General features: G+C 41.5%; 58 protein-coding genes (2 of these 58 cut by a window edge). 23 read left to right on the forward strand and 35 right to left on the reverse strand.

The window, feature by feature from the left end:
• The 4 genes from AB9K32_RS14690 to AB9K32_RS14705 all read right to left on the reverse strand — a co-directional run.
• Positions 1-11, reverse strand: partial view of an amidophosphoribosyltransferase gene (locus tag AB9K32_RS14690; RefSeq protein ID WP_224836089.1) — the 5' end (the start) only. It extends 1,888 nt beyond the left edge of the window; 11 of the gene's 1,899 nt are visible here — the first part of the coding sequence; its start codon is at positions 9-11; its stop codon lies beyond the left edge, outside the window.
• A gap of 44 nt (positions 12-55) precedes the next feature.
• Complete coding sequence (locus AB9K32_RS14695) at positions 56-982, reverse strand: PfkB family carbohydrate kinase (protein WP_369885600.1); 927 nt, start codon at positions 980-982, stop codon at positions 56-58.
• 155 nt (positions 983-1,137) lie between these two features.
• On the reverse strand, positions 1,138-1,773 hold the full coding sequence (locus tag AB9K32_RS14700) for a viroplasmin family protein (protein ID WP_369885601.1): 636 nt from the start codon (positions 1,771-1,773) through the stop codon (positions 1,138-1,140).
• The gene (locus AB9K32_RS14705) at positions 1,773-2,336 is read right to left on the reverse strand and encodes a phosphoribosylglycinamide formyltransferase (protein WP_369885602.1); all 564 of its coding nucleotides are present in this window, start codon (positions 2,334-2,336) and stop codon (positions 1,773-1,775) included. Before AB9K32_RS14705 ends, AB9K32_RS14700 begins: the two co-directional genes overlap by 1 nt.
• Positions 2,337-2,498: 162 nt before the next feature.
• On the opposite strand from AB9K32_RS14705, the gene AB9K32_RS14710 reads away from it, so the two are divergent.
• The 8 genes from AB9K32_RS14710 to AB9K32_RS14745 all read left to right on the forward strand — a co-directional run bounded on the left by AB9K32_RS14710 (position 2,499) and on the right by AB9K32_RS14745 (position 8,674).
• Positions 2,499-2,732 (forward strand): acyl carrier protein, encoded by a 234-nt coding sequence (locus AB9K32_RS14710; protein WP_009778413.1) that lies wholly within the window; start codon positions 2,499-2,501, stop codon positions 2,730-2,732.
• Between the two features lie 101 nt (positions 2,733-2,833).
• A complete protein-coding gene (fabF, locus tag AB9K32_RS14715) occupies positions 2,834-4,084 on the forward strand; it encodes a beta-ketoacyl-ACP synthase II (protein ID WP_224836093.1) in 1,251 nt (416 codons plus the stop codon).
• A 9-nt stretch (positions 4,085-4,093) separates the two neighbouring features.
• Complete coding sequence (gene rnc, locus AB9K32_RS14720) at positions 4,094-4,831, forward strand: ribonuclease III (RefSeq protein WP_252080870.1); 738 nt, start codon at positions 4,094-4,096, stop codon at positions 4,829-4,831.
• Between the two features lie 107 nt (positions 4,832-4,938).
• Positions 4,939-5,409, forward strand: a complete 471-nt coding sequence (locus tag AB9K32_RS14725; RefSeq protein ID WP_369885603.1) for an IPExxxVDY family protein — start codon at positions 4,939-4,941, stop codon at positions 5,407-5,409.
• Between the two features lie 2 nt (positions 5,410-5,411).
• Positions 5,412-6,854, forward strand: a complete 1,443-nt coding sequence (pyk, locus tag AB9K32_RS14730; protein ID WP_224836096.1) for a pyruvate kinase — start codon at positions 5,412-5,414, stop codon at positions 6,852-6,854.
• A gap of 137 nt (positions 6,855-6,991) precedes the next feature.
• Complete coding sequence (locus AB9K32_RS14735; protein WP_224836097.1) at positions 6,992-7,840, forward strand: helix-turn-helix domain-containing protein; 849 nt, start codon at positions 6,992-6,994, stop codon at positions 7,838-7,840.
• 92 nt (positions 7,841-7,932) lie between these two features.
• The gene (locus AB9K32_RS14740; protein WP_252080869.1) at positions 7,933-8,091 is read left to right on the forward strand and encodes a hypothetical protein; all 159 of its coding nucleotides are present in this window, start codon (positions 7,933-7,935) and stop codon (positions 8,089-8,091) included.
• 34 nt (positions 8,092-8,125) lie between these two features.
• Complete coding sequence (locus AB9K32_RS14745) at positions 8,126-8,674, forward strand: carboxymuconolactone decarboxylase family protein (RefSeq protein ID WP_369885604.1); 549 nt, start codon at positions 8,126-8,128, stop codon at positions 8,672-8,674.
• Between the two features lie 128 nt (positions 8,675-8,802).
• Here the strand turns inward: AB9K32_RS14745 and AB9K32_RS14750 are convergent, their stop codons facing one another.
• On the reverse strand, positions 8,803-9,381 hold the full coding sequence (locus tag AB9K32_RS14750; protein ID WP_369885605.1) for a TetR/AcrR family transcriptional regulator: 579 nt from the start codon (positions 9,379-9,381) through the stop codon (positions 8,803-8,805).
• A gap of 250 nt (positions 9,382-9,631) precedes the next feature.
• Between AB9K32_RS14750 and AB9K32_RS14755 the strand changes: the two genes are divergently transcribed.
• The gene (locus AB9K32_RS14755; RefSeq protein WP_338197250.1) at positions 9,632-12,412 is read left to right on the forward strand and encodes a pitrilysin family protein; all 2,781 of its coding nucleotides are present in this window, start codon (positions 9,632-9,634) and stop codon (positions 12,410-12,412) included.
• A gap of 146 nt (positions 12,413-12,558) precedes the next feature.
• Here AB9K32_RS14755 and dinB read toward each other — a convergent pair whose 3' ends face one another.
• On the reverse strand, positions 12,559-13,659 hold the full coding sequence (dinB, locus tag AB9K32_RS14760; RefSeq protein WP_369885606.1) for a DNA polymerase IV: 1,101 nt from the start codon (positions 13,657-13,659) through the stop codon (positions 12,559-12,561).
• Positions 13,660-13,686: 27 nt separating this feature from the next.
• On the opposite strand from dinB, the gene AB9K32_RS14765 reads away from it, so the two are divergent.
• Together AB9K32_RS14765 and AB9K32_RS14770 are read left to right on the forward strand one after the other, a co-directional pair.
• Positions 13,687-14,160 (forward strand): CYTH domain-containing protein, encoded by a 474-nt coding sequence (locus tag AB9K32_RS14765; RefSeq protein WP_224836102.1) that lies wholly within the window; start codon positions 13,687-13,689, stop codon positions 14,158-14,160.
• A complete protein-coding gene (locus tag AB9K32_RS14770; RefSeq protein WP_369885607.1) occupies positions 14,154-14,828 on the forward strand; it encodes a lysoplasmalogenase in 675 nt (224 codons plus the stop codon). The genes AB9K32_RS14765 and AB9K32_RS14770 overlap by 7 nt, the downstream gene beginning before the upstream one ends.
• A 21-nt stretch (positions 14,829-14,849) precedes the next feature.
• On the opposite strand, the gene AB9K32_RS14775 is transcribed toward AB9K32_RS14770, so the two are convergent.
• The 21 genes from AB9K32_RS14775 to AB9K32_RS14875 all read right to left on the reverse strand — a co-directional run bounded on the left by AB9K32_RS14775 (position 14,850) and on the right by AB9K32_RS14875 (position 39,551).
• Entirely contained in the window at positions 14,850-15,986 is a 1,137-nt protein-coding gene (locus AB9K32_RS14775) for a permease (protein ID WP_369885608.1), read from the reverse strand.
• A complete protein-coding gene (locus tag AB9K32_RS14780; protein WP_369885609.1) occupies positions 15,986-17,185 on the reverse strand; it encodes a histidinol-phosphate transaminase in 1,200 nt (399 codons plus the stop codon). The genes AB9K32_RS14775 and AB9K32_RS14780 overlap by 1 nt, the downstream gene beginning before the upstream one ends.
• A 143-nt stretch (positions 17,186-17,328) precedes the next feature.
• Complete coding sequence (locus tag AB9K32_RS14785; protein WP_224836106.1) at positions 17,329-17,928, reverse strand: TetR/AcrR family transcriptional regulator; 600 nt, start codon at positions 17,926-17,928, stop codon at positions 17,329-17,331.
• A 6-nt stretch (positions 17,929-17,934) separates the two neighbouring features.
• Positions 17,935-19,335 (reverse strand): efflux transporter outer membrane subunit, encoded by a 1,401-nt coding sequence (locus AB9K32_RS14790; RefSeq protein ID WP_369885610.1) that lies wholly within the window; start codon positions 19,333-19,335, stop codon positions 17,935-17,937.
• A gap of 31 nt (positions 19,336-19,366) precedes the next feature.
• A complete protein-coding gene (locus tag AB9K32_RS14795) occupies positions 19,367-22,513 on the reverse strand; it encodes an efflux RND transporter permease subunit (RefSeq protein ID WP_369885611.1) in 3,147 nt (1,048 codons plus the stop codon).
• Between the two features lie 26 nt (positions 22,514-22,539).
• Positions 22,540-23,613 (reverse strand): efflux RND transporter periplasmic adaptor subunit, encoded by a 1,074-nt coding sequence (locus AB9K32_RS14800; protein ID WP_369885612.1) that lies wholly within the window; start codon positions 23,611-23,613, stop codon positions 22,540-22,542.
• 21 nt (positions 23,614-23,634) lie between these two features.
• Positions 23,635-24,129 (reverse strand): GbsR/MarR family transcriptional regulator, encoded by a 495-nt coding sequence (locus tag AB9K32_RS14805; RefSeq protein WP_224836110.1) that lies wholly within the window; start codon positions 24,127-24,129, stop codon positions 23,635-23,637.
• Between the two features lie 102 nt (positions 24,130-24,231).
• Entirely contained in the window at positions 24,232-24,630 is a 399-nt protein-coding gene (locus AB9K32_RS14810; protein ID WP_224836111.1) for a hypothetical protein, read from the reverse strand.
• A gap of 12 nt (positions 24,631-24,642) precedes the next feature.
• Positions 24,643-25,662, reverse strand: a complete 1,020-nt coding sequence (gene pheS / locus AB9K32_RS14815) for a phenylalanine--tRNA ligase subunit alpha (protein ID WP_224836112.1) — start codon at positions 25,660-25,662, stop codon at positions 24,643-24,645.
• 181 nt (positions 25,663-25,843) lie between these two features.
• A complete protein-coding gene (locus AB9K32_RS14820) occupies positions 25,844-27,697 on the reverse strand; it encodes a SulP family inorganic anion transporter (RefSeq protein ID WP_369885613.1) in 1,854 nt (617 codons plus the stop codon).
• Between the two features lie 102 nt (positions 27,698-27,799).
• Complete coding sequence (locus AB9K32_RS14825; RefSeq protein WP_293298400.1) at positions 27,800-28,426, reverse strand: carbonic anhydrase family protein; 627 nt, start codon at positions 28,424-28,426, stop codon at positions 27,800-27,802.
• 9 nt (positions 28,427-28,435) lie between these two features.
• Complete coding sequence (locus AB9K32_RS14830; RefSeq protein WP_224836115.1) at positions 28,436-30,019, reverse strand: SulP family inorganic anion transporter; 1,584 nt, start codon at positions 30,017-30,019, stop codon at positions 28,436-28,438.
• An 82-nt stretch (positions 30,020-30,101) separates the two neighbouring features.
• Complete coding sequence (locus AB9K32_RS14835) at positions 30,102-30,410, reverse strand: hypothetical protein (protein WP_224836116.1); 309 nt, start codon at positions 30,408-30,410, stop codon at positions 30,102-30,104.
• A gap of 59 nt (positions 30,411-30,469) precedes the next feature.
• Positions 30,470-31,234: an SH3 domain-containing protein gene (locus tag AB9K32_RS14840; protein WP_369885614.1), complete on the reverse strand. Its 765-nt coding sequence runs from the start codon at positions 31,232-31,234 to the stop codon at positions 30,470-30,472.
• A complete protein-coding gene (locus AB9K32_RS14845) occupies positions 31,231-33,018 on the reverse strand; it encodes a BatD family protein (protein ID WP_369885615.1) in 1,788 nt (595 codons plus the stop codon). The genes AB9K32_RS14840 and AB9K32_RS14845 overlap by 4 nt, the downstream gene beginning before the upstream one ends.
• Positions 33,018-33,893 (reverse strand): tetratricopeptide repeat protein, encoded by an 876-nt coding sequence (locus tag AB9K32_RS14850; RefSeq protein WP_369885616.1) that lies wholly within the window; start codon positions 33,891-33,893, stop codon positions 33,018-33,020. Before AB9K32_RS14850 ends, AB9K32_RS14845 begins: the two co-directional genes overlap by 1 nt.
• Positions 33,894-33,903: 10 nt before the next feature.
• Entirely contained in the window at positions 33,904-34,950 is a 1,047-nt protein-coding gene (locus tag AB9K32_RS14855; RefSeq protein WP_252080849.1) for a VWA domain-containing protein, read from the reverse strand.
• Positions 34,951-34,953: 3 nt separating this feature from the next.
• Positions 34,954-35,952 carry a VWA domain-containing protein gene (locus tag AB9K32_RS14860; protein WP_338197208.1) on the reverse strand — a complete coding sequence of 333 codons (999 nt, stop codon included), beginning with the start codon at positions 35,950-35,952 and terminating at the stop codon, positions 34,954-34,956.
• On the reverse strand, positions 35,953-37,608 hold the full coding sequence (locus AB9K32_RS14865; protein WP_313790261.1) for a BatD family protein: 1,656 nt from the start codon (positions 37,606-37,608) through the stop codon (positions 35,953-35,955).
• Between the two features lie 5 nt (positions 37,609-37,613).
• Positions 37,614-38,480, reverse strand: a complete 867-nt coding sequence (locus tag AB9K32_RS14870) for a DUF58 domain-containing protein (RefSeq protein ID WP_369885617.1) — start codon at positions 38,478-38,480, stop codon at positions 37,614-37,616.
• Positions 38,481-38,549: 69 nt separating this feature from the next.
• Positions 38,550-39,551 (reverse strand): MoxR family ATPase, encoded by a 1,002-nt coding sequence (locus tag AB9K32_RS14875; RefSeq protein ID WP_224836124.1) that lies wholly within the window; start codon positions 39,549-39,551, stop codon positions 38,550-38,552.
• 159 nt (positions 39,552-39,710) lie between these two features.
• Between AB9K32_RS14875 and AB9K32_RS14880 the strand changes: the two genes are divergently transcribed.
• The 3 genes from AB9K32_RS14880 to AB9K32_RS14890 are packed head-to-tail and all read left to right on the forward strand — an operon-like array spanning position 39,711 to position 42,484.
• Positions 39,711-40,583 (forward strand): aldo/keto reductase family oxidoreductase, encoded by an 873-nt coding sequence (locus tag AB9K32_RS14880; protein ID WP_369885618.1) that lies wholly within the window; start codon positions 39,711-39,713, stop codon positions 40,581-40,583.
• Between the two features lie 12 nt (positions 40,584-40,595).
• Positions 40,596-41,351, forward strand: a complete 756-nt coding sequence (locus AB9K32_RS14885; RefSeq protein WP_369885619.1) for an SDR family NAD(P)-dependent oxidoreductase — start codon at positions 40,596-40,598, stop codon at positions 41,349-41,351.
• Positions 41,348-42,484 (forward strand): ATP-binding protein, encoded by a 1,137-nt coding sequence (locus AB9K32_RS14890; protein ID WP_252080845.1) that lies wholly within the window; start codon positions 41,348-41,350, stop codon positions 42,482-42,484. The genes AB9K32_RS14885 and AB9K32_RS14890 overlap by 4 nt, the downstream gene beginning before the upstream one ends.
• On the opposite strand, the gene AB9K32_RS14895 is transcribed toward AB9K32_RS14890, so the two are convergent.
• On the reverse strand, positions 42,481-44,403 hold the full coding sequence (locus AB9K32_RS14895) for an alpha-amylase family glycosyl hydrolase (RefSeq protein ID WP_369885620.1): 1,923 nt from the start codon (positions 44,401-44,403) through the stop codon (positions 42,481-42,483). The genes AB9K32_RS14890 and AB9K32_RS14895 overlap by 4 nt on opposite strands.
• Positions 44,404-44,409: 6 nt before the next feature.
• Entirely contained in the window at positions 44,410-45,348 is a 939-nt protein-coding gene (locus AB9K32_RS14900; protein WP_224836129.1) for a carbohydrate kinase, read from the reverse strand.
• Between the two features lie 151 nt (positions 45,349-45,499).
• Here AB9K32_RS14900 and AB9K32_RS14905 point away from each other — a divergent pair, with 151 nt between their 5' ends.
• Complete coding sequence (locus tag AB9K32_RS14905; protein ID WP_369885621.1) at positions 45,500-46,225, forward strand: metallophosphoesterase; 726 nt, start codon at positions 45,500-45,502, stop codon at positions 46,223-46,225.
• Between the two features lie 45 nt (positions 46,226-46,270).
• Positions 46,271-47,266: an acyl-ACP desaturase gene (locus AB9K32_RS14910; RefSeq protein ID WP_224836131.1), complete on the forward strand. Its 996-nt coding sequence runs from the start codon at positions 46,271-46,273 to the stop codon at positions 47,264-47,266.
• Between the two features lie 28 nt (positions 47,267-47,294).
• On the opposite strand, the gene AB9K32_RS14915 is transcribed toward AB9K32_RS14910, so the two are convergent.
• The 6 genes from AB9K32_RS14915 to AB9K32_RS14940 form a co-directional block, all read right to left on the reverse strand.
• Positions 47,295-47,885, reverse strand: a complete 591-nt coding sequence (locus tag AB9K32_RS14915; RefSeq protein WP_369885622.1) for a hypothetical protein — start codon at positions 47,883-47,885, stop codon at positions 47,295-47,297.
• Between the two features lie 326 nt (positions 47,886-48,211).
• Positions 48,212-49,765, reverse strand: a complete 1,554-nt coding sequence (locus AB9K32_RS14920) for an aldehyde dehydrogenase family protein (RefSeq protein WP_224836133.1) — start codon at positions 49,763-49,765, stop codon at positions 48,212-48,214.
• Positions 49,766-49,834: 69 nt separating this feature from the next.
• The gene (locus tag AB9K32_RS14925; protein ID WP_224836134.1) at positions 49,835-50,209 is read right to left on the reverse strand and encodes a DUF1304 domain-containing protein; all 375 of its coding nucleotides are present in this window, start codon (positions 50,207-50,209) and stop codon (positions 49,835-49,837) included.
• Complete coding sequence (locus AB9K32_RS14930; RefSeq protein WP_224836135.1) at positions 50,206-50,748, reverse strand: 3-hydroxyanthranilate 3,4-dioxygenase; 543 nt, start codon at positions 50,746-50,748, stop codon at positions 50,206-50,208. Before AB9K32_RS14930 ends, AB9K32_RS14925 begins: the two co-directional genes overlap by 4 nt.
• Before the next feature lie 105 nt (positions 50,749-50,853).
• Positions 50,854-51,366: a CAP domain-containing protein gene (locus AB9K32_RS14935; RefSeq protein ID WP_224836136.1), complete on the reverse strand. Its 513-nt coding sequence runs from the start codon at positions 51,364-51,366 to the stop codon at positions 50,854-50,856.
• Between the two features lie 177 nt (positions 51,367-51,543).
• A complete protein-coding gene (locus AB9K32_RS14940) occupies positions 51,544-52,074 on the reverse strand; it encodes a CvpA family protein (protein ID WP_369885623.1) in 531 nt (176 codons plus the stop codon).
• A 61-nt stretch (positions 52,075-52,135) separates the two neighbouring features.
• Between AB9K32_RS14940 and AB9K32_RS14945 the strand changes: the two genes are divergently transcribed.
• The 7 genes from AB9K32_RS14945 to AB9K32_RS14975 form a co-directional block, all read left to right on the forward strand.
• The gene (locus tag AB9K32_RS14945) at positions 52,136-52,492 is read left to right on the forward strand and encodes a hypothetical protein (RefSeq protein WP_369885624.1); all 357 of its coding nucleotides are present in this window, start codon (positions 52,136-52,138) and stop codon (positions 52,490-52,492) included.
• Positions 52,493-52,801, forward strand: a complete 309-nt coding sequence (locus AB9K32_RS14950) for an antibiotic biosynthesis monooxygenase (protein WP_224836139.1) — start codon at positions 52,493-52,495, stop codon at positions 52,799-52,801.
• A gap of 6 nt (positions 52,802-52,807) precedes the next feature.
• Positions 52,808-54,475: a glycerol-3-phosphate dehydrogenase/oxidase gene (locus AB9K32_RS14955; protein ID WP_369885625.1), complete on the forward strand. Its 1,668-nt coding sequence runs from the start codon at positions 52,808-52,810 to the stop codon at positions 54,473-54,475.
• Between the two features lie 290 nt (positions 54,476-54,765).
• Positions 54,766-54,900 carry a hypothetical protein gene (locus AB9K32_RS14960; RefSeq protein WP_369885626.1) on the forward strand — a complete coding sequence of 45 codons (135 nt, stop codon included), beginning with the start codon at positions 54,766-54,768 and terminating at the stop codon, positions 54,898-54,900.
• Positions 54,901-55,026: 126 nt separating this feature from the next.
• Complete coding sequence (locus AB9K32_RS14965; RefSeq protein WP_369885627.1) at positions 55,027-55,755, forward strand: GLPGLI family protein; 729 nt, start codon at positions 55,027-55,029, stop codon at positions 55,753-55,755.
• 38 nt (positions 55,756-55,793) lie between these two features.
• Positions 55,794-56,516, forward strand: coding sequence for a GLPGLI family protein (locus AB9K32_RS14970; protein WP_369885628.1), 723 nt, complete (start codon positions 55,794-55,796; stop codon positions 56,514-56,516).
• 24 nt (positions 56,517-56,540) lie between these two features.
• Positions 56,541-57,671 carry the 5' portion of a carboxypeptidase-like regulatory domain-containing protein gene (locus AB9K32_RS14975; protein WP_369885629.1) on the forward strand. 1,551 nt of this gene lie beyond the right edge of the window, so 1,131 of the gene's 2,682 nt are visible here — the first part of the coding sequence; its start codon is at positions 56,541-56,543; its stop codon lies beyond the right edge, outside the window.

Genomic DNA, 57,671 nt, shown 5'->3' on the forward strand with positions numbered 1-57,671 from the left:
GGATCACTCATAGCAAATCAAATAAAAAAAGCCCCGAAAATTTCAGGGCACGCATTTAGGTTAATTCAATATTGAACTGTGTCAGTTCCTTAAACTGTTGTAAGCGGGCATTTACCTCGCTTTTATGTAAATCCACCATGCGCTCGGTGCCAAATTTCTCCACACAGAACGATGCTAAATTGGAGCCATGTATAATGGCGTTCTTCATACTTTCAAATGATATGTTGCCTACCTCTGTCAAGTACCCCACAAATCCACCGGCGAAAGTGTCGCCGGCACCGGTAGGATCAAATACTTCTTCCAATGGCAATGCGGGCGCAAAGAAAATATTTTCCTTGTGGAACAAAAGTGCTCCATGCTCCCCTTTTTTAATGACGACGTATTTAGGCCCCATCTTTTGAATTTTTTCGGCCGCTTTCACCAAGGAATATTCCTCGGTCATTTGTCTGGCCTCCTCATCATTAATAGTGATAACATCTATTTCAGAAATTACCTTCATCAAATCGTCCCAACTATTGTCCATCCAAAAGTTCATGGTATCCAAAACTATGAGTTTTGGTCGTTTTTCCATTTGATTGATTACACTTAGCTGGATGTTGGGGTGAAGATTACCGAGCATTACTATGTCCGCGTCGGTAAAGTTGCTCGGTACTACGGGATTAAAATCGGCCAGAGTATTTAGTTCTGTGGCCAAGGTATCTCGAGAGTTTAGGTCGTTATGGTATTTTCCTTCCCAGAAAAAAGTTTTGCCTCCTTTTACCACTTCAACACCGGATAGGTCGATGTTCTTGTTTATAAAAATGTCCATGTAGGACTGTGGAAAGTCGTCTCCGACGACAGAAACAATTGCGGAGTCTATTTTGTATTGTGATGCTGCCAAACCTATAAATGTGCCGGCACCACCCAATATTCTTCCTGTTTTTCCGAACGGAGTTTCAATAGCGTCGAAGGCCATGGTCCCCACGATCAGTAATTTGCCCATTACCTAAATTTTGCTGCAAATATACGGTTTGATATTCCATATTGGAATCATTAACAAAGGATTTAAGAAAAACAGAGAATAAATGAGGGGTTAAACTCAAGTTCAAGCGAAAACTTAATAAAGGCGTGCCGTCTAATATTACTGGTATCTGCTTTCTATTTTCTGCCAAAATCAGCAGGTATTTCCCCCCAGGCCTTGGTCTCCCATTTAACTATTGGGGTGTTGAACCGATTTTTTTTGAGCCATTCTTCGGCACGTGCAATAAGCTCAAAAAGCTGTGTATTTTTCTCGGTTTTGTTCAGTTTGGTTCCACATTTTTTCTTTCTTACCCACCCAATTGCAATTCTGGAATCGGAATAGAGGATACGTTCACTTTTTTGTTGTTTTAAAAACGCCAATCCATGGACCAACGCCAAAAACTCACCTACATTACTAGTACCCTGTTCAAAAGGGCCTTGGTGAAAAAGGACTCTTTTACTTTTGGTATCCACACCGCGGTATTCCATTTTTCCCGGGTTGCCGCTGGAGGCCGCATCCACCGCTATAGAATTATAATTGGGATTCCCGATTTTAAGCAGTTCCTCTGGAGTAAGTTCGCTTTTGCCCTTGGATTTACCCTTGAAATCCGCATAATTGCCGTTGTAGGCTTTTTTGGCCTCTTCGAACGTAGCAAAGGATTTGTATTGTGCTCCTTTAATGCCATCTATTTGCGCCTTACAATCGGCCCAAGACTCGAAAATTCCGGGATGTTTTCCTTTCCAAACCACATAAAACTTTTTTTTCTTGGCCATTAGGACAGTAGTTTTTTGATCACTTTAGGGAAATGCTCGTATTCCAACTGGTGTACCTTTTGAGCTATGGTTTCTGGGGTGTCCGTGGGTTCGATCATGGTCTTGGCCTGAAATATGATGGCACCTTCGTCGTAATTTTCGTTGACATAATGTATGGTTATGCCGGTTTCGCTTTCATTGTTGTCCTTAACGGCCTTGTGTACCCTGTCGCCGTACATGCCCTTTCCGCCATAATCGGGCAAAAGGGCAGGATGTATGTTTACGATTTTATTTGGATACGCCTCAACAAGGTTTTCCGGTATTTTCCAAAGGAAGCCGGCTAGTACCACAAGATCCGTCTGTAGACCGTGTAAAAGATCCACTATAGCACCGGAACCCTTAAAAGCTGGCCCGTTAAAATAGAAAGCGGGCACGCCGAGGCGGTCGCAGCGCTCCAGTACTTTTGCCGAATTTTTATTGGTAAGTACCGCCGCAACCGTGATCGCAGGGTCTTTGCGAAAAAAGGATATGATATTTTCTGCATTGGACCCACTGCCCGATGCAAAGATTACAATTCGTTTCATTCGTTAGGAATTGATATGATTTTGGACTAAATTACGTCGGCTAAAGTAAGATACACTGATGTAAGATGTTTAATTTGAATCACATTTTATCGTCAAATAGTGTATTTAATCCAAAGTTTTATATTTTTGCCAACGATTTAAATTTTTAAAACCACAATAATTATGTCAGACATTGCATCAAGAGTAAAGGCTATCATCGTTGATAAACTAGGTGTAGATGAAAATGAAGTAGTTGCAGAAGCTAGCTTTACCAACGACTTAGGAGCGGATTCCTTGGACACTGTTGAACTTATCATGGAGTTTGAGAAAGAATTTGATATTCAGATACCAGATGACCAAGCAGAAAACATCGCCACTGTAGGTCAGGCCATTAGCTATATAGAAGAAGCTAAGTAATTATATGATATATCGCTAAAGATTATAAATTATCCATGTGATTGTTGTCACATGGATAATTTTTTTTATAATTTACGTCTAAAGGGTAAAAAAATAGTTCAATGCAGTTAAAGCGAGTTGTGGTTACCGGAATGGGAGCGTTAACGCCCATTGGTAATAATTTGGAAGCTTATTGGGAAGGACTACGAACCGGAAAAAGCGGTTCTGCCCCCATTACATACTTCGATACCGAAAAATTTAAAACAAAGTTTGCTTGCGAGCTTAAAGGGTACGATCCTTCGGATTTTTTTGATAGGAAGGAAGCTAGAAAACTAGATAGGTTTGCCCAATATGCTCTGGTTTCATCGGATGAGGCCATAGCAGACTCTGGAATAGACTTGGACGTTGTGGACAAGTTTAGGGTTGGTGTAGTATGGGGCGCGGGAATCGGAGGTTTGGAAACTTTTCAGAACGAGGTGATCAGCTATGCCAATGGCGATGGAACACCACGTTTTAATCCGTTCTTTATTCCAAAAATGATTGCGGATATAGCACCTGGGAACATATCCATTAAACATGGATTTATGGGACCAAACTATACCACTGTCTCTGCATGTGCCTCTTCGGCCAATGCCATGATCGATGCGCTCAACTACATTAGATTGGGTCATTGCGATGTTATTGTGACCGGTGGTAGCGAAGCCGCTGTAACTATTGCAGGTATGGGCGGATTTAATGCCATGCATGCACTATCTACCCGAAACGAAAGCCCCGAAACTGCTTCTCGACCTTTTGATGCCACAAGAGATGGTTTTGTACTGGGAGAAGGAGCAGGTGCGCTAATATTGGAAGAATATGAGCACGCCAAAGCAAGGGGGGCTAAAATATATGCCGAAGTTTTGGGTGGAGGTCTTTCCAGTGATGCCCACCACATGACGGCTCCACACCCAGAAGGTATTGGAGTGGTAAAGGTAATGGAAAACTGTTTGCAAAACGCTGGGCTTAAACCAGAAGATGTAGATGCCATAAATACACATGGTACCTCAACCCCACTTGGTGATGTTGCCGAATTAAAGGCCATTAGCAAAGTATTTGGTGATCACGCCAAAAACATCAACATTAATTCAACCAAATCCATGACTGGCCATTTGTTGGGAGCGGCAGGAGCCATTGAGGCCATTGCCTCCATTTTGGCCATGGAGCATAATTTGGTGCCACCGACCATAAACCACAGTGAAGTGGATGATCAGATAGATCCATCGCTCAACTTGACCTTGAACAAGGCACAAGAGCGCGAAGTAAAGGTCGCCATGAGCAACACCTTTGGATTTGGAGGACACAATGCTTGTATTTTATTTAAAAAAATAGGGTAGTTTTGTAACATGAAACTCACTTCCAAAATATTCAATTCCCATCCTGACTCGGATGGGGATTTTTTTTTGGGTATGAAAAGGATCCTTGGTTTCAAGCCCAAAAACTTGGAGCTCTATAAAACAGCGTTCCTTCATAGGTCCATGAACAAAAAGGACGAAAAAGGGAATCCTGTAAACTACGAGCGCCTCGAATTTTTGGGAGATTCAATGCTGGGGACCATCATTTCAAAACATTTGTACAACCAAGTACCGGAAGGGGACGAGGGATATCTCACCAAAATGCGTTCCAAGGTAGTGAGCCGTAAGCACCTGAACGAGCTTGGTAAAGACCTTGGATTGCTGGATTTTGTGGAAAGTAGGATTCCGAAAGCACATTTTGGGGAGAATATTCATGGTAATGTCTTTGAAGCACTTGTGGGTGCGATCTACTTGGATAAAGGCTACATGTATTGTGAAAAATTCATAAATGAAAGAGTAATAGAGCCCTATGTGGATATTGAACAGCTCGAGGGTAAAGTGATCAGCTATAAGAGTTTGGTGATAGAATGGTGCCAAAAAGAAAAAAAGACATTCAATTATCACGTATATGAGGACACAGGAAACGACGAGTTAAAACATTTTGCTGTAAAACTTACCATTGGTGATAGAATGTTGGCAAAAGCACGGGCAACCTCCAAGAAAAAAGCAGAGGAAAAAGCCTCAAAACGAGCATATTTCGCTCTGCAGAGCAAGATTGAAAACCAGTAACTTTAAATAATAGTTAACTCTAACGTTTTCGTTTACTTAATAGAAGTATTGTCCTGTAGAAAACTGGACATGCATTAAGATTAAGCCTTATATTTACGGTTCGTGTTATGGGAAATTTGACAACGCACAGGATATCTGCAGATTTATATGACGACAATTTTTCCCTTATTGCCATACACAGCAATTTGGAGGACTACTCCATTACATATGCAATAAATTCCGCTTGCGGACTCAAATTAAAACGCATGAAGAAAGACCTATGTCTCGATGGTCACATGTCGTTCTCGCTGTTCGATTGGGACGATGAACTGAACGATGTATACTGGACCCTGATCTCCAATAAATGTGAAGTAAGGGAGGAAACACCTTCTTTAGGTTTGTTCGAGAACAATGTAATCACGCGGACCGATCATTTGATCAAAGAAAAGAAGGAAGTGGATTATTTTTTGAAGGTAGATGCTGAGAATGAAGATCTATATTCCCAAAAAATCAAGTTCATAAATAAGATATCCAAGGTTATCACAGCATATCCATTGGACACGCATAATTTGAAATCAAAAAGAAATTTAATCTTTTAACAATGCCAACTACTAAGAAAACGAAAATTGTAGCAACCCTCGGGCCAGCTACCAGTAAAAAGGAAACCCTAAGGGAAATGATATTGGCCGGAGTAGATGTTTTCAGGATAAACTTTTCCCACGCCGCATATGAAGATGTAGCTGAGAGGATCAAAATAATCAGGGAACTTAACGAAGAGTTGGAAATTAACACCGCCATACTTGCCGATTTACAAGGACCCAAACTAAGAGTGGGCGTAATGGGAGGAGAGGCCATAGTTTCTCCGGGCGATGAAGTAACTTTTGTAACCGGAGAACCTTTTGAGGGAACGGCAGAACGAGTTTACATGAATTACCAGAACTTCCCAAAAGACGTAAAGGCCGGTGAGCGAATTCTTCTGGACGATGGTAAACTTATATTCGAGGTAAAGTCCACCAATGGAGAAAACGAAGTGGTAGCCAAAGTAATACAGGGCGGGCCGCTAAAATCCAAAAAAGGAGTCAACCTCCCCAATACCAATATTTCTTTACCGGCATTGACCAAGAAAGATATCAAAGATGCCATTTTTGCTATCGGTCAAGAAGTAGATTGGATTGCACTCTCATTTGTTCGTCATGCCCAGGACATATACGATCTTCATAATTTGATCAAGGAACACACCGAGCATAAAATTCCTGTAATCTCAAAAATTGAAAAACCAGAAGCACTGGAAAACATCGAGGAAATCGTAAAAGCATCCGACGGTCTTATGGTGGCCCGTGGCGATTTGGGTGTGGAGGTGCCGGCACAAGAGGTTCCACTGATTCAGAAACAACTGGTATTGAGTGCCAAAAAGGGTAGAATCCCCGTGATCATAGCCACCCAGATGATGGAAACCATGATTACCAGTTTAACACCTACCCGCGCCGAAGTAAACGATGTGGCCAACTCAGTTATGGACGGTGCCGATGCCGTAATGCTTTCTGGAGAAACATCGGTAGGCAACTATCCTGTCCAAGTAATTGAGAAAATGTCGAGCATTGTCACGAGCGTAGAAGGGTCCAATTTGATCAAAGTGCCTCAAAATCCACCACATATCCGTACCAAAAGGTACATCACCAAATCAGTTTGTTATCACGCCGCTTTAATGGCCAACGAGATATCGGCAAAAGCCATATCCACCTTGACCAACAGCGGATATACCGCATTCCAGATTTCGGCATGGCGACCAGCGGCACATATTCTCGTATTTACATCGAACAAAAGGATTTTGACCCAGCTTAATCTTCTCTGGGGCGTTAAAGCTTTTTATTATGATAAGTTCGTTTCCACGGATCAAACCATAGAAGACGTTAACCAAATTGCCTGTAAAAAAGGATTTTTGGAAGTTGGGGACATGTTGGTGAGTTTGGCTGCAATGCCGATCAAGGAAAAGGGAATGGTAAATACCCTACGGGTAACCGAAATCGAGACATGTAATTTCTAGAAAGAAGTTATATACCAAAAATAAAAAGGTGTGCTCTGCAAAGCACACCTTTTTATTTTAGTGGCTTTAGGTGTCACTGTGATGTAAGTATGAACCACTAAATGGGACTAAATAGCGGGTATAGAAGTAATTGATCAATGAAACACGAATACAAAGATTCCAGGTTAGGTGCTATATTAGGGTTTACGGATGATATTAAAAAAGAGGAAAGATATTTTTCCGAAACTTCCAAGACCATAAAATTTTTGTGGAACAGAAATGGCAGTCCCTTGACCATTCAAATTGATGGACTGGACCTGGAACTGTTGCCAAACCAAATTATTACGGTAACCTATCTACAACACGTTTCTTATAGCAAGGCCCAATTGCCTATAACAGGGATTCTTTTTAACCGGGAGTTTTATTGTATTTCTGATCATGATAGCGAGGTTTCCTGTAATGGAATTTTGTTTTTTGGCACTCAGGATATACCGGTAATAACTATTGGCAAAGAACAATTGAACAAGTTCAACCTATTGCACGATATGTTCATCGAAGAATTTTCGACTCCGGACAATATTCAGGGAGATATGCTCCAAATGCTGCTTAAAAGGTTGATAATTATGAGTACGCGATTGGCGAAGGAACAGTTGATCGTAAAAACTTTGGGGAATGACCAAATCGATACCATCAGAAGATTCAATTTTTTGGTGGACATGCATTACAAAACAAAGCGAAAAGTGAGCGAGTATGCCGAACTGTTGCACAAATCTCCCAAAACCCTCTCCAACCTATTCTCGATTTACAACCAAAAGTCCCCCCAACAGATTATTTTGGATAGAATTGCGTTGGAAGCCAAAAGACTTATCAACTTTACCGATAAGCAAAATCAGGAAATAGCGTACGAACTTGGTTTTAACGACCCGGCACACTTTAGTCGTTTCTTTAAAAAAATGACCCAGATGACCCCTTCCGAATACCGAGAAAACCTGCTTTTGGTAGCCTAAGGGAAAAATTGTCAAGCCGTCGGGAAATTGCTCCTAACACCCACCCTCCTTTCCGAAGCATCTTTGCACTGTAATTAAAAAACAGACAAGAGATGAATATCACGGAAAAATCAATTTTTAATCTCATCGAGATTTTTAGAACAACACCAAAAACCGCGGTGCAAACTGTAAGAGCTTCAGAACACTGTGAGCAAAAGTACCATCACGATTTTTACTGTGATGTAGAAAAACCCTTTGTACAGACCTATTAATCCTTTTATAAAATTCATTTTAAAATTTACAATTATGAGCACAATCAATGTACCTAAAAGAGAAGAAGTAAGTACGGCCAATCAGGCCATTTTTGACAACTTGGAGAAAGCAGTAGGCTTTGTTCCGAACCTTTTCGCGACCTATGCCCACTCAGAAAATGCTTTGGGCAATTATTTAGCACTTTCCAATGCGAAGACCTCTTTGAAGGCCAAAGAGAAAGAAGTGGTAAATTTGGCAGTTAGTCAAGTAAACCATTGTATTTACTGTTTGTCCGCTCACACTGCCATTGGTAAAATGAACGGTTTTACCGACGAGCAAATCCTTGAATTAAGAGCGGGCAAGGCATCTTTTGATGAAAAATTGGACGCTTTGGCACGTTTGGCCAAAAATATTACCGAGAACAGAGGTGCAACAGATGCCCAAGTAGTGGATAATTTCTTTGCGGCCGGATGGACCAAAGAAAACTTGATCGACACTATTGTATTGGTAGGCGACAAAACCATATCCAACTATATACACAGTACAACTAAAGTACCTGTAGATTTCCCTGAGGCCCAGCCTTTGGAGACGGTAGGCGCATAATAGCGACTACAACCTAACAAATCCTATTATTTTTAATAGGAGAATGTCACAACGAGCGTAGCCAATATGTTTTGTCCATTGACAGCATAACGTGTTCTTGACTGCGCTCGAACTGACATTTTTTGCTTTTAGATAAGCTCAGTATCCTTAAAAAGCGCTGGGGCAATGCTCCTTGCCATAAAAATGGGCCAATCGTTTTTAAAAAGGTGGCTCTCCGTTACGGCACTTTCGTATAGCATATAAATGCCACCCGAGATTTTTTCGGTTTCCGCCTTGGACAAGTTGGAGATATTGTCGCCAACTATTTCGCCCAAATACAATAGCAGCTCTTTTTTTTGTTGTTGGATTACGGCCAATATGGCCGTTTGGTCCGGAGAAAGTTCTCCAAGTGTATTAATGCCCCAACAACCCTGAAAATCCTCATCCAGATACATATCGCGTAGCAGGTCAAAAATGGCCAGTAGCTTTGGTCGGCCCGTATTCCTTTGCTCAACATAGTTTTTTAACCGAGCAATAAAAGCGTTGTGCCGTTGTTTTAAATACGCCTTGCAAATTTCCTCTTTGGATTTAAAATGACTGTAAAGCGTCGCTTTTGCAATGCCACATTTTGATATGATCTCGTTGATGCCGGTAGAATTGTAACCTTGCGAATAAAAAAGGTTGCCCGCCGAAGTTATGATATGTTCGTGCAATTCGCTTCGCTGCATAGAAAAATGGTGTAATAGTGTTTAAAGTGTGGGCTGTTGGTACAAAGTAATAAAGAAATATTGGGTCGGGCAATTAAACCCCTATCAAGTACACCTTTATACCTATGGACACTAACGGTTAAAAGAACGTATCTTCAAGAAAATTATTTTTCGCCTATAGGTTAATCGCCTAGAATAGTGTTTGTTGGAAACAATTTCCTATCTTGTTGCAACTAGTATTATCAATCAAAACAATTAAAACACTATCAAGATGAAAAAATTACTTCTAGCCTGTTTTATCGGGCTTTTGTCCTTTGCCGTTGGATTTGGCCAAGGATTTCAATTTAAAGCCGATGACATTAACATCGATTACAAAAAGTACACATTGAGCAATGGTCTTACCCTTTTGGTCTATGAGGACCACAAAGCACCTATTGCGGCGGTCAACGTTTGGTATCATGTTGGGTCGAAGAATGAAAAACCAGGAAAAAGTGGTTTTGCCCATTTATTCGAGCACTTAATGTTCAACGGGAGCGAAAATTACAATACCGACTATTTTCAAGCCTTGGAGAGTATCGGGGGAACCGATCTTAACGGAACAACCAATAACGATCGCACCAACTATTTTCAGAATGTACCTGTATCCGCATTAGATCAAGTACTGTTTTTGGAGTCCGATAGAATGGGCCACTTATTGGGAGCTATTGATCAAGCAAAACTCGACGAGCAACGAGGAGTGGTACAGAACGAGAAGCGGCAAGGTGAAAACCAGCCTTACGGTATGCAGTGGGATTATTTGACCAAGGCCATGTACCCTAAAGGTCATCCGTATTCCTGGACGGTTATTGGAGAAATGGAAGATTTGAACGCAGCTTCCTTGGAAGATGTGCAGGAATGGTTTAAATCCTACTATGGCGCGGCCAATGCCGTTGTTGCCGTGGCAGGGGATGTGGATGCCGAGGAAGTGCATCAGAAGGTAATCAAGTATTTTGGGGATATCCCTTCAGGACCCACGGTGGAACGACAAGAGATCAATATTCCCAATAAAATTTTTGATTCTCGTCAGGTATACGAGGATCGTGTTCCCGAAACAAGAGTGCTCTTTGCATGGAATACACCGCCATTTGGTGTTAAGGAGGACCTCCATTTTGATTTGATTTCCGCTATTCTTAGCAATGGGAAGAATTCACGATTGTACCAAAAGTTTATCTATAAGGACCAATCTGCAAGTGCAGCAGTGTCTTTCCAAGCCTCCAGCGAAATTGCGAGCCAGTTTATTACTTGGTTAAACGTAAAGCAGGGTGAAGACCCATCCAAATTGGAGAGGGAACTTGAGGCGGAAATCCAGAGATTTATCGAAGAAGGCCCTACCGCAGAAGAACTCAAAAGAGTTAAAGCAAACTACTTTGCCAACTTTATTAAAGGGTTGGAACGTATAGGAGGTTTTGGGGGTGTATCGGATATTCTTGCTTCCAATCAAACCTATCATGGGGATGCTTCCTACTACAAAACCCAATTGAAATTTGTTGAAGATGCCACTGCGGAAGATTTAAGAAAAACGGCCCAAAAATGGCTTTCCAAAGGAAAACATATTTTGGTCTGTAACCCATTTCCAGAGTACGATATTGTGCAATCGTCCGTGGACAGAAGTAAATTGCCGGAACTTGGTGCGCCGAAAAGTTCAAAATTTCCAGATCTCCAGCGCGCGCAACTTTCCAATGGACTCAATGTGGTACTCGCACAGCGCAAAGGCGTTCCGACCGTGGTAATCAATTTGGTCGCCGATGCCGGTTACAAAACGGATTATTTGGCCAGTCCAGGAACGGCAATGTTGGCCATGAACTTGATGGATGAAGGAACCAAGGACAAAACTTCTTTGGAAATAAACGAACAGCTTCAGTTGTTGGGGGCTTCCTTGAGCACATTTTCCAGTCAGGATGAATCCAATGTTTATATGAGCACCCTTAAACCAAGCTTGGATGCAAGTTTGGACCTGTTTTTGGATGTGGTCCTCAACCCTGTATTTCCAGAGAAGGAATTTGAACGACTTCAAAAAGAACAAATAAACAATATAAAACAAGAAAAATCCCAACCCATAACCATGGCACTTCGTGTAATGAACAAGTACCTTTATGGAGAGGACCACCCATACAGCAGTCCCTATACGGGAACTGGATACGAGGATACCGTTTCAAAATTGACACGGGAAGACGTGGTCGATTTTTACAATACATGGTTTAAGCCCAATAATGCCACCTTGATCGTTACGGGAGATGTAGAGATGGGAGAGCTCAAATCCAAGTTGGAAAAGAAATTGGGCAAATGGAAGAGCGGTAATGTTCCCACAATTGCATTTAATGCGCCAAAAACCAATTCCAAGAATACATTGTATTTAATGAACCGTCCCGAATCCCAACAATCCGTGATCTTGGCCGGTCATCTTACCGAAAAATATGGCGATGTCTCCGAAATCGCTTTGGAGCAAATGGTAAGTATTCTTGGAGGAGATTTTACATCGCGGATCAATATGAATTTAAGGGAGGACAAGCATTGGTCCTACGGCGCCGGAGGATTTGTTATGGGTTCCAAAGAAGCACGGCCGTTTATTGTATATGCTCCGGTTCAAACCGATAAAACGGCAGAGTCCGTTACCGAAATCAGAAAAGAGATCTCTGAGTTTACATCGACCAGACCGGCAACTAGCGAAGAGCTGGAAAAAGTAAAGACCAATCAAGTTTTGAAACTCCCTGGACAGTGGGAAACCAATAGTTCCGTGAACAGCTCGGTAAGAAACTTGGTCAGGTATAATTTACCGGACGATTATTATCAAAAATATGATCAAAACGTGAGAAACCTTTCCGTGGACGATGTTAGAAAGGTGAGCAACCAAGTAGTGCAGCCCGAAAAAGTGAATTGGTTCATGGTTGGTGATAGAGCTGAGATCATTACAAAATTGGATGAACTCGGTTTTGATAACATCATAGAAATAGACGCCGATGGCAACCCCATAAAGCCTGCAGTAAAGCCAATGGAAACCGATATAAAAAACTAAATTGTAGAGGGCTGTCCAAGAAGCTTTTTATGTCAACCTGAACTTGTTTCAGGTTCTCATAATCCTTTTAGAATTTCATGATGAGATTCCGAAACTAGTTCGGAATGACGGACAACTAAAAAGTATTTTTAAACAACTTCTCCTTTTTAAAAATCAAATTTGAGTTGAACAAGCACGGATTCTTTTTCCGTGCTTTGTTTTTCTTTTTCCGTGTTGAGGTTGGCGAGTGAAATACCCAGTAACCGAACGGAGTTTTCCAAAGGAGACTGGTACAAAAGTTCCTTGGCGGTATCCAGGATCAAATCTTTGCTGCCAATATAGTAGGGCAGTGTTTTGCTGCGTGTTTGCAGGGTAAAGTCGCTGTACTTAATTTTTAAAGTAATTGTTTTTCCGGCTATTTTGGATTTTTGTAGCCTTCTTACCAGCTCAGCGGCAATATTCTCTAATTTTTCCAGCATAAAAATCTCACTGCTTAAATTTTCAAAAAAAGTACGTTCGGCACCTACCGACTTTGGAGTTCGATGTGGTTTTACACTGCTTAAATGAATGCCCCGGACCACTTTGTAATAATGCGCTCCACTTTTTCCGAAGTGCTGCTCTAAAAACTCTAACGATTTTGATTTTAGGTCAGATCCAGTAAAAATGCCAAGGCGGTACATTTTTTCGGCGGTAACTTTGCCCACTCCATAGAATTTACGAATATCCAAGTTTTCCAAGAATTCGATTACTTCCTCCGGATTCACTGTTTTTTGTCCATTGGGTTTGTTGTAATCGCTTGCCACTTTGGCGATAAATTTGTTTATGGATATTCCGGCCGATGCTGTTAAACCAGTTTTGTCAAGAATTTTTTGGCGTATTTCTTTGGCGATCAAAGTGGCAGAGGGATTTCCCTTTTTGTTCTCTGTTACGTCCAGATAGGCCTCGTCCAGCGACAGGGGTTCCACCAAGTCGGTATATTCAAAAAAAATACTGCGGATCTGCATGGAAACTTCCTTGTAGCGATCAAAACGGGGCTTTACAAAAATGAGGTTGGGGCAATTTCTGCGGGCAATGGCACCGGCCATGGCACTACGCACCCCAAATTTACGGGCTTCGTAGCTTGCAGCCGAAACTACTCCTCGTTTGGACCCTCCGCCCACGGCAATAGGCTTCCCCTTGAGTTCAGGGTTATCATGCTGTTCAACGGAAGCATAAAATGCATCCATATCCACATGAATTATTTTTCTTAGGGGAAAATTAAAGTCCATTTTCAAATTTAGGGTATATTTAGTTTGATGGAACATTTGGAAATAGAACGAAAATTTTTAGTAAAGTCGGATGGGTATAAACAGAAAGCTATCTCCCAAAACCGGATTGTACAGGGCTTTTTGAATACGGATCCGGATAGAACTGTTAGGGTTCGAATAAAAGGAGAAAAAGGTTTTTTGACCGTTAAAGGAGCCAGCAACGCATCGGGAACCACCCGTTTTGAATGGGAAACAGAAATCTCTGTATCCGAAGCTACAAATCTAATAGACCTGTGCGAATCTGGGATTTTGGAAAAAATAAGGTTCGAAGTGCCTTTTGGTGATCAAATATTTGAAGTTGACGAGTTTTTGGGCGAGAACAAGGGCCTTGTATTGGCAGAAGTGGAACTTAAGCACGAAGAGGAACGTTTTGAAAGACCGGAATGGTTAGGAGAGGAAGTCACAGGTAGAATCAAGTATTATAATTCACAACTAAGCAAAAAACCGTATAAGGTGTGGTAGCAAAACCTAGGAAATCCACTGTAATTATAAATCTACTGATCATAATCAGTGGTGTTATGGCCATGGTTATGGAATATTCGGAATATCTATCGGTATATCGATTGTTAAAGCCGCTTACTACGATTTTGGTGATAGCATTACTGGTCTGTATTTCAAAAGCAAACTGGTCCATATTTAGAAAAATTGTTGTTCTAGCTATGTCCTTTTGCTTGTTGGGCGATATAGTCTTACTATTTCCGGAATACTTTGTGTTCGGCCTTGCCTCTTTTTTGGTGGCACACCTGCTATTTATTTGGGGATTTGTACATATAAATGGATTTCAGCGCAATTTGAGTTCGTTAGTACTGTTTTTAGGCACTGGGGGGCTAATTTTTTATTGGCTGTGGCCGGGACTTGGCGATTTTTTGGTTCCGGTCGCGATTTATATTTTGGTAATCTGCACTATGGCATGGCAGGGAATAGGTCTTTATTTAAAACATAAGCGGAAGGAATTTGGTTGGATCGCAGTAGCGGTACTATGTTTTATGTTCTCCGATACCATGATCGCCATCTCCAAGTTCAAGACAGCCTTTGCTTATTCGGGAATCGTTGTGCTCAGTAGCTATTGGCTAAGTATTGGTCTGATTGCAAATGCTGCCAGAAGCCTCGTTTTAAGACCGTCAGAATAATTGGCTCGTTGCCAATTGAACTTAAGCAGCTTTTTCTGTTGTTGGATTTAGTTTATGGTTGATAGTTTTTTGCTCTGACCACTTTTTTTTGTTGATTACACTGATCAAAGGAAAAGTGAATCCAACGCCTAAAAATAAAGCGGCCATCAAAAATATATTAAACGGATTTACAAAGAAGGATCCACTGTTCAATGTTGCAAGAATCAACATGGTGGAAAGTGGGAACGAAAGAGCTAGAATGGTTACCCCAAAATCACTATTGAAAGTTTTGCTTTTTGTTTTTTTATCCATCTCCATTCCATCGACAGTTGCAATATGGGCATAGGGCCAAAAACTACAGGCACTAAGACCAAAGGCCAATGTTAACAAGATTTCGTTTTGCGCGTTAATCCCTGTTATGGCCACAAAAAGTCCAGAAATCAACAATACCAATCCTGCCCGGGCGCACAATAAGGAAAATATTTGAAAAAACTGTTTTCTCTTGATCTTTACCGCCAAACCTATAAACAATAATACCAAAGGAGTCATGATCAAACTGAGTTTTTCGAGTGTTTCACTCATAAAAAACGGAAGCGAGTCCATAGTTAGACCAAAGACCAGTAATACCAAAGCAGCACCGATAAATATATTGACCGGTTCGGAAACCATTGCTTTGATCAAGGGCATTAATCGGGTTCCGCCATTTTTTTCTTTGCTGGATTGTTGGCCATAATGCCAGTTCATAGCAACGAGATATAAAAAAAAGAGCACAAAAATCTTATTGCCCAGATCGGACATCGCCGCTTTTGCCAAATAGGATTCTCCCAAAAATTCCACAATAAAGGGAAAAGCGGACAAACCAGGTGCCAATGAGGGAATCAGTAACTTAGCTGTTCTATACTCCGAAGTTCCTTTGCCAATGCCCAATGGGGGTAAAATAACGGACATGGAAAAGAACAGCAAAACGTTAAGGCCAAGGGCCAATAAGGGCAATATTAAAAGCGGCAGTTCCACCCTGACTCCCAACAACGCAATAAATATGGTTGCCGGCAGTGCAAGGTTTAGAATCACTTTTTTTATTCCAGTAATTTCTTCTTTGGATTTAAATTTAGCTTTGAGCAAGATTCCAATAAAGATGAAAAAAAGGAATACTATGGTTTTTTGAATTCCAATATCCACTATACCAACACTTTATTGAGTGCACTGGTGAAAGTTTTCATTTCTTCCATGGTGCCCATACTTACTCGGCACCAGTTTTGATCCATAAATTGAAATGCTCGAACGCCCACCTTTAACTCGGTCATTTGTTCAAGGAACGGTTTGCCCTCCATTTGAATAGGAAAAATTATGAAACTAGTGGAAGAAGGCACATAAGAATCTATTCCCAATTGTTTTAGACTTGAGTACACATACTCCCTGCATTCGGCATTTAGGGTTCGTGATTTATCTATAAAATCCGCATCATCCATGGCAGCAATCGCCCCATATACGGAGGGCAGCGTAATTCCCATTCCGCCTCGGGTTATCTTTTTCAACCTGTCCAAGGTTTCTTCAAGAGCTACGATATAGCCTACCCGAAGTCCTGCCATACCATGTATTTTGGAAAATGTCCTTGCGATTATAACATTTTTTCCTTGGTTTATTAAGGACACCATACTTTTTTTGGCACCATCTTCCAAGAACCATAAATAGGCTTCATCTACAAAAATGGGTACTTTTTCCGATACGCGTGAACAAAAGTCAACCAACTCTTCATGATCGGTCATAGAACCGGTGGGGTTGTTCGGGTTACAGATATAGACCAGTTTTGTTTGGTCGTCGATAGCTTCTTCCATTGCTTTGAGGTCGTGGGACCAATCCTCTTTTAGTGGAACAGGTTTCCAAGTTGCTCCCACGGATTCGGCCACTCTGATCAAGGACATATAAGAAGGATCGGCGGAAACAACATTGCCACCATCTTTAAAAAAAACCATGGCAGTCTTTTCCAAAAGGTCGGACGACCCTGGCCCCATCATAATGTTTTTGCTCTCAACTTTTTCAAAGTCCGCTATTTTGTCGACCAACTGAAATAGTTCTTTCCAAGCATATCTGTTACCGCCGGAAACGGAGTTTTTAAATGCCTCCATGGCCATTGGAGATGGCCCGTATGGATTTTCGTTTGCATTTAACTTTGCAGCCAATTCTGGCATTAAATCTTCAGGTTTTGGTAAATATTCTTTAAAGAACGGACTATATATTGCGTTTCCTTCGGCATCCAAGGTCAATGGAGCTTTAGGAGTTTCGGCCAATCCCATATATGGCAAAGCCATTGCCCCACCTGCTGTGAGAACGCTTTTTCTTATCCAATCGCGTCTGTTGATGTTAGTTGTAGTTCCCATTGGTTATTTAGTTTTTAGAAGAAATTAAAATTATATGATCAATTCACTAAAATCAACGATAAAAACACAAAAAACAGGGGTTTAAAGAGGTGTTATCTCAATAAATAAGCTTAAAATTTAAAAAAAGAGCAATATTATTGCCGTTAAACAGGGCATTTTTGAAGATAATTCAACGTAAGAATACCTCGCAAGTTGTTTATGATAATGTGGTCCAGAAGTTCTTTGATGCTAAACTCGTTGAAGAGATTTTCTTTGGAATAAACAATGTCTTCCATGCGGGACAGAAATAATGTACAAACCAGTTCTAGATTGACATTAGGCCTTATTTGTTCCAATATTTGAGCCTTTTGCAAAAGAGGATGTACCATGTTCCAAACAATCTCTTTTTTAAGCTCAATATACTTTTGATAGGCTTCGGGATAGTATTTGTTCAGGCCTCTTAAAAAAGAAGGGTTGAGGTTTTGATATACCATCAACCCTTTTTTGTATATGTAGATTATAGTGGTAAGGGGCTCTTCCTTATTCGGGTTTTCTGATATGTATTTTTCAATGTCTGTACGGATATCATTCAAAAAATACGCTAAGCTTTCAGAGACCAGCTTTTCCTTACTGCTAAAATGCTTGTAGAGTGTTTTTTTTGAAATTCCTAGCTCGGAGGCCAATTCATCCATAGAGAATCGTTTGCTCCCAAATCGGGTAAAGTTCTCGATAGCGTGGGCCAATATTTCGATTTTATCACTCAAAATAAACTATTTCCAGCCTCCGCCCAGTGCCCTGTACAATTCCACAATAGCACTTAACTGTGCATATTGTGAATCAACATAGTTGAGTTCGGAGTTCAATGCATTTTGTCTTGCGGTCAACACTTCTAAATAATTGGCCAAACCATTGTTCAACAATTCTTCGGAATAAGTTTCGGCCGTTGCGTATGCTTCGAGTTCTTTGGCCCGTGCCTCCAACTTTTGGCTTTCCGCATTATAGGTATATAGGGCATCACTGACCTCTCTTCCGGCCGTTAACAGGGCTTGTTTGTAAGCAAGCAAAGCTTGTTCTTGTTGTGCTTTGGCCACTTCCATTTGGGTACGTAGTTTTCTGCCATTAAAGATCGGCTGGGTCAACGAGCCTACAAGATTTGAAAATAGCGAACTGGCATCCAACCAATTATCAAACTCCAAACTCTGAAAACCACCGGTAGCGGATAGGCTTAACGAAGGATAAAGACTGCTCTTGGCTACATTGGTAAGTTCAAAAGCATTGATAAGACCGTATTCCGCCTGCATCACATCTGGTCGATTGGCAAGTAACAGGTATGGGACCCCGGTACTTAGATCTGTATCGATGGATTGATTGTCCAAATTGCCTCTTTCAATTTTTTGCGGTCCTTCGCCCAAAAGAATGCTAAAAGCATTTTCCAACAATTTAATGTTGTTCTCCAAGTCGATCACAATGATCTCGGTGGTGTGTACTTGAGCTTTGGTTTGCTTTACGGCGACTTCCGTAACCTGTCCTGCATCTTTTAGGGCCATGGTGGTCTCCAGGCTCTTTTTTCGGGCGTCCAAAGTCTGTTTGGCCACTTCCAATTGTTTGTCCAAGGCCATAAGTTGGAAATACGTGGTCGCAATTCCCGCAATCAAATTGGTCTTTACAGCTTGGTGGGCAGAAACACTTTGTAAGTAAGATGCCCCGGCAGCCCGTTTGTTACTTCTGATCTTACCCCAAACATCGGCCTCCCAAGAAAGGGTACCCGAGAGTTCGTACTGCTCCAGAGGTCTGGTAAAAAAACTTCCAAACTGACTGTTCTCGGAGTTTTTTGTCCTAGTAAAGCTTGTTGTGCCGGACAGGGTCGGGTAATAACCGGCCTTGCCCTGTTTTACATAAGCTTCTGCGGCCACAACATTTTGAAGCGCAATTCGGATATCAAGATTATTTTCCAATCCTTGCTCAATATAAGCCGCAAGCTGTTTGTCCTTGAACAGATCTCTCCAAGAAACATCTGCCATTGAGATGCTATCCTGTGGCAAATTGTCGGTCCTGTAAAGACTTTCGGTCTCAAGTTCTGGTCTACTGTAGTTTTTTGCCACAAAACAAGATTGCAATAGCAGAGGTACTGCAAGTAGCAAAAACAATTTATATGAAGGTTTAATTTTCATGGATTATAATCTTTGTTGGTTCAAAGGATGATTAGGCATTGTTCTGATTTTGAGATGCTTCGGGCTTGCCTGAAAAACGCTCCTGTATGGCTTGGAATATTACAAACAGGACAGGAATCACAAATACACCCAGAATGGTTCCCACAAGCATGCCACCTACAGCACTTACACCGATTGAACGGTTTCCGATGGCACCAATTCCTGAAGATAGTGCCAATGGCAAAAGACCAAAGATGAATGCAAAGGAGGTCATTAAGATTGGACGTAACCTTGCTCTGGCCCCTTCGGCGGCGGCATCATAAAGCGATAATCCCGACTTTCTTCTTTGCAGGGCAAATTCTACGATCAAAATGGCATTTTTAGCCAAGAGACCTATGAGCATGATCAGTGCAATCTGGAAATAAATATTGTTTTCCAAACCGGCCAAATTCACAAATAAAATGGCTCCTGCAATACCAAATGGCAACGATAGCAATATGGAAAGCGGCAAAATATAACTTTCGTACTGAGCACTCAATAAGAAGTACACGAACACCAAGCTCAAAATAAAAATGATTATGGTCTGGCTGCCCGCACTGTTCTCCTCTTTGGTAAGGCCGGAATACTCGAAAGTATAGTTGTTGGGCAATACTTGTGCGGCAACTTCTTCAATTGCGGTAATCGCATCACCGGTACTGTAACCAGGGTTCATGGCACCATTGACTTTAACCGAGTTCAAAAGGTTGAACCTGCTTACAATCTCGGGGCCGTATATTTTCTTTAAGGAAACAAATTGAGATACGGGAACAGATTCACCGTTTGCATTGCTGACAAATATGTGGTTAAGGCTCTTTTCGTCCGCCCTGTCTTCCGGCCTGGCCTGAATCATTACTCGATACTGTTTACCGAACTTATTAAAGTCTGTGGTGTACAGTCCCCCATAATAGCCTTGCATTGCATTGAATATATCGGTAACGGCCAAACCTGCCAACTTGGTTTTTTCTACGTCCACCTGTAACTCATACTGAGGAAAATTTGGGTTGAACGAAGTAATGGCATACTGGACTTCCGGTCTTGCATTCAAGGCAGCTAAAAACTCGTTGGTAGTTTTACCTATGGATTGCCAATCTTCTGCATCGGTGTTCTGTAAGTTTAGTTCAAAACCGGCCGAGTTACCGAATCCCCTTACCGCTGGCGGGGTAAAGAAGAAAATACGAGCATCTTTTAATCCTGCTGTTTTTGCAAATAATTGCCCAATGGTAGCCTCAACGGTTTGTGAAGGTTCTGTTCTGTTTTCCCAATCTTGTAATCGAATTACGGAGAATCCGTAGGAACCACCGTTAACACTGTTTAGGATACTAAAACCGGTTATGTTCATACGGGCTTTAATAATTCCCATGGATTCGTATATGGAATCCAGTTTCTTAACGGTTTTTTGGGTTTCCTCCAAAGTTGTTCCGGGCGGCATGGTAACATCTGCAAAGATGATTCCTTTGTCCTCGTTGGGGATAAACCCGGAAGGCGTGGTTCTGAAGAGGAAAAAAACAACTATACCTGTGCCTACTAAAAGAGCCAAGGTTACCCACTTTCTTTTGACCAACGTACCAATGGTGTTGGTATACTTATTGGTCATTGCCGTAAAACCAATATTGAAAGCTTTGAAGAAACGGGCAATTAAGTTTGATTTTTTACCTTTTTCATGCTCGTGCGGTTTTAAAAACAGGGCCGCTAGTGCAGGACTCAGTGTTAAGGCGTTTATGGCAGAAATTAAAATGGCAACGGCCAATGTAATACCGAACTGTTGATAAAACACACCGGAAGACCCACCTATAAAGGATACCGGGATAAATACGGCGGACATTACCAAGGTGATGGAGATAATGGCCCCGGAAATCTCGGACATAGCCGTTTTGGTGGCCACTTTTGCATTTTGTGCACCTTCTTCCATTTTGGCGTGTACCGCCTCCACCACTACAATGGCATCATCCACCACAATACCAATGGCTAGGATCATGGCAAACAGAGTAAGCATGTTTATGGAGTACCCGAACAACTGTAGAAAGAAAAAGGTACCTACAATGGCCACGGGAACGGCGATCGCAGGAATTAATGTCGATCTAAAGTCCTGAAGGAACAGGAACACCACAATAAACACTAAAATAAATGCTTCTACCAAGGTTTGCACTACATGGTCTATGGAAGCATCAAGGAAGTCTTTTGAATTGAACGGGATAACATAATCCAAGCCTTTTGGGAAGTTAGCTTTTGATTCTTCCAGAATAGCCTCGATGTTTTCAATGATCTCGTTGGCGTTGGATCCCGAAGTTTGGAAAATACCCACTGCAGTTCCGGGGTTGCCCATACCTTCGTTCTTGGTTCCGTAATTAAAAGCGCCAAGTTCTATTTCAGCTACATCCTTCAGACGTAAAAACTGGCCATTTTCCTCGGCTCTTATAATTATGTTCTCATATTCTGCTTCTTCTGCTAACCGTCCTTTGTATTTTAGGACATACTCATATACACCGTCGGCATTTTCGCCGATCTTACCGGTAGCCGCCTCAAGGTTCTGCTCTCGCAAAGCCGCTTGAATGTCGGATGGCATCAGGTTAAATGCGGACATCTTTTCTGGGTCCAACCAAATACGCATGGAGTAATCCTTGGAACCGAACACGGTAACATTTCCAACCCCTTCAATACGTTGAAGTTTGGGAACTATATTTATTCTTGCGTAGTTCTCTACAAAGGTTGCATCGTAATTTTCGTTCTCCGAGAATAAAGAGAAGAACATAAGGGCACTGGTCTGTGACTTTTGGGTAATTACCCCTGTTTGTACCACAGCCTGTGGCAGTACACTATTGGCTCGGGCCACTCGGTTCTGCACGTTTACCGCGGCAATATCGGGGTTTGTGCCCAACTTAAAGAATACATTGATTGTGGCGTTACCGTCGTTACTGGCATTGGAGGTCATGTAGAGCATGTCTTCCACACCGTTGATTTGTTCCTCCAAAGGAACCACCACACTTTTGAGCACGGTTTCCGCATTGGCACCGGTGTAGGTACTTGTTACCTGAACGGTCGGCGGAGCAATTTCTGGATATTCTTCTACCGCTAGGCTACTTAAACCTAAAAGACCGAGAATAACAATGATTATCGAAATCACCGTGGAGAGCACGGGCCGATCTATAAATCTTTGAAACATGGGTTATCTTTTACTTATGTGATGTGTTATTTAATTGGATTTATGGATTGTCCTTCCCTAAGTTTGGAAACACCTTCTACAACAATCGTGTTTCCGGGTTGTACACCTTGGGATACCAAATACTCCGAATCGGTCTGATCAATAATGTTGATTTTTTGTGATTTTACAGTGTTGTCATCTTGAAGTATATAGACCAATTTGTTCCCTTGTATATCTACTGTGGCCATTTTGGGGACAACCATAACATCTTTTTGAGGAGAAGGTACCTTGATGGTTCCCGTACTTCCGGAACTCAATAAAAAGTTGGGATTGTTAAAATCTGCTCTTAGGGTAACACTTCCTGTAGTTGGATTGATGATATTGTTCACCATGGCAATCTTCCCTTTATGTGGATATGTTTCACCATTGATCATTACCAATTCCACCTCTGGAGAATTCTCCGAAGAAACCGAAGCACCACCTTTGGTCATTTTGCTCTTCATCTCCAAAAGTTGCTTTTCTGTCATGGAGAAATAAGCGCGTACCGTACTTATATCCGATACTACCGTTAATGGTTGTCCCATTGAACTGCTTACCAAGGCGCCCACTTTGTATGGAATCTCCCCAATATAACCGTTAACGGGACTAACAATATTGGAGTACCCAATGTTGGCTGCAATACTGCTATAGGTACTTTTTGCTTGTTCCAATTGAGCCTTGGCCGTTTTTAGTTGAACTTCGCTTATAATGTTCTTTTCAACCAACGGAACTAGCTTGTCCACTTCTACTTGGGCGACATTTACTGCTGCTTTGGCGGCTTGGGCATCTTGAGAAAGCGTCTGGGTTTCCAGTTTAAAAAGTAACTGGCCTTTTTTAACTTGTTGACCTTCTTCAACATAGATTTTTTGGACAAAACCGGAGACCTTTGGCCAAATTTCAACGTTTTGTTCCCCTTCTATATTGGTAGAGTAGGAGTTGTACAAGGTAATGTCCTGTTTCTTTAGGGTATTTACTTTTAGTGATGGCGCTTGAGGAGCAGTGGCTTGTTGCTCATTTTTACCACCACAGGAAGCAATAAAAGCAAGACTAATGGCAGATAGGCCTAATGCAATTTTTTTCATGTTTATTATTGTTGGGGTTGTTTAATTGTGATTATGATTTTCTAATTCTTTAAGTACTTGAAGGGTGTTGCTCAGTAATTCTTCACTTTGCTTAATAAATGAGTGATAGATCTCTGCCCGTTCTTTATTGGTCTCATACCTTTCGGGATTATAAGTTTGATTATAGTTTCTGATTTTCGTTATAATTCGGTTTTCTGTCTCAATACGTTTTAATTTTTCTTCCAATTTGTTTAGGTAGAAAGTGTTGGCCGCTGAGGTCTTAAAATATCTTTTCCTGTCTCCCGGTTTGGTGAAGTAGGTGATCAATCCCAATTTTAGTAGGAGATTAATTGCGGTAGATATGGAGCTTTTACTTGCACATCGGTTAATTTGGCATTCTTCAAAACTGAGCCCATTACGGTTGGTGACCACAAGCATTGCATATAGTCTTGCAGCCAATGGCGGAATATCGTGTTGGTTTTCCAAATGGATTCCAAGTTCCTCGATCAGTTCTTTTTTTTGCTCTTCTCTGGACATTATTTTTAAAATTGAAGCGCAAAATTAGTGTTGGTTCGGTAATTACCGAACTAATAAGAACTAAAAGTTTGTTAAAAGATGGAAATGGAGGAAAACGCGAGGTCAATCTTTTGATAAAACCCCTTCTGATTGTATTACGGGGATGGTACTGAGATTTTTTTCTGTAACCGTATGTTTTGGAAATAAAAATCGTTTTTCAAAGAGTTTGTTCTCGGCAAAAAAAGTTACAAAGAACTCATTGTTTAGTGCAAGGACATCTTCTTGCAATACTTCTACTTTTTTAAAGCTGCCCGGTTCCAGTGTTCCAATACCATGTCGTATGGTGGACGTTCTGGTATCTCCATCAAACCCTTTGGAAACCACAATGGCCATTTCGATGGTATCCGACCTGTTGTTTATTAAATAGGCGTTCCAATCTTTGGATAGAAATTCTTCGTTCCATTCATGTACTATGGCCACGTGTACGTCGGTGGCAATCGGAATTTCAATATCCTTTTTCATAAAAATTATGATCTAAAGGGCGCTCTTAAACTGCTCCAAGAAACGTACATCGTTTTCACTGAGCAATCTAATGTCTGAAATCTGATGCAACAAAAGAGCAATCCGATCTATTCCCATTCCAAAGGCAAAGCCTGAATACACTTCTGGGTCTATTCCACAATTTTTGAGCACATTGGGGTCCACCATGCCACAGCCCATAATCTCCAGCCATCCGGTACCTTTGGTCATACGGTAATCGGTTTCGGTTTCCAGCCCCCAATATACATCTACCTCGGCACTGGGCTCGGTAAATGGAAAATAAGATGGGCGAAGTCTTATTTTTGACTTCCCAAACATTTCTGACGTAAAATATTGCAACGTTTGCTTTAAATCTGCGAAAGACACATTTTTATCTACGTACAAACCTTCCACTTGGTGAAAAAAACAATGTGAGCGGGCAGAAATTGCCTCGTTTCGGTACACTCTCCCGGGCGAAATAGTTCTAATAGGAGGCTGATTGGCTTCCATGTACCTTACTTGTACCGATGAGGTGTGGGTACGCAGTAGGATGTCGGGGTCGGTCTGGATAAAAAATGTATCCTGCATATCCCGTGCCGGATGGTATTCCGGTAGGTTCAGCGCTGTAAAGTTGTGCCAATCATCCTCGATTTCAGGACCTTCGGATACATTGAAACCGATTCTTGAGAAAATATCTATGATCTGGTTCTTTACAATGGATATAGGGTGGCGTGCACCTAGCGATACAGGTTCGCCAGGGCGTGTTAGGTCCCCATATTTCCCAGCTACTTCAGCCTGGCTTTCCAATGCTTCCTTGAGTTCGTTCACTTTATTGGTAGCGGCACTCTTTAATTGATTGATCACCTTGCCAAAATCCTTTTTTTGATCGTTTGGCACGTTTTTAAATTCCGAAAAGAAACTGTTCAACAGTCCTTTTTTTCCCAAGTATTTGATTCGGAATGCTTCAATTTCATCTGTAGAGGTCGAAGTGAACTTTTCTACTTCGGCAATATGTTCCTTTATGGTCTCAATCATGATTGATTACGCTATTGGCGGACAAATTTAGCAAATTGTCCTAGAATATATGGGTTATGCGATAATATCTACTGTTCCGAGAACCGGATTTCACTGTAAATAGTGTTCATCCCAAAAAATATTATATGGTAAAAAGTAAATATTGGGGCGGAAAATAGTTTTTGGCAATGTTTGTTCGTTTTTATTCCTTCGTGTTTAGATGTGTATCTACCCATGCCAAACACGACTTTAAATTGCTAAAAACGTTGTTTTCCGGAATCAGGTCAGGAATAATGTCTATTCGTTCGAGCATATACCTTGGCTGTTCCAAAATATTGACCAAAAGTATTGTTGCACCCTTTCGTTTTAGATCTTGCAACACATCTTCCATTGCATAGAGCCCTGTTTGGTCCATATACTGCATTCTGCCCATTCTAATTATTACAATGGAAGCAGAATCTGGAATTTGGGAGGCAAGTTGTTGAAACTCGTTGGTCGAACCAAAGAACAAAGGTCCGTTTATGTGTTTTATAAATACTTTGTCCAGGATTTTTTTTGGCACATTTTTTTCATCTGACCATGCTTCTTCCCGAAGAGCCTTTACTTTGGAATGCTTAGCGGTCAGGTCTCCGATTTTTTTCATGAACATTAGCGAAGCTATAACAAGACCAATACCAACGGCATATACCAAGTTCCAAACCGAAGAAAGTACCAATACCACTAACATAATAATCACTTCCGAGCTTAATTTTAGTGGTCCAAGTTTAATGTCTTTGGGCAGATGTGGAATGGCTTTTAATCCCCGATAATCCATAACACCGATACCTACTGTGACCAATATACCGGCCAACACGGCTGCAGGTATTTGCGAAGCTACTGGTCCTAGGGCTAGCAGAATAACCAATAATAAAATGCCAGCGACCATACCGGAGAGCTTTGTTTTTCCACCAGAATTTATGTTCACAACGGTTCTGATGGTTGCACCAGCTCCAGGGATTCCTCCAAAAATGGCAGCAATACTGTTTCCGATACCCTGGCCTACCAATTCTTGGTTGGGTTTATGCTTGGTCTGGGTCATATTGTCGGCAACCACGGAGGTTAAAAGGGAATCAATGGCACCAAGCAGTGCCAGTGTAAGTGCCGTAAAAATGTAGGGGCTTACCGAATCAAATTGAAACGACGTAAAAATATCCAGATTTGGTACGGGCAAGCCACTGGGAATTTGTTCTATGGGCCTGTAGTTCCAACCAAAACCATATGCAACCCCGGAAACAGCTATCAAAGCCACCAAAGTACTCGGAATTGCGGTTGTAATTTTTTTGAACCCATAAATTATAAAAATGGTCGCCAACGCCAAAGCAAGCTCCAACCAATTGATGTTGTTGATTGCCCTGGGCAGTACCTTAAAAGTTCCAAGAACGCCCGAGGCATCTTTGGATGCCAAAGTACTGGCTTCTTTCAACATATCATCATGGGTGATCTTTTCGGCCCTTTTAATGGTTTCCGTGAAATTTTCCAATACCAAAATTCCTTCTCCGGCTTCTTCTTTTAGAATGTTTTCCAAGATTTTTTCTTCGGCTTCTGGCATAAATTGGTTTACATAGTCCGAGTCTTCTTTTGGATAATACCCAACAGCTGGTAATATCTGGGTAACTAGTATTATTACACCAATTGCGGTCATAAACCCGGAAACCACGGGATATGGAATGTATTTTATATACTTTCCGAGCCCAACAAGACCTAAACCAATTTGCATAAGGCCTGCCAAAAGAAACACAGTAAGAATGGCCGGGAGTGCTTTGCCCACATCTCCATCGTTTACGGCAATAATACCAGCAATAACTACCATGCTAACCGCTGTCATGGGTGCGGTAGGGCCGGAGATTTGGGTGTTTGTACCACCAAAAAGTGCGGCAAAAAAGCTAATAAAAATGGCACCGTACAGACCAGCGCTCGGCCCAAGACCGGAACTTACACCAAAGGCCAGTGCCAAGGGAAGCGCTACAATGCCCGCTGTAATTCCACCGAATAAATCTCCTCTAAAGTGTTTGAACATGGTATGGCTGTTGTTTTTGGTAATTGAATATAGAAATATTTATATTTAAAAAATGCCAGCAGGTAACCCTACTGGCATTGCTTACGTAAAGTTAATGTGAATTTATAAAAAAGTCACTTTACCATCGGATATGTCGTACATGGCACCGACCAGGGCTATTTCACCCGCTTCCTCCATTTCCTTGAGCACTTCGCTCTGTTTTCGGATGTTGTCCAAGGTCATTTCCACATTTTTAACCGCGACAGCATCAACAAATTCCAAGTTTTTGGAGTTTCTCATGCTTTCATCTTTTGGCTCGGATACAGCTTCTACTGCAGGCTCAATCTTGTTTATCAAAGCAGTTAGGTTACCTAGGCGAGCATGGTCACAAGCTCCCTTAACAGCACCACAGCTTGTGTGGCCTAGTACTACAATAGCTTTTGTGCCGGCCAACTTACAGGCAAACTCCATACTCCCCAAAATGTCTTCGTTCACAAAGTTCCCGGCAATTCTTATGCTGAAAATGTCACCAAGACCTTGATCGAACACAAGCTCTGCAGAAACTCGGGAATCGATACAACTTAAAATGGTCGCAAAAGGAAATTGCCCATCCTTGGTATCGTTCACTTGTTCCAAAAGGTTTCTGTTCGCTTTTAAGTTTTGTTGAAACCGCTCATTGCCTTCCTTTAAAAAATCGATGGCTTTTTTAGGGGTCATCGTCGACTGTGTTTCTTTTGTGTGTGCTTTCATAAGTATATTTTATGCCGATTTTTTCGGTCTTAGATTAAAGAATTCGATATAGCTCTCCGGATTTTCGACTTCACCTCTTTCAGAAATTATTTTGATGTCGATGTTTCTATTTTTGGCCTTGCTGGAAAAATCCTCTAAAATTTCCACGATATCATTATCAAGATAGCGTGTTTTTCTTACGTCCAATTCCAGGTACGAATTTTCTGGAAGGCTATCCAACTCTTTTAGAATGGCCCCTTTGTTGAAAAAGGTTACTTCTTCTGCCAAGGTCATTTTAATTTTGTGGGCACCATTGCTCTTATCCTCTATATGAAGGAAGTGTGAGTTTTGGTAACTCTTGATCAAAACTACCACGATCCCAACCAATAGACCAAGGCTGATTCCTACCAAAAGGTCTGTGAAAACAATACCAACAACGGTTACGATAAATGGAACAAATTGTTTCCAACCTGCTTGGTACATAGTTTTGAACAAGCTCGGTTTTGCAAGTTTGTAACCTACAATAAATAGGATGGCCGCCAAAACGGACAGAGGTATTTTATTGAGAAGGGTCGGGATGATGATGACCGATCCCAAAAGTAAAAAACCATGGATAATGGCAGAAGCTTTTGTTTTACCTCCAGATTGAATATTTGCTGAACTACGCACAATAACTTGTGTTACCGGCAGTCCTCCGACCAAACCGGACAGTGTATTGCCTACTCCTTGGGCCATAAGCTCTCGGTTGGTGGGTGTAGTTCTTTTTAAAGGGTCCAATTTATCTGTGGCCTCCACACAGAGCAAGGTTTCCAAACTGGCCACAAGTGCAATGGTAAACGCTGTAATCCAAACCTCGGTGCTGGTGATCACCGAAAAATTAGGAAAACTAAAGAAACCTAAAAAGGACTCGAAACTATCGGGTACGGGAACACTGACCAAATGTTCTTGAGAGATGCCCCAAGTCTCATTTCCCTGTGTTACCGTAAAATAAATGATTCCAAGGACTACGGCTACCAATGGTCCTTGTACAAGTTCAAAGATTTTTGATTTTTTGGTCAATACTTGGCTCCACAAAATCAATATTGCCAACGAGATAATCGCAATAATGGTAGCACCCGGGCTTATAAAATTCACGGTATTGATGATTTCACTAAAGGTATTTTCACCATCAACTTGAAAAAAGGCAAAATCTCCTTCGGGATCGGCATCGTAACCAAAAAAATGGGGAATCTGTTTTAGAATGATGATGATACCGATACCGGTAAGCATTCCCTTAATTACGGATGATGGAAAATAGTAGGCGATGACCCCAGCTCTCAAGATTCCGAAAAGAAACTGTAGGACACCTCCCAAAACCACGGCAACCAGAAAGTTCTGATAACCCCCCAAAGTGCCAATGGCCGTAAGAACAATTGCAGCCAGTCCTGCTGCCGGGCCACTTACCCCTATTTGTGATCCGCTTAATCCTCCAACAACGATTCCTCCGATAATACCTGCGATGAGACCCGAAAAGAGAGGTGCTCCACTGGCCAGGGCGATACCCAAACATAGGGGTAGTGCCACAAAAAAGACCACTATACTTGCAGGCAAGTCATTTTTTAAATTCTTGAACATAATAATAAGTAAGATTTGTCCGCCACACCGGGATTACTGGATAGGGGACGTTGAAAATTTGATTTGAACGTAAAATTGAGTGTTAAACCAATTTTCGGGGAGGAGGGTCTAGTGTTTCGAGTGTAAACTCTAAAACAGCGAATACATATCCCAAGGCGTTGTTGCTTTTTTCCTGATTTATAGAAGGATCCATAGCAAAAAAGCTTTTGTACAGGAAGTATTTGCTATCAAATGTTTTATTGTTCGATGTGTCGTGGGTGTTGTTTTCCTCTTCGGAAGAACCTAAAATAATGGCCGTACTGTACTCCTTGCCCAAAAGGGGCACAAAGGAAGAGGTCATCAGAATGAAGACCATCAAAAAAGAAGCAAGTGGTAAGGCCAGTATTCGCATAAATACTTATAAGTTTTGCAAATTTACGATAAGACGTAAAGATTTCTGTTAAAATATAACTAAAAATCTTTTAATGGCTTAATGGTGTTATCCATTAACCATCCAGTTTGACCATCTGCAATGCGTATTCTCCTCCAATCATCCAACTCTTCCAAGATGTTTACTTTGGTCCCTTCGTGTAGGGTGAAAATGGCCGCACTGTTGTTGTTTGGTTCGGAAGTTACTTGAACTTCTTTGCTAAAAACAATGGCTGGATCATCATTTTTGTACTGTTGATGGTTGAGGTAAGCCATTAAGATACAAACACTCCCCAATGCTAAAGAAAAAATGCTCGAGATAAAGGCGGCTCTTTTTTGGTTGGCCGGTCGTAAAAAATAATAGGCCATGTACGCCAGAACGAATAAAAAAATAAGTCCAACGGCAATATATGCCCACTGATCGGAAGAGAACATACCGACTATGGCAGTATATATCCGTGAAAGCTCAGTTTTTGGCATTTCTTCTATGGCATCCAAACGCATATTCTGGGCAAACCTAAGATTGTTTTGAATCTCTTTGTTGTTCGGGTCCAAAAGCAGTGCCTTCTCATAAAAGTAAATACTTGGGCCTATGGCATTTAACTTATAGTTGCAATTCCCAAGATTGAAATATACCGAGGACGAATGTTCTCCTTTTTCAAGTATTTTTTTATAATTCTCAATGGCCGAAGAGTATTCGCCATTGTTGTACAGTTCTGTAGCTTCGTTAAAGAGTGCTTCATTTTGGGAAAATCCCAAAGAGCACCAACCAAGACAAATTAAAAGGACTATTTTTTTTGTGCTCATAATTGCTTGTCCAATTTAGATATTACATCGCTCGCCTTTTCGTAATCCTGTTGCATCTGAACATTGGAGAATGGGCTATATCGAGCCATTTCGCAACTTCTCAGCAATTCAATAAACCCAGAAATGTCATTTGTGTCGACATTCTTTTCCGAGAGAATATGGGTTATTTTATCCTTGCTGAATTCCGAGGTCTCTATATGTAACTTTGCTTTTAAATAATTGTGCAGTCCTTTTTCCAGGGCTACATAAAACGCCTCTTTATTGCCAAGCTCCTTTTTTGCGGTGGAAAGATATTTTCTGGCCAATTTGTTGGCTTGCTTGATTTTGTTTCCGATCACATCGCTGGCAATGGCCTCACGTTTCTTAAAAAAGAAAATGGCCATTGGGATCAAGAGTAGGGGTGCCAATAAAAGGATAAAAAACGTATTTGAGCCAAAAAAGCGCTTTTGATCGATGGGCTTTAGGTTGGGATTAATGTTGATGAAATGGAACTGTTCCCCGGTAGGCACAACCAATTGTTTATTCGCGGAAGGTACCGAGACATTATCGGAATTTCCTGTTGGTCCCTCTATTACCTCAATGTTTATTTCTTCCGAGTTGATGGTATTGTACCTTCCCGTCGAAGGATTAAAATAGCTGAAGGAGATACTGGGTATGGGATATTTTCCTCGGAAAGAGGGCACAATAGTGTAATTATTGGCTACTTTACCTTCCATTCCAGTACTGTAGGTACGGATGTTCTCGTCGTATTCTGGATCATAAACTTCCAGGGAGCTAGGCAATTCTGGTTCGGGAAGTTGAAATAATTTTAGGTTACCCTTTCCGGTCACTTCAACTTTTGCCTGCAACGATTCCGAAGCATTCAGTTGTGTTTTGCTCGTAGTTACCGAAAAATCAAATTCACCTACCGCTCCACTAAAATTCTCCGGTTTACCGGCTTCGGGCAATGGTTTTACGTTGATCGTCCTATTGCCTGCGGAGACCGTTTTACTGGTCTGGGTGTAAATCCTGCCCCCGAAAAAATCCCTGCGGTCTGTAGGCACATCAACAAACACTTCCAAGGATAACGGTTCTATGTCCAGCTTTCCGGCTTTTTGTGGATATAGTACCACTCGTTTTAAAACCACGTAGCGGTATGGCTTGCCTTGATATGTTCCATTTTGGGCCGTATGCTTGGTTACCGGGATATCCTGACTCCAAAAATTGTTGTAGGTCGGGTTGTCCAATGGGCGGTAATTGGTAACACTAATGTTTGGACTTACATATAGTTTGTAAAGTACGGTTACGGCTTCGTTGAGATAAGGATTTGCTTTGGATACCTCTGCGACCAAATGAAGGCTCTCATCGGCAACATCATCAACAGTTTTTTGAGAATTCGGCTTGTCCACGGCTGCGGTCACTTCCACGTTTTGTGGAGTCGTCTTGTAAGTTTTCCCCTCAATTTCTATGGTTGCCTGATTAATGGTGAAACTTCCTCTGGCCGTGGGTACTAGGATGTAGGTGTAGGTTTTGGAAAAACTGCGCTTGCCATTAATCCACGAGGAGCTTATGGATTGGGAAGGCCCCATAACTACCTTAAAACCATCAAACTGGGGCGGTTTAAAGTTATCGCCATCCCTGTTCATGGTAAAATCAACTCTTAGGCGTTCGTTTATGCCCAATTCCTCTTTGCTCAAGTTCAGGGTAAACGTAACCTGATCGGAATCTTCCTGAGCATGGGAATATATTCCTGTTAAAAGGAAGAGGCCCAAAATTAACCCTATGTTGCCCATCAAGGTTTTCATTACCAGTCTTTTTCGTTTTTAATTTTTTTGCCCCGAACTTTTCTTGCTTCCATTTTCTCCTGCACTTTTTTCTCTTCGTTTTGCATGGCCTCTAACAGGTTCTGAATCTGTTGCTTGGAAAGCTGATTGGGTTTTGGTTGTTGTTTTTGGTCTTGTGGCTGGTCCCCTTCGTTGGGCTTTTTCTCCTGTTCTTTTTTCTTATCACCATCGCCCTTTTGATTTTCTTCGGGCTTGTCCTCACCATTTTCACCTTGGTCTCCCTTGTCCTTGTTTTCGTCTTCTTTTTGTTCGCCCTCGTCTTTCTTTTCCTTGTCGCCCCCTTCGTTGTTCTGGTCTTTGTTTTTGTCCTTATCCTCGTTTTCTTGATCTTTTTTGTCTTGATCGTCTTTATTCTGATCGTTCTTTTGCTCGTCCTGCTGTTTTTCGAGCATTTTTTTGGCCAGGGCAAGATTATAACGGGTCTCGTCGTCGGTTGGGTTGCTGCGCAAGGCTTGCTTATAGGCCTCAACGGCTTTTTCGTATTCTTTGTTTTTCATGAACACATTGCCCATATTGTGGAAGGCCTTGTGTTTTTCACTCTTGTCCGCTGCGGCGTCACCGGCTTCTTTGTACCGGCCAAAGGCTTCGCCAAAACTTTCTCGGTTGTAATAGGCATTGCCCAAATTAAATCTAGCGGCCGCGTTTTTATCGCTTTTGGAAATGGCCTTTCTATATTCTGCCTCTGCGGATACAAAGTTGTTGGAAGTTAGCTCTTGGTTGGCCTCGTAGGTGATATTGGTAGAGGCCTGTAGTGCTTTTTCAGCTTCTCTCTGCGCTTTTTCGATATTGTTTTCCTGTGCCTGGATCGCTGTAAAACTTAGCAATAGTCCAAACATTAACGTCATCTTATTCATCATCGTGCTCGTTAAAAAGATTCAGTTTTTTCAACCATTGTGTTTTTCTGTCCAAAACAAAGATGTCCAAAAATAAAAATAAAAAGCCGGCTGCAAGAAACCATTGGAATTGGTCTTTGTATTCTGCAAATTGCTTGGCTTCGAACTCGGTTTTGTCCATCCTGTTCAATTGTTCTTTGATGTATTCCACCGCATTTTCGGTGTTGGAGCCATCAATATAATCACCATTGCCCCTATCGGCAATCTCGATCAGTACGTTTTCGTTTAGTTTGGTAATAACAACCTCCCCTTGGTTATCTTTTTTCAGGCTTTCAACTATGCCATTTCTTTTAATGGGTATAGGTGCTCCTTTTGGTTTGCCCACCCCTATGGTAAAAACACGGATTCCGTTTTGGTTGGCTTGTTCGACCGCATCCAAGGTGGTGTTTTCCGAGTGGTCCTCTCCATCCGACACGATGAACAGCACCCGATTGGTCTGCTGTGAATCATCGTAATAGGTGCTGGCCAGGTCAATTGCGGCGTTTATGGCGGTTCCTTGGGAGGATAACATATCCGTATTCATGCCCTGTAGGAACATTTTTGCAGCACCATAATCTGTAGTAATGGGCAATTGCGGATAGGCTTGTCCGGCGTAGGCGATAATCCCGATACGATCGCTTGCCAATTGATTGATTATTTCTGATACGATACGCTTTGCCTTCTCCAACCGATTTGGGGCAATATCCTCTGCCAACATACTTTTGGATACGTCGATGGCGAAGACGATGTCCACGCCTTCACGTTTTACGGTTTCCAGTTTTGTTCCAATTTTGGGGTTTACCAAGCCCAGAATCAAAAAAGTAAGGCCGGCCAACAAAAATACCAGCTTTACAGCGGATTTAAATGAGGACCGATTAGGGGCCAATCGTTTGAGCAGATTGGTGTTCGCAAATCGTTTTTGGGTCTTTTTTTTCCAGATTTGAAGAAAAAAGAAGGCTAGGACCATAACGGGAATTATGGCCAAGAGATAGAAATAAATTTTTTCGTCAAACTGAATCATTCGTTAAATAAAACTTTTAAAGATGGAGTTGCGCAGCCCCCATTCCAACAACAATAAAATACCGGCCAGAAATATTAGGGGCCTAAATTTTTCTTCGTATTTGTAATATTTAAATTCTTCTATTTCGGTTTTCTCCAATTTGTTAATCTCGTCATAAATTTCTTCCAGAGATTCGTTATCCGTGGCACGGAAATATTTGCCGCCCGTCACTTCTGCGATTTCTTCCAAAAGCTTTTCATCAATCTCCACTTGTCGCATTCCGTACCTAAAGGAGCCATCTCTGTTGTAGGCAATGGGAGAAAGTGCATTGCCGTTGGTTCCCAGACCAATGGTGTATGTTTTTATTCCAAACTCCACGGCAAGATCGGCTGCTGTTCTGGGTTCAATAAAGCCAGAATTATTGACACCATCCGTTAAAAGAATGATAACTTTACTGATGGCCTTGCTTTCCTTTAATCGATTTACCGATGTGGCCAAGCCCATTCCAATGGCGGTACCATCTTCCAGTTCACCATAGGTGATATCGTCCAGGGCGGCCAAAACAATGGTCTTGTCACTGGTAATAGGGGTTTTGGTATAACTCTCTCCGGCATATCCTACTAGTCCGATACGATCGTTGGGGCGTTGTTCAATAAAATTGGCCGCCACTTCTTTTAGGGCGGATAGTCGGTTCGGTTTTAAATCGCGGGCCAACATACTGGAAGACACATCGATGGCCATAACAATATCGATTCCCTTTGTGGTTTTTGTCCGTGTCGAGATATCCTCTGTTTGAGGTCTTGCCAAAGCTGTGATGATGGCCGCCAAGGCTAATAGTCGGATTCCAAACAGTACTGGTTTTACTTTAGAGGCCCAACTTTTGACCGTAAATCCTTTGATGCTGGAGATACGGAGTGATGCCATTTCATTTTTTCGTTTGAAAAAATACCATAGCAAAGCCAATGGCAGCAATAGAAGCAGCCAGAAAAATTCAGGATTTGCAAACTCTATATTCTCAAACATTTATGCTTGTGTTTTTACGTCTAAACTGGTTAAAATTCGTTCCACGATCTCTTCGGCATATTCGTCGCCATCTTCCCAAGTGATCACTATTTGTTGAATAAACCCTTTTCCACCGAACGATAGAATGTTGTATTTTGCTTTTTTACTATCGCCATCCGGTTCGCCAAAAGATCCCGATCCATAGGTTTTTAATCCCTTTACACCGGATTGGGTAACAAATTCTTCCTGTTTGGTAATGATGTTTTTAAGACCCAATTGTTCGAACTTGTTTAGCGTGGAAACAATTATAGCTTCAAAATTAGGATCTTCGTTCTGTTCTTTAAAGGTGATGGAACTCGTACTAACGGAAAAAATACCGACATAACTGCCGTAGGAGAAGGTTTGCAATTCCTTGATCAGCTCTTCGGTTTCTTTGGGCAACTCAATTTCCTTACGGACCAATACGTCTGGCGTTTCCATCAAAATTGGTGGAAAACCATAGGAACTTGCCACCCATTCTCCTTCCAAAAGATCTTTGGTAGGATAGCCGAAAACGGTGTCCCTTACTTTTTTTGCGCCAAAGTAAGCAACGGAAAAAACACTGCCCAAAATTAGAACTCCCGCAAAAATTGCTGCCGCCCAGTATATTCGCTTACGTTGTTTTTTCTTGGCCAGTTCTTCCAGATATTCCTCGTTCAAGAGTAAATCCTCTTCTGTGGGCTCTGGAAGAGCTTCGTGGGTTTTTATAACGATTTGTTCTACAATTTTTCTATCGTGTTCAGCAAGGGAAGTAGCAGGTTTTGATTTGGCAAACTTCACCAGATCCGCGGTCTGCAATATTTTTTGAAACTGATGGATGGTGTCGTCGTCCAAATTGAGTTCACCGGCATCTTTGAGCATTTCCAACTTGGTGATGAGTTCCGAGGTAGTGCTCTCCATCGCCGAAACGTGTACGTCCTCTTCTAAATAGGCCCTAACGATATCTGTGAGCTCGGAATAGTATTGTTTATACTCGTCTTGTATGAGATACTTGGAATTTTCCAGCTTTTTTAGTTCCATTAAGGCACGGTCGTAAGGCGGTAGCAAAGCTACTTTTTCCTCTTCCGTCAATGGTTTTTTGCGTAAAAAGAACCAATAGACCAGACCACCGACCACAATCAGCCCCAAAAGAATCCAGAGAGCGGTAAGCCACATATCGGCATTGCTCCGTTCTACCTCAATCAAAGGCTTGATGTCATACATCTTTTGTTTGGTTGTATCTACTGCAACATCGGCTACCTTAACTTGGAACGAATCTGTAAAAAATGGTTGCTCGTTAATGGCGATCCGTTGTGGAGGAATGGTATACGCGCCGCTGTCAAACTGGGTCAGGGCATAGATTTTTTGAAGGATTACTTTTTCTTCATTTTTTATGGTGTCGGCCATAATGGCCTCTACGGTTTCAAGCGGCGAAAAGGTTTGCCCTTCGGGAAAGAAAACCACATCGGTAGAGTCCGCCTCCACCGTAATTTTGTATTGTATCTGTTCCCCTATTTTAATGGATAGGGTGTCCACTTCGGCGTTTACCTTTGGATCGGATTGAGCCCGGCCCGTTATGGGCAAGAGGAATAGGAGCGACAGGGCGATCCATATGATTGGATGCCTATGTCTATCTCTGATTATATGTAAATTGTCCATTAGCATTATCCTCTTCGTTTAAAATAGCCCAATAGTTTTCTTACATAGCTTTCATCCGTTCTGCAGTTAATTGCTCCGGAACCGGATTTTTTAAAGGAATTGGTGAAATACGCGACCTTTTCCATATAATGTTTTCCGTAGGCAGAACGCACTTGTTTGGATTGGGTGTTAACCAATTGAACTTCGCCTGTTTCGGCGTCTTGCATCTGTACCATGCCAAGATTTGGAATGTTTTCTTCACGTTTGTCGAATACCCTGATCCCGGTAACATCGTGCTTATTGCCCACAATGCGAAGTGTATTGTCGTAGTCGTTCGCCATAAAATCGGAAAGCACAAAAACAATGGCTTTCTTCTTCATAACATTGGTCAAGAATTTTAGAGCTTCCGCAATGTTGGTCTTGTTGCTTTTTGGCTGAAATTCCAACAATTCCCGAATTATTCGAAGTACGTGACTTTTCCCTTTTTTTGGCGGGATAAAAAGTTCCACTTCGTCAGAAAAAAGAATGAGACCTACCTTATCGTTGTTCTGAAGTGCCGAAAATGCAAGGGTTGCCGAAATCTCGGTAATGATTTCTTTTTTAAATTGGTTGGATGTACCAAAAAGTTCCGATCCGCTTACGTCCACCATCAACATCATGGTTAGTTCGCGTTCTTCTTCGAATACTTTTACAAATGGCTCGTTGTAGCGTGCGGTCACGTTCCAGTCGATACTTCTTACATCGTCCCCAAACTGATACTGTCTTACTTCACTGAACGTCATCCCCCGACCTTTGAACGTAGAGTGGTATTCCCCACCAAAAATATGGTCGGAAAGACGCCGGGTCTTAATTTCAATTTTACGTACTTTTTTTAGTAGTTCTTTTGTATCCATTTGGTTCAAATAAATAGGTTTTCGGGTTGGTTAAAAGTATTGCTACTTAATCCGATAAACATTGAACCGCTAAGGCACTTCTACCTCGTTTACAATCTTGTTGATGATTTCTTCGGAAGTAATATTTTCCGCCTCGGCCTCGTAAGTGATCCCGATACGGTGGCGAAGCACATCGTGTACCACCGCCCTTACATCTTCGGGGACCACATAACCTCTTCGTTTGATGAACGCGTAGCACTTGGATGCATTCGCCAAGTTGATACTACCTCTTGGAGAAGCGCCAAAACTAATGAGCGGCTTTAAGCTTTCCAAGTTATATTTTTCAGGGTATCGTGTTGCGAAAATGAGGTCGAGGATATATTTTTCGATTTTTTCGTCCATATAAACCTCGCGAACGGTTGCTTGGGCCCTAAGAATTTGTTCCAAGGACACTACGGGCTTAATGGGTTCTGTTTCGCCTCTTAGGTTTTGGCGAATAATGAGTTGTTCTTCATTGAGTTTTGGATAATCGATCACCGTTTTTAGCATAAAACGGTCGACTTGGGCCTCTGGAAGAGGGTAGGTACCTTCTTGTTCTACGGGGTTTTGCGTGGCCATTACCAAAAAGGGCTTGTCCAAAATAAAGGTTTCGTCACCAATGGTAACCTGCTTTTCCTGCATGGCCTCCAAAAGTGCGGATTGTACCTTGGCAGGTGCCCTGTTGATTTCGTCTGCCAACACAAAATTGGCAAAAATTGGTCCTTTTTTTATGGAGAAATCGTTTTCTTTTATGTTGTAGATCAATGTACCGATAACGTCTGCCGGCAAAAGATCAGGGGTAAACTGTATTCTGCTAAAACTTCCCTTTACTGCTTTGGCCAACGTGTTGATGGCCAATGTTTTTGCTAATCCGGGAACACCTTCGAGCAAAATATGGCCCTTGCCCAAAAGACCGATCAACAATCGTTCTACCATATGGTTTTGGCCCACGATCGCTTTGTTCATTTCAACCGTTAAAAGGTCAATAAAAGCGCTTTCTTGGGCGATTTTCTCATTCACAGCACTAATATCAATAGTAGTGTTTTCTTCCATTGTATACTTTTATTGTTTGGTGTTAAGGTCGGGGTTTTTACTAAGGTGTGCAAAATGAAAATTTATTTAAAACCCACCTGTTAATTAATGGTTAAAAAAAACGCTAAAGCCCTAGTTTTATGAAGGATTTAAGGGTTTAATTTTATACTTTGAGCACTTATGGAACAGACAACGAATTTTTCCCGCATTATATCGGGAGCAATGACCTGGGGGAGCTGGGGCAAAAAACTTTCAAAAATAGAAATGGTCGAATTAATGCACCACAGCATGGATTGTGGACTCACTACATTTGATCATGCCGATATTTATGGCGGATATTCTACAGAGTCGGAATTTGGAAAAGCTTTTGCAGAGAGCGGTATCAAAAGGGAGAATGTCCAATTGATCACCAAATGCGGAATCCAACTTACCGATGGGAGGAACAACAAGATCAATCATTACCAATACGATAAACAATATATTATTGAATCTGCAGAAGAATCCTTAAAAAAGTTGAATACCGACTATCTGGATTTTTTCTTGATACACCGACCTAGTCCATTGATGCAGCCCGAAGAAATGGCAGAAGCAGCCCAACATTTGTTGCAAAGCGGTAAAATAAATCGGTTCGGAGTTTCCAATTTTACCCCATCGCAAGTCGCCATGTTGGAAAAATGGATGCCGGTGGAGGGAAACCAGGTCGAATTTTCCCTGACCCATAATAACCCAATGTACGATGGTACTTTTGATGATAGTATCGGCAATAAAAGAATGGCCATGGCCTGGAGTCCATTGGGAAGCTTTTTTAGGGAAACCGATGAGCAGACAGAGCGGATAAAAGAAGTGATGAATCCATTGTTGGACAAATATAATGCGAATGAAAGCCAGTTGCTCTTGGCTTGGATTTTAAAACACCCAGCCAAGGTACACCCGGTGATCGGAACCACCAACAAAGAAAGAATTGAACAATCGGCAGCCGCCGTAAACATAGAATTGGAACTTCAGGATTGGTTTGCCCTTTTGGTAGCTAGCCAAGGACACGATGTTCCTTAGAATTTAATTGGAATGTCAAAAACAGCATTAATAACAGGAGCAACCAGTGGTATAGGAAAAGCAACTGCCGAACTTTTTGCAAAGCAAGGCTACAATCTGATTCTTTGCGGTCGTAGGGAAGAGCGGTTACATCAACTTAAGAACGAATTGGGCAGGGATACAGCTATTATTACGCTCAATTTTGATGTGAGAAATCGTGAGGATGTATTCTCGGCCATCGACAATTTGCCCAAGGAATTTTCAGAAATCGATATTTTGATCAACAACGCCGGTAATGCCCATGGTCTGGACCCAATTGACAAGGGCAGCCCAGATGATTGGGATGCCATGTTGGATATCAATGTGAAAGGATTGCTTTATATGTCCAAGGCCATTATTCCAAAAATGACAGAGCGTAAATCGGGCCATATCATTAATATTGGATCCACGGCAGGCAAGGAAGTGTACCCAAATGGGAATGTGTATTGTGCCAGCAAGCACGCCGTGGACGCTATAAATCAGGGAATGCGAATAGATTTGAATGCTTATGGAATTCGAGTTGGAGCCGTAAACCCAGGACTGGTAGAAACCGAGTTCAGCGACGTTAGGTTTAAAGGCGATGCTGAAAAAGCTTCAAAAGTATATCAAGGTTTTCAACCCTTAAAACCGGAGGATATTGCGGACATTATTTTGTTTGTGGTTACCCGGCCCTATCATGTAAACATTGCCGACCTTGTGGTAATGCCCACTGCACAGGCCAGCAGTACAATAGTGAAGAAAGAACTATGATCAATAAACGCCTACTCGTAAAAAACTTATTGGCCCATAACGACGAGAATAGTTTTTACGACAAAAAGCGTTTTATATCCATTGGAGAAAAGGAAGGCAAGGCCAAGTTTCTCAAACATGTTTGTGCCTTGGCCAATTCCAATCCCAACAACAACTCTTTTATTGTTATTGGAGTAGAAGATGAAGATAACAAAATTGTCGGGGTTGATTTTTTTGATGACAGCAAAATCCAAAACCTGGTCAATGCTTATTTGGAGAACCCACCTTTAATTTCTTATGAAAACATACCATTTCCGCATTTGCCCGAAGGCAAGGTAGTGGGGCTGGTGACCATCAGGTCCAACGGAAAGGTCTGTGCGTTGCGCAAAAATATTTGGAAGTATTATGGTGGTGCCGTTTTCTTTAGGGAAGGCAGTATAAGTCTGCCCAAAGCCTTTGATATTGAACTTAAGGACATCAATTCTGAAAAGGTGGCCACCATTGAGCAGCATGCTCGGAACAACATTGAATATACCCTGGATGCCGTTCTCAATTTCTTCAACACACGCCATCCCGACTTAACAAGCGATTATAAAGTTTTTAAAGAACAATTTGTGGTCTGTTGGGCAGGCAATAAAAAAAAGGTCAAGGGCAAGGTATATTATTCACGGGTGGATATCGAACTGATCAATGAGCAGGTAAAACTCTTTTACTCCGCTTTGGACGAAATCACCATTGATTACGACGATGATTCCTTTAAAACATTGGAATATGTGCAATTGGGATTGGGGTCACAACAAAAATATTATCCTTTGGAGGAAATGACGATCACTTTTTCCGACAATGGCAAGTACTCGATACATAGCAAATTGATATTTGAACCTCCACAGTTCGACAAGAAAACACTTTTTCACGTATACAATACCAACAATGCCCTCCTAAAAAAGTTGGAAAGCCATATTCCCCTCACGAGTTCCGAACATACCGATATGACCCACCTGCCGGCAACTTATCTCATTTGTTATTTGAACGGGTTTGAAGAGGCCAAGGACAAAATGGATGGTGCAAGGCAATTGTTAAAGGCATACGATAGCCACGTGTACCAATCCTTAAAAGAGTCCCAAAGAATTTTGCGCAAAGTTAGGTATGCCTAGGCATTTAAAAGCCAAAACATTTGATAGGGGCCGATCTCCACAAGGCCACTGTTTAGTTTTATCTTTTCTTCTGATACCAGATCTAAGGGTTCTCCTTTACTGAAATACCCCAGCTTTTTTATCCAACCACTATCGATTACCTGCAGATTTTCATCAAAATTGCAAATAACCAACAACCTTTGTTTTTCGCATGTTCTTTCAAAAGATAATATGTGGTCGTTTCCGGTATGGTAGAGCTCAACATTGTTGTGGTCGGCAAAAACAGAGTTTTCTTTCCGAATTCTTATAAGCTTTTGCAAGGTGCCGAATATTCTGGATTGTGGAAGAGTGGTATCTTCCAGTTTGGCGATGGTTTTCCAATCCTGCAAGGGCCGGTTTACCCATCTGTTGTCCCCTTTTTTGTTGTTATCTTCCTGAAAGGAATACTCGTTTAAAGTGCCTATTTCGTCCCCTGCATAGATCAATGGGATACCACCAAAGGCAAGGATGATCCCGTGCAACATATTTATTTTGGCCACGGACTGCTCTATCAGTGTTTTGTTTTTTAAGGCAAGGGCTCTCTCCAGTCCCAACAACGAAGCGGCACTCCCGGTAATGCGTCCGTCACCGGTTTTGGGATTGTACATAAACAGCATTCCGGTGGCTGGCGACCAATCCAATCGTTGACAATAATAATCCAAAAGGAATTTTCGGTGCATTTGCGGGTTTAGGCCCAACTCTTCTATAAGATGGTTTTCATAACCTAACCCAATATCATCATGACAACGGATGTAATTGATCCAGGTACATTCTTTGGGTTTTTGGGGTACGTTTGTTAAACTCTTGTACAACAAATGCGTTTTCTTGGTGGCGATTGAGTTCCATAAAAGTGCCATTAAGGATGCATTGTAGGCCACTTCGCATTCGTTGCCTCGTTTTTCATCCTCCCCAAAGTACTTAATAATATCCGTTGGGGCCACAATGGCTTCTGCCAATAGAATGGTTCCAGGGGCAACGATCTGAAGACATAAACGGAAGAGGGCGATAAGGTTGTGTGCTTCGGGAAGGTTTTGCGAAATTGTACCAAGTTTCTTCCAAAGGAAGGCCAGGGCATCAAAACGGACAACATCCACTCCCATATCTGCCAATTTGACCAAGTTGGTGAGCATCTCTAGAAATACCTCGGGATTGGTATAGTTGAGGTCCCATTGGTAATTGTTGAAAACGGTCATTACCCATCTTTCCATTTCGGGGATATAGGTAAAATTCCCGGGCGCTGTTTCTGGAAATACCTCGGGCAAAGTCTTTTCAAACTCCTCTGGAATGGTATGGTCTTCGAACGTGTAATAATAGTTTTGGTATTTTTTATCGCCCTTTGCGGCTTTTTTTGCCAAAGAATACTCATTGGACGTATGGTTTACTACAAAATCTAGCATTAAAAAAATGCCATTTTTACGCAAAGCTTTGGTCAAACCCAACAAATCGTCCTTGGAGCCGTATCTTTTGTCCACTTCAAGGTAATCGTTCACCGCGTAGCCGCCGTCATTTTCGCCTTTAGGGCGTGTGGTGATGGGCATTAGGTGCAAAAAATTGACACCAAGTTTTTTAAAATAGGGTATTTTTTCCTGCAGACCTTTTATGTCCTTATTGAAGTGTTCAACATACAATTGCATTCCAACAATATTTTCCGATTGATACCAATTGCCCGATTTTAATCGTTCAAGGTCCTGTTTTTTTAATTCCGTTGGTCTTTCTGCAAACAGTTTGGGCAGTAGTGCCAAAAGGTTTTGGAAATGCTCCCGATTCTGTTCTTCTGGATATAAGGAGAAGAACAGTTTTTGGATCAAAGTGAGGTTGGTGGCCAACCTTAAATGGCATAGCTCAAGATCATTACTGACCTTATTTTTGGAGAGAAGTTGATGTAAACTGGTCTGGTTCATGGAATTTTACAACTGTTCCTTTGTTGGCAAGGCCACAATGGCCCCATAATTTGTTGTAGTGATGGCTCCGGCCTTATTGGCAGTAGCAACCATTTTTTCGAGGAGGGAGAAATCTTCCATTACGGGGTCAAAATTGCCCAGATCTGAAATTTGATAGAGTAAACAGCCAATAAAGGCATCGCCGGCACCGGTAGTGTCCACCGGGGTTACCGGTATGCTCGGGATTATTTTTTTTGTGCCGTTCATACTTAAAAGTGTGCCGTCTTTTCCCAAAGTAACGGTAATGATCTTTGTACCTACTGTATGTAGAAAATCGCAGGCTTCTTCAATGTTCTCTTTACCCGATATCAGTTGAGCCTCTTCTTGACTAAATTTGCACAAATGCGATTTTTCTACAAAGGGCATGCACTTTTTTATAAAAGTTTCCTCGTCATCTTTCCAAAGGTCGCTTCTAAAATTTGGGTCAAAGCTGATGAACATTTCTTTGGTAAGACCATCAAAAAGATATTTGGTATAGGTTTTTTCCAAAGGACCGCCCAATAGTGCGGTCGCAGCACCCAAGTGAAGGATATTCCCATGCAGGTTTTTTCGAAGATTTGCATTGTACTTGAGCTCCTTGTCCGCACCTCTGTTAAATACAAAATCCCGTTCACCATCTTCCGAAAGGGAAACAAAGGCCAGCGTTGTAAAGGTGTCGGATAGTTGGGTCAAGGAAATATCAACACCTTCGTTTTTAAGGGTCTCCAATAAAAAAGAACCAAATGGGTCAGACCCAACACAACCGATAAAAATCCCGTTTCCTCCAAGTTTGGAAATCGCACAGGCCACATTGGCCGGTGCACCACCTGCTTTTTTTGTAAACTCAAAGGCCTGGGAAAGGTCACTTCCTTGCTTTTCGGCAACAAAATCTATAAGTAATTCACCTATGCAGTAAATTTTCTTCATACGCTTTTCGAAATATTCTAAGGTACATAGAAATTTATACCACGTCCAAAAATCGGGGTCCTTATTTTAATTGAAGGTTAAATACTCGATAAAGCTCCTATCATTTTTTATTGGACAGGGATTTGTGTGTAATATTGTCAAAAACTATTCTATGCGTACATTGGTTGTGGGTGATATCCACTCGGGAGTAAGAGCTTTGGAGCAAGTAATGGAGAGGGCAAAGGTAACTTCTTCCGATCATATAATATTTTTGGGAGATTATGTTGATGCTTGGAGCACTGCTGTGGAAACTGTGGATTTTTTGATTCAGTTAAATACCGATCATCAGTGCACCTTTATAAGAGGCAACCACGATGAACTTTGCCGGGCATGGCTCATGGGTCAAAAGGAGAACCCACAATGGTTGGCGCATGGTGGAGCAGCTACCCGAAATTCGTATTTAAAAACGGACAAGGATAAATGGCAATTGCATATTAAGTTTTACGAAGGGTTAAAAAACTATTACCTCTCGCAGGACAACCGGTTATATCTACATGCAGGTTACACTAACCTTAAAGGAATAGATTTTGAGTATTTTGAACAGTCGTTTTACTGGGATAGAACTCTTTGGGAACTTGCGACCGCTCTTGATCCGGATCTAACACCCAAGGACCCAAAGTTTCCAAAACGACTTACCCATTATAAGGAAGTTTTTATTGGGCATACTCCATTGTCGAAAACAAAATTTGTGGAGCCGGAACGGCGTGCGAATGTTTGGAACGTGGACACCGGTGCTGCCTTTATGGGCGGATTGACCATGCTGGATGTGGAAACCAAAGAATTTTGGCAGAGTGATCCGGTGCATTCATTTTATCCTGAGGAAAGAGGAAGAAATTAGATAGATTCCAATATTTTATTTTGACCTTTGTGAAAAACCCCAAGTATGTCGATAAAGAATGTAAGATTGGAAGTAATGCAGGCAATTGAACCCAAAGTAGAAGGGTTTATAGATGAATTCCTTATTCCTACCGAAAAAATATGGCAACCCACCGACTTTTTGCCCAATTCGCAGAGCGATAATTTTTTTGATGAAATCGAACAGATCAGGGAAGAAGCCAAAGAGTTGGAATACGATTTTTGGGTGACACTCGTGGCCGATACTATTACCGAAGAGGCTTTGCCTACCTATGAGTCTTGGTTAATGGATGTTGAAGGTATAGATCAGCACAATGGAAAGGATAATGGATGGAGCAAGTGGGTTCGTGCATGGACTGCAGAGGAGAACAGACATGGTGACGTCCTGAACAAATACTTGTATCTGTCCGGACGAGTTAATATGCGAGAAATAGAAATCACCACCCAGCATTTGATATCCGATGGTTTTGATATAGGAACGGATAGAGACCCCTATAAAAACTTTGTGTATACCACTTTTCAAGAACTCGCGACCAATATATCCCACAAAAGAGTGGGTAAATTGGCAAAGAAAAAGGGAAATGGCCTGCTGGCAAAAATGTGTACCATAATAGCTGGCGACGAGATGAGGCACCATTTGGCCTATAGAGAATTTGTAAAGACCATTATGGGGCAAGACCCCGACGGAATGGTTTTGGCCTTTGCCGATATGATGAAGAAGAAAATAGTTATGCCCGCCCATTTTTTAAGAGAGTCAGGGGGTAACATTGGTGAAGCATTCGAACAATTCTCCAATTGTGCACAAAGACTCGGAGTCTATACGGCACAAGATTATGTGGACATCTTAAAAAAGTTGAACGAGTATTGGGACCTTGGAAATCTTCGAGGACTTTCGGATAAAGCGGAAAAGGCAAGGGACTATCTTATGAAGCTTCCAGAGCGATTACAACGGATTTCCGAGAGAATGCAGTTTTCTCAGGAACAGTACATTTTTAAATGGGTCGAGGCCAACGGAAGAATGTAGAACGACCGGTTGGTCCAATGGAGTTTTTTTAATATTTACCTGCCCTATGCTTTTCTTGCCAATCGAATAGCTGCTGCCAGAGACCTTCGTGAGCCATTTTTGCTTGCATAGGCCAAGAGGCAGGGTCGTGGATACGGTACCTTTTTCCACCAGTATTTAAAACTTCTTGGCATTTGTCCACAGAGCACTCGGCCAGTGCCTTCCATGTTTTAACGCCAACGTTGTGGAACAGACCTTCAATTTTGGGGCCGATTCCCTCCACAAGTTTTAAATCATTTTCTTTAATGGTTTTCCCAAATATAGCCTTAGCCTCCGAGGGGTCGAATAGGTGCGTTTCCGGTTTGGGTGACCCTACGATTTTTTCAATATCCAGGGATCTTATTTTTGAATTGTCCAGCCTTTTATGACAATTCTCCAAATCCGATTTTAACTTGGTGTTCTCAATTTCAAGAAGATTAAGGGCCTCTGTGTTTTGTGAAACGGAAGGCGTGTCGGACTTTCCAAAAAAATAACCGAGAACAGCAGAAATGATCCCTACACCGGCCAGTAAAATCCAATACCATAAAGTTGAAGTTTCCCAATCCATTTTTAAAAAATAAACACCATGTAAACGAGACATTTAAAATATTAAAAAAATCTTAAAATTCTAAATAAATGTATCAGAAATTGAGGGAGTTAGCAAAAAATACGATTCGCTGAAATGGAATTGAAACGGATAAAGGGCAAAAAGGAACCAATCATACAATTTTTATGGCCACTTGTAAGATACCTTTTAGAAACTATGGGGAATATACTGAACTTTAGGCCAAATATTAGGTAAAGAACCCTATTTCTCCCGACAAAGTTCCGGCATTGGAGTAGGGTTTTAAATTTAAGTTTGAGTTAGTTAAGTTGGTTTAAAGACCGCCCCTCCGGTAAGACTACTGAAAGGGCGGCTTTATGTTTTTATAGATCAAACTTAATGCCTTGTGCCAAAGGCAGCTCCGTTGTATAGTTAATGGTGTTGGTCTGTCTGCGCATGTAAATTTTCCAAGCATCGGAACCACTTTCCCTGCCTCCACCAGTCTCTTTTTCTCCACCAAACGCTCCACCGATCTCAGCACCGGAAGTTCCAATATTTACGTTGGCAATTCCACAATCGGAACCTTCTACGGAAAGGAATCGTTCAGCTTCACGCAGGTTGTTGGTCATAATAGCGGAAGAAAGTCCTTGTCGAACCCCATTTTGGAGTTCCAAGGCATTTTCAAGGTCTCCGCTGTATTTAAGAAGATATAGTACAGGGCCAAATGTTTCGTGCTGGACAATTTCGTAATGATTCTCTGCCTCTGCAATGGCCGGTTTTACATAGCAACCGCTTTCATATCCTTCACCTTCCAGTACCCCACCTTCAACCAAAATAGTTCCACCTTCTGCCTCAACTTTTTCCAATGCGGACAAGTAGTTTTTAACGGCATCTTTATCAATAAGCGGTCCTACGTGGTTGTTTTCATCCAGAGGATTTCCAATTTTGATCTGCTTGTAGGCGTCAACTATGGCATTTTTCACCTTATCGTAAACTTCTTCATGAACAATCAATCTACGGGTAGAGGTACAACGTTGTCCACAAGTGCCCACGGCTCCGAATACGGCTCCGATAACGGTATTTTTAATATTGGCATCCGGGGTAACGATTATGGCATTGTTGCCCCCAAGCTCCAACAATGTTTTACCAAGGCGTTCGGCCACGGTTTTGGCCACTATTTTTCCCATTCTTGTAGATCCCGTGGCGGAGATCAATGGAATGCGCTCGTCCTTTGTCATCAGCTCGCCTATGGTATAATCTCCGGTAATTAAGCAGGAAATACCTTCGGGAACGCCATTTGCGGCAAATACACGGGCAGCAATATTTTGGCATGCAACGGATGTGATGGGGGTTTTTTCCGAACCTTTCCAGATACAGGCATCACCGCAGACCCAGGCCAAGGCTGTATTCCAGGACCAAACGGCCACGGGGAAATTAAAAGCGGAAATAATTCCTACAACTCCTAGTGGATGATATTGCTCGTACATGCGGTGACCTGGACGCTCACTGTGCATGGTAAGTCCGTGCAGTTGACGGGATAGTCCCACTGCAAAATCACAGATGTCGATCATTTCCTGCACCTCGCCCAATCCTTCTTGGTAGCTTTTTCCCATTTCGTAGGACACTAACTTGCCCAATGGCTCTTTTAACCGTCTAAGTTCATCGTTGAATTGACGAACCACTTCGCCACGTTGGGGCGCTGGCATGGTTCTCCATTTCTTGAAGCCTTCCCGAGCGGTACTGATCACTTTTTCATAATCTTCAGGGGTGGTAGCTTTGACCTTCCCGATAAGTGCACCATCTACTGGAGAATAAGATTCTATGATTTCACCATTTGAAAACCAATCTTTTCCGGTAGAGGTACCATTATTGATTTCGTTCAAGCCCAACTCTTTTAAGGCTTCTTCTATTCCAAAAGCAGCTGCTATTTTTGACATTTATAACTTTTTAGTAGTGAATTGTTATATTTTTACAATATTACGAATAATCTTATTATTCTTAAGGGTTTACAGGAATTGATGGATCAGAAGCAATCCTAGACCTAAGATGGCCGGAAGGCCTTGCACGATCAATATTTTTTTAGATGCGGTGAGAGCTCCGTACAGTCCGGCCACGGCAACACACCCCAAAAAGAAGAGGGCCACATAAATTTGCCATTCGGCATTTTGTATGAACAGTGACCAGATCAGTCCTGCTGCCAAAAAACCATTGTAAAGGCCTTGATTGGCGGCCAATGTTTTGGTAGGTTCGAACAAATCTTCCGGAAAACTACGGAATACCTTTTTTGCTTTGGTGGTCCAAGCGAACATTTCCAGCCATAGAAAATATATGTGGAGCAAGGCCACGATCCCAATTATGATCTTTGCGAATAGGAGTATCATTCTTCTTTGGCTACAAAACGTTCGTCCACAGGCATAATGGTACCACAATTATCACAGGTGCGCAATTGTTCCGATCCATAAAAGTGCTTAAAATGACCTAGGAAATCTTTCTCGATATCATTCAATTTAAAGTAAACCTCGTGCAGTTTGTGGTTGCAATTGTCGCAAAACCACAATAATCCATCCTCTGCATCCAGATCGGTACGTTTGCGTTCCACCACGAGCCCGATCGACCCTTCTTTTCGTACCGGGGAGTGGGGTACTTTAGCTGGATGAAGGTACATGTCCCCGGGGCCCAACTTCATGGTTTTCTTTTGTCCATCTTCCTGGATATTTACCTCAATATGACCTTCTAACTGATAAAAAAGCTCTTCGGTTTCGTTGTAATGATAGTCTTTGCGTGCATTGGGCCCGGCCACGATCATTACTATATAATCACCGGATTCTTTGTAGAGGTTTCTGTTCCCTACCGGCGGTTTTAGGGTATCTCGGTTTTCCTCAATCCATTTATTTAGATTGAAAGGTGCCTGTATAGCCATTTTCAAAGATTTTACGAAAGGTAAAAAAATCCTTGCTGGCAACATAGCGATTAACAAAAAAGACCCGCTTAACGACGGGTCTTGATATACTTTTACTCGAAAAACCTATTCAACCTTTAAGAAAATCTGGGTGTAGTACGGTCTCCCCTCTTTATCTAGTTGTACACTAAGTGTAGTATGGGTAAAATCGCCTTCCATGGCAGCTTTATGAGAGGAGCTTTCTATCCAACCCTCTAAAGTTTTGGCAGCCGAGGTATAGTATCTTGCTACATTTTCCGAGACACTGATAGCATCGGTTTCTGCTGCTATTTTTGATGCTCTCGAATCAAAATTATCGTGACTAAGGGCATTGCGAGAAATCATGTAATCGTTATGTTCTTCGGCATATTTATAGGAGGGAGCACTTTTGGATAGTGAGCTTAACCCTTTCGATTTGCGATGTTCGTTGACCAAACCTAACAAATCTTCCTCCATTTTAGCCGGGTCAACTGTTTGTTTTTCATTTCCAAGAGTAGCTTCTGTATATCCCAATTCTTCTTCTTGAGCGGGTGTGGTGCTACAAGCGGTGAGGGCAAGAGCAAGCGCTACGGCCAGCAAAGTGCCATATAATTTTTTCATTTTCGGGGTGTTTTCGGGAGTGTTCTAAGTTCCCTTGTGTTCTCATTGCTAAAATAGCGGAGCACCTTTCTTATTCCATGAAATTTCCATGTTTGGCCAGATTATTACGTTGAAATACAGGAAAAAGGAAACAAAGGGTTTTTTGGGAGTGATTTTTGTCATTTTATACCAAGCCGGTTATATTATCTCTTCGGTGGCTTCAATGTTATCGGAAGGTATAGTTTTTTCGTCATCAAAAACATAGGAGAAGATCAGATCGCCCAAATCTTTGATCGGTTCGTAAAAAACAGAATCTTCTTTGGTTTCCTCATTAATTAGGCCCAAAGGAGTCGTGAGTTTTTCAAAAAAAATAAGGAAAGCGCCTAGAATAACAGCAACCTTCAAAGCGCCAAAAATACCGCCTGCGACTTTGTTCAAAAGCCCGAGCATGGCAAAATCGGCAATCTTGGTCAATATTTTACCGGCCAAGTTTACTGTAACGATGATGACAAAAAAGGTTATTAAAAAGGCCGCTATTTTTAGGTATTGCTCGCTCCAATCAAATTGTGCGGCCAAATAATCGCCAGTGATGTGGGAAAAATGGATAGCACCGTACAGTCCAGCAATAAGAGCAATCAAAGAGGCCAGCTCAACAAACAGTCCGTTCTTTAAGCCTTTATATAGGCCCCATACCAATAGAATTCCGATGATGATGTCCAAAAAGCTCATACAAGGGTTTTAACAAATATAGAATATTGATTTGTACCTTTGAAACTCATATCAAAAACAGATGTCAAGAGACGAACAATTAAAGGAACGATGGGAATTTTTGGTGGCAAAATTGTCTGCACAGTTTTCTGATGGTGACCCTTTGGAGTTGGACGGGATTGTTTATTTGGTAGGGGTCCAAGAGCTTGGAGATTTTCATCGTAAGTTTAAAAAGGACGAGAAGGTCAATCTGATGCACATTGCTATCTGCCGCCTTTTGGAACCTTATGGCTATTACGATTTTGATTTTTTTGATGAAGATGGATGGCCCCATTACAAAGTAAAGGAACAACTACCACTGCTAAAAGCAGGGGAGCAGACCGTGTTAATGAAGGAAGCTGTGGTGAATTATTTTCTGGAAAAGGAGTACATTGTTTAAATGGAACTTAAAAAACCATACTACGCTGTAATTTTTACCAACCTGAGAACCGAAGGAGATAATGGATATGGCCAAATGGCTGAAGAAATGGAAGCATTGGCCCGAAAACAATCAGGGTTTTTGGGTTTTGAAAGTGCCCGGGATGGCATGGGCATTGCCGTTAGTTATTGGGAAAGTCTGGAGGCCGTTGCCAACTGGAAATCTCAACTAGATCATAAAAAAGCTCAAAAACGAGGAATAGAAACCTGGTATTCTTGGTACAAAGTACGCATATGTCGCGTGGAGCGTGAATACGAATTCAATAAATAAAATTTTATGGGAGGGAACATCGATTTTTCAAATGTGAATAGAAGAGAGGCCCTCCAAAACATTGATAGGGATTCCTATGACCTTGTGGTGATCGGCGGTGGTATTACCGGTGCCGGTATTGCTTTGGATGCTTCTTCCAGAGGAATGAAAGTCTTACTGCTTGAAAAAGGTGATTTTGCCTCTGGTACCAGTAGCAAATCCACTAAACTGATCCACGGCGGACTACGCTATTTAAAACAATTTGATTTTTGGTTGGTAAAAGAAGTAGGTTCCGAACGGGCCATCGTTCATAAATTGGCCCCGCATTTGGTGATTCCCGAAAAAATGTTGCTCCCTTTGATCGAGGGTGGTTCCTACGGAAAATGGTTGACTTCCATTGGTTTAAAAGTCTACGATATTCTGGCGCAGGTTTCGGGGGACGATAAACGCCAGATGCTGGAGAAGAAGGAGGCCATGAAACTGGAGCCCCTTTTGCCCAAAAAGATTTTGAACGGTGCTGGATACTATGCCGAGTACCGCACCGATGATGCGAGACTTACTTTGGAAAACCTAAAAACAAGCCTTCAATTTGGTACGCGGATATTCAATTATACCAAGGTCACCGATTTTCTGTATGACGATGAAAAGGTAGCAGGGGTCAAGTTTACGGACGAAGTGTTTGGAGACGAGTACAAGATTTCATCAAAATATGTGATCAATGCGGCAGGTCCCTGGGTGGATGAGCTGCGTAGTGTGAACCAATCCAAAAAAGGCAAGCGTTTGCACTTGACCAAGGGTGTCCATTTGGTATTTCCGAAGGAAAAACTTCCCGTGAAGCAATCCGTTTATTTTGATATTCCCGATGGGAGGATGATGTTTGCCATTCCACGTGGCAAGGTTACCTATATTGGGACGACAGACACCAATTATAATTCGGACAAAGATCATGTGACCACAGAATTGGCCGATGCCATTTATTTGATTTCTGCCGTTAACCATATGTTCCCCGACATTCAACTGGAACTGGATGATATTATTTCTTCATGGGCTGGACTACGCCCCTTGATTCACGAAGAGGGCAAATCCGCTTCTGAATTATCCCGAAAAGATGAAATTTTCACCTCTGAATCTGGATTAGTGAGTATTGCCGGAGGTAAACTTACGGGCTATCGAAAAATGGCAGAGCGCACCGTGAACCGTATTTCCCAAAAAATGGAAGAAGATTATGGAGTAGAACTCAAAGCGTGTACCACGGATAAGATTCCACTTTGTGGAAACGACTTTAAAAAGTTCAAACATGTAAAAAAATACATTGCCGAACTTCAAGAGCGGCTTCAAGGGGATGGTTTTACAAAGTACGAAGCTTGGTATTTAGTAACCACCTATGGTAAGCAGGCAGAAACTATTTTGGAATTGTATGCTAAGATTAAGGGAAACGACCCCCAAGAAAACATGATTCGGGCAGAAGTACAATTTGCCATTGCCTACGAAAAAGCATTGAATCCCTTGGATTTTTTCATTCGGAGAACGGGCAGGCTTTATTTTGATATTGATAGTGTTCGGAAATACAAAGAAGCTGTTTTTGAAGAGTTCCAAAAATCATATAACTACTCCGATGAAGAAATGGAGGCCTTTTCAGTAGAGCTGGATGCTCAATTAAAGGAGCATTCCGATTTTTCTTTGGAGCGGGGTTAATCCAACTTCTCTGTTAAATATATTTTTCTTTGCCAAAACCTATCAATTCGAGTAAAATACATCGGTTTTTGTTGATTTCCAGTTCTCGACACGATTTTTCTTTTGAAGAATACTGAAAATTATCAATCCGTCAATTCAAAACCACCATACATCAATTTAAAAGAAGTATCCGTGGATTCTGAGAGTTTTGAAAGATAATTTTCACATAGCTTCATACCAAGTCTTACAATTTTTTGCGCAAATCTTGAAGTAAGTAAAACTGATTTCTTAACCTATTAATTTTTTAGAAAATGAAGAAAGCAATTTTTTTATTGAGTACTGTTTTTGCTATTGGTTTTTCCTCAAATGGTTTAAATGCTGCTACAGTTGAAATGCCAGTTGATTGCGAAGGAATGGCATTTGATTATGCGGATTACAATTTATAATAAAACTGGAGATGGTTTTGCGGCTGGAAAGGCTTTTACAGTTGCATATGCCTTATGTGAAATGATGTAAGTAATATAAAGGTAGTATGACCGAAATTTTCGGTCATACTACTTAAAAAATTTATTATGAAAAAGTATAGTCTAATATATATTGTTCCTTTTCTGCTTTTTGTCAATCCAACCTTCGCCCAAATTACAAGTGGAAAAATCCTCTACCGTGTAAGTATGGATAATACTGAAAACGAAAAAGAAGGTTCACCACAGTTAGAAAGGATGCATAAGGTGGTTGCCGATTCTGCCAAAAATATTCAATTGGAATTATTATTCGACCAAGAAAAAAGTGTTTTTCAACACCAGAGAGGACTTAGTATTTCGTATTATAAAGAACTAGACGAGTTTGTTAAGTACCTTACTTCTAAGGGAACTTATTTTACGAACTTAACTAACAGCGAACAAATATTGCAGACCTACTATGAAGATAGGAAATACAATGTAGAGTCAGAAATAGAAAAGCAAGATTGGACTCTGACCAAGGAAAAGAAACAAATTGGAAAGTTTTTGTGCTATAAAGCCATTCTTGATAAATCCAACACTGGATTAAATGAAGATACTATAGCCTGGTATGCCCCGGAAATCCCCGTTTCTTTTGGTCCGGTGGATTATGTGGGAAACCTTCCTGGCCTAATCTTGGAACTACAATTGCCCATAGCTACCTACACCGCTAGCAAAGTTGAACTAAACCCCAAAAAAGAAGTAATAATAAATTGGCCCCAAGATATCGAAACCATGACAGAGGAAGAATACAAAAGTGAAGGCGATAAGGTCAAAGCACAACTGGATGGAGGATGGTGGTAAGAATCAAGAAATGATTGGAATATTAATATTTCACAAAAATGAAAAGAATAATGTATTTAATTCTGTTGGGTTGTATCAATTGTGTGTTTGCGCAACAAAACTCGGTAGAGGTCACGTACAAGGTCGACCTTGTTGAAACTGAAGTTTCTGAGGTTTTAAAGGATATTTATAAAATAGCTTATGATAATGTAAAGTTCATAGATTTTAAACTTTTAGGTTATGCAAAGGAGTCACTTTTTTATAGAGAAAAACTGTTGACCAATGATGCAGAAAAAGGAGCCGATATTGCATTGACCATTCTTGGTGCAAAAGGAAGGTTTTTTACAAATCTTGAAAATGGGTTGGTTTATGAGGATTTACCAGCCTTTGGAGAGAAATTTATTGTAAAACATCCTGTAATTACAAATGAGTGGAAGCTAACCAAAAATAGTAAAAGCATTGGTAAATATTTATGCTATAAAGCCACAACGACTTATGTTGTAAATAATAGCAAAGGAAGATTTGAATTTCCGGTTATTGCTTGGTATGCTCCCGAAATCAATTTGTCTTTTGGTCCCAAAAATTATTCTGGCCTACCTGGATTAATTTTAGAACTACGTGAAAAGGATAGAATATTTTATGCTGATAAAATAAACTTGGGTCAATTGGACGAGAAGCAACGTAAGCTTATAGCTCCACCTAAGGGTAAAAAACCTATAACACAAGCAGAATTTGATGCCATAGGAGCCAAAATAGCCAAAGAACGATTTGGAGGAAGGTAATTTACATGAAATAGTCAAATTATATTGAGCCGATATTTTTTATTGATTTATATTCTTTGTTTTAGTCCCATCAACTTATTGGGTCAAAATGTTACCCTAAGGGGCACTGTATCGGATAGCACCACCACGGCACCAATGATCAACGCCAACATCTTGGCCTTCCCCAAAAATGATGGTGAGCGTACCCAGTTTGCCATTACCAACGATAAGGGTGAGTATGTGCTGCGCTTGGAAAAAGAGGTGGCCTACTCCATTGAGGTGAGCTACCTCGGCTACCAAAAACTCTCTTTTGATTATACCGTAACACAAGATGAAATAAAAGATTTGAAAATGGTGCCCAAAACCAACGACCTCGATGAGGTGGTCTTGGAATACAAAATTCCAATAGAAGTAAAAGAAGACACCATAACCTACCAAACAGATGCTTTTGTTACCGGAGAGGAACGTAAACTGCGCGAAGTACTTAAAAAGCTACCCGGCATTGAGGTGGACCGGGAAGGTAATGTGACCGCCCAAGGCAAAAAAGTGACCAAAGTTCTCGTAGAGGACAAAACCTTTTTTACAGGAAACAGCAAACTAGCCGTAAATAACATTCCTGCCGATGCCGTGGATGAGGTGCAAGTGCTGGACAATTATAATAAAATCGGATTTCTCAAAGGACTGCAGGATTCCGATGAACTGGCCCTGAACATCAAACTAAAAGAGGACAAAAAGAAATTCGCCTTTGGCGATATGGAAGCGGGTGGAGGGATCAAAGACCGCTATTTGGTGCACCCCAACCTGTTTTACTACAGTCCCAAAACCAATATCAACTTTATTGGTGACCTGAACAATATTGGGGTCAAAAGTTTCTCCTTTTCCGATTATTTGGAGTTCAATGGGGGATTTGGCAAGCTTATGGACGATATTGGAGGCTATTTTTCCCTGAGCAGGGACGATTTCTCCCAATTTTTGAACAACACCGATTTCAGGGCGAACACCAATCGCTTTGGGGCATTCAATCTTAGGCAAACGGTCTCGCCCAAAACGGACATCAACAGTTATGTAATTGCCAACAGCAGCGATACCGAAACGGAATCCAACACCCTGAACATTTACAACAATTCCGATGGATTCTTGAACGAGGACAGAACGGAACGCAACAATTACGACAAT

It is taken from the genome of Allomuricauda sp. XS_ASV26 (genome assembly GCF_041224615.1).
GTDB classification, from domain to species: Bacteria; Bacteroidota; Bacteroidia; order Flavobacteriales; family Flavobacteriaceae; genus Flagellimonas; species Flagellimonas alginolytica.

Excerpts from the sequence above, each read along its gene's own strand:
- AB9K32_RS14695 (WP_369885600.1), bottom strand. The coding sequence starts at position 982 with ATGGGCAAATTACTGATCGTGGGGACCATGGCCTTCGACGCTATTGAA.
- AB9K32_RS14700 (WP_369885601.1), bottom strand. The coding sequence starts at position 1,773 with ATGGCCAAGAAAAAAAAGTTTTATGTGGTTTGGAAAGGAAAACATCCC.
- AB9K32_RS14705 (WP_369885602.1), bottom strand. The coding sequence starts at position 2,336 with ATGAAACGAATTGTAATCTTTGCATCGGGCAGTGGGTCCAATGCAGAA.
- AB9K32_RS14710 (WP_009778413.1), top strand. The coding sequence starts at position 2,499 with ATGTCAGACATTGCATCAAGAGTAAAGGCTATCATCGTTGATAAACTA.
- fabF (WP_224836093.1), top strand. The coding sequence starts at position 2,834 with ATGCAGTTAAAGCGAGTTGTGGTTACCGGAATGGGAGCGTTAACGCCC.
- rnc (WP_252080870.1), top strand. The coding sequence starts at position 4,094 with ATGAAACTCACTTCCAAAATATTCAATTCCCATCCTGACTCGGATGGG.
- AB9K32_RS14725 (WP_369885603.1), top strand. The coding sequence starts at position 4,939 with ATGGGAAATTTGACAACGCACAGGATATCTGCAGATTTATATGACGAC.
- pyk (WP_224836096.1), top strand. The coding sequence starts at position 5,412 with ATGCCAACTACTAAGAAAACGAAAATTGTAGCAACCCTCGGGCCAGCT.
- AB9K32_RS14735 (WP_224836097.1), top strand. The coding sequence starts at position 6,992 with ATGAAACACGAATACAAAGATTCCAGGTTAGGTGCTATATTAGGGTTT.
- AB9K32_RS14740 (WP_252080869.1), top strand. The coding sequence starts at position 7,933 with ATGAATATCACGGAAAAATCAATTTTTAATCTCATCGAGATTTTTAGA.
- AB9K32_RS14745 (WP_369885604.1), top strand. The coding sequence starts at position 8,126 with ATGAGCACAATCAATGTACCTAAAAGAGAAGAAGTAAGTACGGCCAAT.
- AB9K32_RS14750 (WP_369885605.1), bottom strand. The coding sequence starts at position 9,381 with ATGCAGCGAAGCGAATTGCACGAACATATCATAACTTCGGCGGGCAAC.
- AB9K32_RS14755 (WP_338197250.1), top strand. The coding sequence starts at position 9,632 with ATGAAAAAATTACTTCTAGCCTGTTTTATCGGGCTTTTGTCCTTTGCC.
- dinB (WP_369885606.1), bottom strand. The coding sequence starts at position 13,659 with ATGGACTTTAATTTTCCCCTAAGAAAAATAATTCATGTGGATATGGAT.
- AB9K32_RS14765 (WP_224836102.1), top strand. The coding sequence starts at position 13,687 with ATGGAACATTTGGAAATAGAACGAAAATTTTTAGTAAAGTCGGATGGG.
- AB9K32_RS14780 (WP_369885609.1), bottom strand. The coding sequence starts at position 17,185 with ATGGGAACTACAACTAACATCAACAGACGCGATTGGATAAGAAAAAGC.
- AB9K32_RS14790 (WP_369885610.1), bottom strand. The coding sequence starts at position 19,335 with ATGAAAATTAAACCTTCATATAAATTGTTTTTGCTACTTGCAGTACCT.
- AB9K32_RS14795 (WP_369885611.1), bottom strand. The coding sequence starts at position 22,513 with ATGTTTCAAAGATTTATAGATCGGCCCGTGCTCTCCACGGTGATTTCG.
- AB9K32_RS14800 (WP_369885612.1), bottom strand. The coding sequence starts at position 23,613 with ATGAAAAAAATTGCATTAGGCCTATCTGCCATTAGTCTTGCTTTTATT.
- AB9K32_RS14805 (WP_224836110.1), bottom strand. The coding sequence starts at position 24,129 with ATGTCCAGAGAAGAGCAAAAAAAAGAACTGATCGAGGAACTTGGAATC.
- AB9K32_RS14810 (WP_224836111.1), bottom strand. The coding sequence starts at position 24,630 with ATGAAAAAGGATATTGAAATTCCGATTGCCACCGACGTACACGTGGCC.
- pheS (WP_224836112.1), bottom strand. The coding sequence starts at position 25,662 with ATGATTGAGACCATAAAGGAACATATTGCCGAAGTAGAAAAGTTCACT.
- AB9K32_RS14820 (WP_369885613.1), bottom strand. The coding sequence starts at position 27,697 with ATGTTCAAACACTTTAGAGGAGATTTATTCGGTGGAATTACAGCGGGC.
- AB9K32_RS14825 (WP_293298400.1), bottom strand. The coding sequence starts at position 28,426 with ATGAAAGCACACACAAAAGAAACACAGTCGACGATGACCCCTAAAAAA.
- AB9K32_RS14830 (WP_224836115.1), bottom strand. The coding sequence starts at position 30,019 with ATGTTCAAGAATTTAAAAAATGACTTGCCTGCAAGTATAGTGGTCTTT.
- AB9K32_RS14835 (WP_224836116.1), bottom strand. The coding sequence starts at position 30,410 with ATGCGAATACTGGCCTTACCACTTGCTTCTTTTTTGATGGTCTTCATT.
- AB9K32_RS14840 (WP_369885614.1), bottom strand. The coding sequence starts at position 31,234 with ATGAGCACAAAAAAAATAGTCCTTTTAATTTGTCTTGGTTGGTGCTCT.
- AB9K32_RS14845 (WP_369885615.1), bottom strand. The coding sequence starts at position 33,018 with ATGAAAACCTTGATGGGCAACATAGGGTTAATTTTGGGCCTCTTCCTT.
- AB9K32_RS14850 (WP_369885616.1), bottom strand. The coding sequence starts at position 33,893 with ATGTTTGGACTATTGCTAAGTTTTACAGCGATCCAGGCACAGGAAAAC.
- AB9K32_RS14855 (WP_252080849.1), bottom strand. The coding sequence starts at position 34,950 with ATGATTCAGTTTGACGAAAAAATTTATTTCTATCTCTTGGCCATAATT.
- AB9K32_RS14860 (WP_338197208.1), bottom strand. The coding sequence starts at position 35,952 with ATGTTTGAGAATATAGAGTTTGCAAATCCTGAATTTTTCTGGCTGCTT.
- AB9K32_RS14865 (WP_313790261.1), bottom strand. The coding sequence starts at position 37,608 with ATGGACAATTTACATATAATCAGAGATAGACATAGGCATCCAATCATA.
- AB9K32_RS14870 (WP_369885617.1), bottom strand. The coding sequence starts at position 38,480 with ATGGATACAAAAGAACTACTAAAAAAAGTACGTAAAATTGAAATTAAG.
- AB9K32_RS14875 (WP_224836124.1), bottom strand. The coding sequence starts at position 39,551 with ATGGAAGAAAACACTACTATTGATATTAGTGCTGTGAATGAGAAAATC.
- AB9K32_RS14880 (WP_369885618.1), top strand. The coding sequence starts at position 39,711 with ATGGAACAGACAACGAATTTTTCCCGCATTATATCGGGAGCAATGACC.
- AB9K32_RS14885 (WP_369885619.1), top strand. The coding sequence starts at position 40,596 with ATGTCAAAAACAGCATTAATAACAGGAGCAACCAGTGGTATAGGAAAA.
- AB9K32_RS14890 (WP_252080845.1), top strand. The coding sequence starts at position 41,348 with ATGATCAATAAACGCCTACTCGTAAAAAACTTATTGGCCCATAACGAC.
- AB9K32_RS14895 (WP_369885620.1), bottom strand. The coding sequence starts at position 44,403 with ATGAACCAGACCAGTTTACATCAACTTCTCTCCAAAAATAAGGTCAGT.
- AB9K32_RS14900 (WP_224836129.1), bottom strand. The coding sequence starts at position 45,348 with ATGAAGAAAATTTACTGCATAGGTGAATTACTTATAGATTTTGTTGCC.
- AB9K32_RS14905 (WP_369885621.1), top strand. The coding sequence starts at position 45,500 with ATGCGTACATTGGTTGTGGGTGATATCCACTCGGGAGTAAGAGCTTTG.
- AB9K32_RS14910 (WP_224836131.1), top strand. The coding sequence starts at position 46,271 with ATGTCGATAAAGAATGTAAGATTGGAAGTAATGCAGGCAATTGAACCC.
- AB9K32_RS14915 (WP_369885622.1), bottom strand. The coding sequence starts at position 47,885 with ATGTCTCGTTTACATGGTGTTTATTTTTTAAAAATGGATTGGGAAACT.
- AB9K32_RS14920 (WP_224836133.1), bottom strand. The coding sequence starts at position 49,765 with ATGTCAAAAATAGCAGCTGCTTTTGGAATAGAAGAAGCCTTAAAAGAG.
- AB9K32_RS14925 (WP_224836134.1), bottom strand. The coding sequence starts at position 50,209 with ATGATACTCCTATTCGCAAAGATCATAATTGGGATCGTGGCCTTGCTC.
- AB9K32_RS14930 (WP_224836135.1), bottom strand. The coding sequence starts at position 50,748 with ATGGCTATACAGGCACCTTTCAATCTAAATAAATGGATTGAGGAAAAC.
- AB9K32_RS14935 (WP_224836136.1), bottom strand. The coding sequence starts at position 51,366 with ATGAAAAAATTATATGGCACTTTGCTGGCCGTAGCGCTTGCTCTTGCC.
- AB9K32_RS14940 (WP_369885623.1), bottom strand. The coding sequence starts at position 52,074 with ATGAGCTTTTTGGACATCATCATCGGAATTCTATTGGTATGGGGCCTA.
- AB9K32_RS14945 (WP_369885624.1), top strand. The coding sequence starts at position 52,136 with ATGTCAAGAGACGAACAATTAAAGGAACGATGGGAATTTTTGGTGGCA.
- AB9K32_RS14950 (WP_224836139.1), top strand. The coding sequence starts at position 52,493 with ATGGAACTTAAAAAACCATACTACGCTGTAATTTTTACCAACCTGAGA.
- AB9K32_RS14955 (WP_369885625.1), top strand. The coding sequence starts at position 52,808 with ATGGGAGGGAACATCGATTTTTCAAATGTGAATAGAAGAGAGGCCCTC.
- AB9K32_RS14960 (WP_369885626.1), top strand. The coding sequence starts at position 54,766 with ATGAAGAAAGCAATTTTTTTATTGAGTACTGTTTTTGCTATTGGTTTT.
- AB9K32_RS14965 (WP_369885627.1), top strand. The coding sequence starts at position 55,027 with ATGAAAAAGTATAGTCTAATATATATTGTTCCTTTTCTGCTTTTTGTC.
- AB9K32_RS14970 (WP_369885628.1), top strand. The coding sequence starts at position 55,794 with ATGAAAAGAATAATGTATTTAATTCTGTTGGGTTGTATCAATTGTGTG.